We start from the raw sequence: 56512 nt of genomic DNA on the forward strand, positions 1-56512 counted from the left end.
TTCATGGGGCTCTCCTACGTCATCGACGTCTACCGGCGCCGGCTGGAGCCGTCGGCCTTCCTCGACGTCGCCGTCTACGTCGCGTTCTTCCCCCACCTCGTCGCCGGGCCGATCGTGCGCGGCAGCGAGCTCCTGCCCCAGATCCACGCCGCGCACCGGCGCGACCCGCGGCGCATCGACCTGCCGCAGGCCGCCTACCTCATCTTCGGCGGGCTGTTCAAGAAGGTCGTCATCTCGAGCTACGTGGCCTCGGCGATCGTCGACCCGGTGTTCAACACGAGCCCGACGCTGCACTCGGCCGCCGAGGTCCTCCTCGCCGCCTACGGGTACGCGGTCCAGATCTACTGCGACTTCAGCGGCTACACCGACATCGCGATCGGCTGCGCCCTCCTGCTCGGCTTCCGCTTCCCCCAGAACTTCGACGCGCCCTACACCGCACGCTCGCTCCAGGACTTCTGGCGCCGCTGGCACATCACGCTGTCGCTGTGGCTGCGCGACTACCTGTACATCCCGCTCGGCGGCAACCGTGGCTCGCGCCTCGCCCTCTACCGCAACCTGCTCATCACGATGGTGCTCGGCGGGCTGTGGCACGGTGCGGCGTGGACCTTCGTGCTGTGGGGTGCGCTGCACGGCGTGGGTCAGGCCGTGGGCCACTTCCGCCGGGCGCGCCGGACGGCGCGCGGCCTCAGCCCCCAGCGCGAGGGCACCCTGGCCCTCGCCTGGCAGCGCCTCGCTACCTTCCAGGTCGTGTGCCTCGGGTGGATCTTCTTCCGGGCCGACTCGATCGGGGCGGCCTTCGGCTTCGTGGCGCGGCTGTTCACCGGGTGGGGCGCGCCCTCCCCCCTCGTGCGCCTCCCGGTCGTCGCCGCCATCGTCGGCGCCCTGGCCCTGCAGTACCTGCCGAGGGACCTCGCCGAGCGCGCCCAGGAGGCCTTCGCCCGCCTCGGCGCCCTGGCGAAGGGCGCGGTCCTCGGCCTCGTCCTGCTCGTCATCACGACGCTCGGCCCCCCCGGCGTCGCCCCGTTCATCTACTACCGGTTCTGAGCGATGCGCCAGGCCCTCGCCCGTCCGAACCGCCCCCGGCGCCGGCCGGCGCTCGCGGGCGCGGCCGACCGCCTGGCCGAGCGCGACGGCGTCCGTCGGCGCGCGCCGGCCCGCGGGCGCTACGTGCCGGCGGGGAAGGTGCTCGGCGTCGGGCTGGCGTGCTTCGGGCTGTGGCTCGCGCTCGACGCGCGCCAGCTGTACACCTCGGCGGTGGCAGCGCCGCCCGGGGCGCGCCGGACGGTCGCGATGGCGATCCTCCGGCCGATCGCCCGCCTGAGCGAGGCGCTCAGCCTGGACCGCCTCGTGAACCTCGGCAACCGGGCGCTCGGGCGCGCCGGTGCGCCGACGCCCGGCGGGCTCTCGGCGGCCGGACCACCGCCGGCTGCGCCGTCGCCGCCGCCGACGACGCTGCCGGGCAGGGCGCGCACCGGCTCGCGGCCGCCGGCGCCGACGAGGCCGAAGCGGTCGCGCGCCGGCCTCCCCCCGCTCGCCCAGCCGACGCCCGCGTCGCCGCTTCGCATCCTCGAGGTCGGCGACTCGCTCGGCGAGGACCTCGGCGACGGGCTCGCCGACGTCCTCGGCGGCGACCCGCGCGTCCGCCTCTTCCCCGAGGCCGTCGGTTCGACCGGTCTCGCGAACGCCGCCTACTACGACTGGCCGGCGGTGCTCGCGCGCGACCTCGCGCGCTACCACCCGCAGGTCGTCGTCGTCATGATCGGGGGGAACGACGCCCAGGCCTTCGCGGTCGGCGACCGCATCGCGACGTTCGGCACCGCCTTCTGGCGCGCCCAGTACGCGCAGCGCGTCGCGACGATGATGCGGGAGGCGACCGCCGCCGGCGCGCGCGTGCTGTGGGTGGGCATGCCGATCATGCGCAGCCCTGCCTTCTCGGCGGACATGGCCGAGCTGAACGGCATCTACGCCGCCGAGGCGAGGCGCTTCGCGGGGGTGCGGTTCCTGTCGACCTGGAAGCTCTTCGCCACGCCCTCCGGCGCCTACTCCGCCTACCGGACCGAGGCGAACGGGGACGTCGTCGTCGTGCGCGACCCCGACGGCGTGCACATCGCGCCCCCGGCCGGGGAGGAGCTGCTCGCGCACGCCGCCGTGGCGGCGATGGAGCGCGCCTTCAGGATCCGCCTGTGAGGCCCTGGCGCTCGGGGGGCGTTCAGCGCGCGAGGCGGGCGACGAGCGAGGAGGCCGCCGTCACGCCGGCGGCGACGGCGAGGAGGAGGACGCCGAAGTCCACGCCGAGGTGTGCCGGTGCCCGGATGAGCAGGCCGCGCAGGGCGTCGACCTCGTAGCTGAGGGGGTTCACCGCGCTCAGCGCGCGCAGCCAGCCGGGCATGACGTGCACCGGGTAGAGGGCGTTCGAGGCGAAGAAGAGCGGCATCGTGATCATCTGGCCGATGCCCATCAGGCGCTCGCGGCGCAGCACGACCCCGGCGACGGTCATCGACAGGCAGGCGAAGAAGGCCGAGCCGAGCAGCACCACCGCGAACGCGCCGAGGATGTCGAGCGGGTTCGCGCTGAGCGCGACGCCGAGGAGGGCGGAGAGGACGAGGACGACGACCACCTGGGCGAGGGCCCGGATGCCCGCGGCGAAGGACTTGCCGAGGATGAGCGCCGAGCGCGGCGTGGGCGTCACGAGGAGCTTCGTGAGCACGCCGGCGTCCCGCTCCCAGATGATCTGGATCCCGTAGAAGATGGCGATGAACAGGCCTGCCTGCGCGATCACCCCCGGCGCGAGGAAGTCGAGGTAGGGGAGCCGGCCGGTGGGGATGGCGTGCAGGCGGGTGAAGGTCTCGCCGAAGATCACGAGCCAGAGCACCGGCTGGACCGCACGCGTCACGAGCTCGGCGCGGTCGTGGCGCAGCTTCTGCAGCTCGACGAGGCAGAAGGCGGCGACGCGCGCCGGGTAGCGGCGCCACGGCGCGGCGCCGGCGGGCTCACGAGACGCGCGAGGCAGTGTGGCGCGTGCTGCGGACAGCGCGGAGCCCTCCCTTCTCGGTCCCGGCGCTGTCGAGCTCGGCGCCGCCGCTGTGGTGGCGGAAGACGTCGTCCAAGGTGGCCGAGGGGCCGAGCGAGGCCTTGAGCTCGGCGGGGGTTCCCTCGGCGCGGATCTCGCCGAGGTGCATGAGCGCGACCCGGTCGCACAGCGCGTCGGCCTCGTCCATGTAGTGGGTCGTGAGCAGGACCGTCATGCCGGTCTCGGCGCGCAGCTGCTCGACGCGGGTCCACACGCCGACGCGCGCGACGGGGTCGAGGCCGATCGTCGGCTCGTCGAGGATGAGCACGGTCGGCCGCCCGACGAGCGCCTGGGCGAGCTCGAGGCGGCGGACCATCCCCCCCGAGTAGGTGCCGGCCAGGCGGTCGGCCGCCTCGGCGAGGCCCATCATCTCGAGGACCTCGCCGACGCGCGCCCGGCGTTCGCGCCGTGGCACGTCGAAGAGGCGGGCGAACCACTCGACGTTCTCCCGCCCCGTGAGCGCCGGCTCGATCGACAGCTGCTGGGGCACGTAGCCGAGGAGGCGGCGCACCGCCATCGGCTCGGAGCGCACGTCCCGGCCGAGGACCTCGACGGTCCCCTCCTGGCAGGGCAGCAGCGTGTTGAGGACGCGCATCGTCGTCGTCTTCCCGGCGCCGTTCGGCCCGAGCAGCCCGAAGACCTCCCCGCGCTCGACGACGAGGTCGATCCCTCGCACGGCGACGTGGTCGCCGAAGGCGTGGCGCAGGCCGCGGCAGGCGACCGCGGGAACGCCGCCCGGGGTGCGTCCTGCGTTCACCGAGCGCGTCCTTCGCGCTCGAGCTCGGCGCCGAGGCGCTCGAGCGGCTCGAGCGCGGCGGCGAGCAGGCGCGCGTCGCGCGCCGGGAGGTGGCCGAGCGCCTCGGCGACCGCGAGCACCCGCCGGTCGTGCCAGGCGTCGACCGTCTCGCGCAGCGCCGGGGCGAGGTCGAGGCGGGCAACGCGCCGGTCGGCGGCGTCGACGGAGCGCGCGAGGAGCCCGGCGTCTGCCAGCTGGCCGACGAGCGTGCTCACGGTGTTGGCGGCGAGCCGGAGCTCGGCCGCCGCCTCGGCGACGGAGACGCCGGGACGGCGGCGCACGAGGCGCACGAGCTCGAGCTGGGACCCGGTGAGGCGGGCGAGCTCGGCGGGCCGGGCGGCGACGCGGCGCGCGCTGCGCTGGAGCAGTGCGACCGCCGCGAGGAGCCGCTCCGCGAGGGCGTCGTCGGCCGGTGCGTCTCGCACCGGCGGGTCGACTCGAGCGGCGGTCCTCGGTGGCACGCCCCGAGAATAGCTCTGTCGCAGAGCTACTCTGCGACAGAGGTGGCCTGGGGCGCTCGGCCCTCAGTGCGCGCGGTGACGGGCGGTGCCCGCCTCGAGCTCGGCCTCGGCCTCGGCACGCCCCAGCCAGGTGGCGCCCTCGACGTGCTTGCCGGGCTCGAGCGCCTTGTAGGTCTCGAAGAAGTGCTGGATGCGGTCCCGCTCGAAGGCCGGGATGTCCGCGAGGTCGCGCACGCCGTCGTAGCGGGGGTCGCCCGCCGGTACGCACACGAGCTTGTCGTCCGGGCCCTTCTCGTCGGTCATCTTGAAGAGCGCGACCGCCCGTGCGCGCACGACGCAGCCGGGGAAGGTCGGCTCCTCGACGAGGACGAGCGCGTCCAGCGGGTCGTCGTCGCGCCCGAGCGTGCCCTCCACGAAGCCGTAGTCGCTCGGGTAGACCATGGAGGTGAACAGGGTGCGGTCGAGGCGGATCCGCCCGGTCGAGTGGTCGACCTCGTACTTGTTGCGCTGACCCTTCGGGATCTCGATGACGACGTCGAACTCCACGGTCCCCTCCTCGGCGCGCCCTGGCGGCCCCGGCATGCTAGCGAGGAGCCTCAGCTCGCCGCCGCCTCGCGCAAGAGCGCGAGGAGCGGCTCGAGGAGCCCGTCGGCCGCGACGACGAGGGTCTCCTCGGGGACGCCGAGGCCGCGCACCTCGGCGGAGCGCGCGCCGGCCTCGCGGGCGACGAGGAGGCCTGCCGCGCTGTCCCAGGGCTTGAGGTGCGCTTCGTAGTAGGCGTCGAGGCGCCCGGCCGCGACGTAGCACAGGTCGAGCGAGGCGGCGCCCGAGCGCCGGAGGTCACGCACCGCCCCCGCGACGCGCGCGACGAGGCGCCCCTGGGCCGCGCGCGCCTCAGCGTCGTAGCTGAAGCCCGTGCCGACGAGCGCCTCGGCGAGGGCAGGCGCCCGCCGGGCGGCGAGCGGCCGGCCGTTCAGCGTCGCCCCGCCGCCGCGCGTGGCGCAGAAGGTCTCGTCGTGGGTGGGGTCGTGGACGACGCCGAGGAGCGGGCCGGACTCGTCGACGAGCGCGATCGACACGGCCCAGGCGGGGTAGGCGTAGACGAAGTTCGTCGTGCCGTCGAGCGGGTCGACGACCCAGGTGCGCCCCGAGCGCCCGACGAGCTCGCCGCCTTCCTCCCCGAGGATGGCGTCGTCGGGGTGCCCGACGCGCAGCGCGTCGACGATGAGGCGCTCGCTCGCGCGGTCGGCAGCCGTCGCGAGGTCGGTTCGCGAGCTCTTGCGCGTCGCCGCCCGGCCGAGGCCTCCCTGGGCGCCCGCGGGCTCGGCCGCCTCGGCGAGGAGCCGCCCGGCACGCCGGGCGAGGTCCTCGGCGAAGGCCGCCTCGCCGGCGAGGGTCGCGGCGTCGGCGGTCATCGGCGCACCCGGCGCGCTGCCCGGTGCTCGCGCCCGCGGGCCGCCCGCCGGTTCCGGTCCGCCAGGCGCGCGACGAGGATCTCGAGCACCGCCTCGGGCGGCAGGCCGGAGCGGCCGCGCAGGTCGAGGTCGGCCGCCGCGAGGAGGCGAATGGCGTCCGCCACGCCCTCGTGGCCGAGGCGGCGCGCCTGCTCGAGCGCCTTGCGCGCGGGGAACGGCGAGAGACGCGTGAGCGCGGCCGCCGCCCGCTCGTCGGGCACCTCGGCGCCGTCGAGGCGGAGCATCGCGCCGTAGTGGCGGTGGAGCGTCGCGACCAGCGCGAGGGGCGCGCGCCCGCCCGCGCCGAGGAGGCGGTCGAGCGCCTCGAGGGCCCCGGGCAGGTCGCCCCGGTCGATCGCGTCGGTGAGCTCCCACGGGGCGACGCCACCCGCCTCGCCGAGGAACGGCTCGAGCTCGTCCGCCGCGATCGTCGCCCCGGGACCGAAGGCCGCCTCGAGGCTCGCGAGCAGGCCCTCGAGGCGGTCGAGGTCCTCGCCGAGGTGCGCCTGGAGCAGGGCCGCGGCCGGCGGCTCGAGCCGCACGGCGGCGGCGCTGAGGTGCTCGTCGAACCAGGCGCGACGCCGGGCGCCGCTCGGCGCGCCGGCGTCGACCACGACCCCGACCTCGCGGACGCGGCGCGCGAGCGGCGCCGGCGCAGGCCGGCCGGGGAAGGCGAGGACGAGGACGGTGCTCTCGAGCGGACTGGCGAGGTAGTCGAGGAGCTCGCCGACCTGCGCGCTCGACAGGCGGCTGGCGTCCGAGACGACCACGACGCGCGCGGCGGCGAAGAGCGGGGGGGTGCGGCAGGCGTCGAGGACCGGCGCGATCGACAGGTCCTCCTCCAGACCCGCGCCGGCGTACTCCTCGAGCGCACAGGCGCCGCCTTCGGCCGAGGCGAGCGAGTCGACGAGGGCGCGCAGCTCCTGGCCGACGAGGCCGGCGTCCTCGGGCGTCGACCCCTGCACGAGGTAGCAGGGGAAGGGTCGCCCGCTCGCGTCGAGCGCCGGGGCGTTCACGCCTCGAGCACGGCGGCGAGCAGGTCGACGACGCGCCGCGCTCCCGCGACGTCGTGGACGCGCACGACTCGGCAGCCGCGCGCGACGCCGAGCGCGACGGCCGCGAGGGTCGCCTCCCGACGCTCGTCGACGGCGAGCGAGAGGAGCTCGCCGAGGAAGTCCTTGTTCGACGCGGACAGGAGGAGGGGCTGCCCGAGTCCCGCGAGGCGGTCCGAGGCGCGCAGGAGCTCGAGGGACTGGCCGGCGCGCTTGCCGAGGTCGAGGCCGGCGTCGAGGATGACCGACTCCCGGCCGATGCCGGCCCGCAGCGCCCGCTCGAGGCGGTCGAGGAGGAACGACTCGACCGCCGAGACGACGTCGCCCCCCTCGTAGACGGGGTCGGGATCGGGGACGCGCGGGGCGAGGCGGATGTGGGTGGCGACCACCGCGGCGCCGGCCGCGGCCGCGGCCGGGAGGTAGCCGGGATCGGCGAAGCCGCTGATGTCGTTGCCGAGCGAGGCGCCCGCGGCGAAGGCGGCCGCGGCCACCTCGGCCCGCCAGGTGTCCACCGACACCGCCACGTCGAAGCGGGCCGTGATCGCCTCGACGGTCGGGACGACCCGGTCGAGCTCCTCGGTGACGCCGACGGGGTCGCCCTCGCCGGCCTTCACGCCGCCGACGTCGATGATGTCGGCCCCCGAGGCGACGAGCTGCTCGCAGCGCTCGAGGGCGGCGTCGAGGGCGAAGGTGGCGCCGCGGTCGAAGAAGGAGTCGGGCGTCCGGTTGACGATCCCCATGACGAGGGCGCGCGTCGTCACGTCGAAGCGGCGCTCGCGAAGCGTCACGAAGATCGGCGCGCCCGGGCGCACGACGCCGAGGTCGGCGTGCCGCACGACCTAGAACAGCCGGGAGGCGAGCGCCCGGCGGAAGCGCTCGCGGCGGGGGTCCGCCGGATCGAGGGTCTCGAGGACGTCGAGGTACTCCTGGCGTGCGGCGTCGTCCTCCTTGACGCGCTCGAGCAGGTGCTCGAGGCGCTCGGTGACGTCGGCGCCGGCGCCGTCGCCGGCCCCGGCCGCTCGCAGGCGCGCGAGCGCGGCGATGCGCCGGGTCTCGGCGGTCTCGGGGATGCGCTCGAGGAGCCGCAGCGCCTCGGCGCCCTCGCCGCGCTCGACGAGGAGCTCGGCGAGGGCGCGCACCGCTCCGGCGTGGTCGGGCTCGAGCTCGAGCGCCCGGCGCAGCGAGGCCTCGTCCCCCGCGGCGACGAGCGCGTCGGCCTCGCTCGGCGGCGGTGCGAGGCGGGCGACGAACTCGCGCACGGCGGACTCGGGGAGCGCGCCGATGAAGCCGTCGACGACGCGGCGGTCGCGCAGCGCGTACACCGCCGGGATCGACTGCACCTGGAAGCTCGCGGCGACCTGGGGGTTGTCGTCCACGTTCACCTTCGCGAGCGCGACCGCGCCGCCCGTCTCCTCGACGACGCGCTCGAGGATCGGGCCGAGGGTCCGGCACGGCCCGCACCAGGGCGCCCACAGGTCGACGACGACGGGCCGGCTCTCGGAGGCCGCCATGACGTCGCGCTCGAAGGTTGCGTCGGTGACGTCGATGCTCATCACGACGACCCTACCGTCTCGAGCCGTCCGGCGAGCGGCCCCGGGGCGACGACCTACACGACGAAGTACTTGGCCTGCGGGTGGTGGCAGACGATCGCCAGCGTCGTCTGCTCGGGCTCGAGCTGGAAGCCCTCGCTCACCGACACGCCGATGCGGCCGGCGTCGAGGAGGGACACGACCTTCGCGTTGTCCTCGAGGTCGGGGCACGCCGGGTAGCCGAAGGAGTAGCGGCCGCCGCGGTAGCGCTGGCGGAACAGACCGGCGAGCGTCGGGCCGTCCTCGTCGGCGAAGCCCCACTCCTCGCGGATGCGGCGGTGCCAGTACTCGGCGAGCGCCTCGGTCATCTCGACCGACAGCCCGTGGACCGAGACGTAGTCGACGTAGCGGTTCGCCCGGAACAGCTCCTGGGCGTAGCGGGTCGCCCGCTCGCCCATCGTCACGACGAAGAAGGCGGCGTAGTCGACCTCGCCCGAGTCGGCGGGGCGGAAGAAGTCGGCGATGCAGTAGTGGGGCGCCTGGCGCTGGCGCGGCAGGTGGAAGCGGACGAGCTCGCTCGAGCGCGTCGAGTCGGCGAACACGACGAGGTCGTTGCCCTCGGCGTGGACGGCGAAGTAGCCCCAGGCGACCTGGGGGACGAGGTAGCCGGTCGACCTCGCCTCGTCGAGGCGGCGGCGCAGCTCGGCGCGCACGCGCGTCTTGAACTCGGCGTCGCTCTCCCCTCGCTCGGGCCGGTAGCCCCACTGGTTGCGGAAGAGCGCCGTCTCGTTCAGGTAGGCGGCGACGTCGTCGAGCGCGATCCCCTTGGCGACCCGCGTCCCGAGGAAGGGAGGGGTGAACACCGGGTTGTCGGTGGCCACCTCGCTCGAGCGCTCGGGGAGCGACGCCGGGTCGACGTCGGCGAGCAGCTCGCTGCGCCGCGGCGGGAGCCTGCGTCCGGTGCGCTCGGTCCCGAAGGTCGGGTCGTCGAAGCCGCGCGCCTTGTGCTCCATGATCTGCTCGAGCGTGCGGAGACCCTCGAAGGCGTCCCTGCCGTAGAAGACGCGGCCCTTGTACACGGCGCGCAGGTCTCGCTCCACGTAGCTGCGCGTCAGCGCCGCCCCGCCGAGCAGGACGGGGAGGTCGTGGCGACCCCGGCGATTCATCTCCTCGAGGTTCTCGCGCATGACGAGGGTCGACTTCACGAGCAGGCCGCTCATGCCGATCGCGTCGGCGCCCACCTCGTCCGCCTTGTCGAGCATGTCGGCGATCGGCACCTTGATGCCGAGGTTGTGCACCTCGTAGCCGTTGTTCGTGAGGATGATGTCGACCAGGTTCTTGCCGATGTCGTGGACGTCGCCCTTCACGGTGGCGAGCACGATCCGGCCCCGGCCGCGCTCCGCGGCGCGCGCCATGTGGGGCTCGAGGTGGGCCACCGCGGCCTTCATCGTCTCGGCCGACTGGAGCACGAAGGGCAGCTGCATCTCGCCGGAGGCGAACAGGTCGCCGACGGTCTTCATGCCGGCGAGGAGGATGTCGTTCACGATCGCGAGCGCGTCGAGCCCGCTCGCGAGGGCCTCGTCGAGGTCGGCTTCGAGGCCGTTGCGGTCGCCGTCCACGATGCGCTGGGCGAGCCGGCGCTCCACGGGCCAGCCGCTGCGGTCCTCGGCCGCGGCCGTCGGGCCCGCCACGCCGGCGAAGAGCTCGATGAGCGCGCCGAGGGGGTCGTAGCCGTCTCGGCGCCGGTCGTAGACGAGGTCGAGGCAGACCTCGCGGGCACGCTCGTCGATCCGGTGCAGCGGCAGGATCCTCGCCGCGTGGACGATCGCCGCGTCGAGGCCCGCCTCGACGCACTCGTGGAGGAAGACGGAGTTGAGCACCTGGCGCGCCGCGGGGGAGAGCCCGAAGGAGACGTTGGACAGCCCGATGATCGTGTGGGTGCCGGGGAGCTCGGCCTTGATGCGCCGGATCGCCTCGATCGTCTCGAGCCCGTCGCGCCGGCTCTCCGCCATGCCCGTCGAGAGCGGCAGCGCGAGGGGGTCGAAGAAGAGGTCCTCGGGCTCGAGCCCGTAGCGCCCGAGCGCGAGGTCGTAGATGGCCCGCGCGGCGCGCAGCTTCCACTCGGCGGTGCGGGCCTGGCCCTCCTCGTCGATGCACGTGCACACGACGGCCGCACCGTGCTCGCGCGCGAGCGAGAGGAAGGCGTCGAGACGCGTCCCGGGGCCGCCTCCCTCCTCGAGGTTGACCGAGTTGATGATGCAGCGCCCGCCGAGCCACTCGAGCGCGCTGCGCACGACCGGTGCCTCGGTGGAGTCGATCATGACCGGCACGGAGGACTGGGTGGCGAGGCGGCGGGCGACCTCGCCCATGTCGGCGACGCCGTCGGCGCCCGTGTAGTCGACGCACACGTCGATGACGTGCGCCCCCTCGCGCACCTGGTCGCGTGCCATCGCCGTGGTCGTGTCCCAGTCCCCGGCGAGCATCGCCTCGCGGAAGCGCTTCGAGCCGTTCGCGTTCGTCCGCTCGCCGACGACGAGGACCGACTGGTCCTGCGCGAAGGGGACGAAGCTGTAGAGGGACGAGGCACCCGGCTCGTGGTCGACGTCCCGTCTGGGCGGGACGAGGCCGAAGCAGGCGTCGACGACCGCGGCGAGGTGCTCGGGGCGCGACCCGCAGCAGCCGCCGACGACGCTCACGCCGAGCTCGGCGATGAAGGCGCGCAGGTGCTCGGCGAGCGCCTCGGGCGTGAGGTCGTAGTGCATGCGGCCGTCGACGACCTGGGGCAGGCCGGCGTTCGGCATCGCCGAGAGGGCGGGGCGCGCGTGCCGGGCGAGGTAGCGCAGTGGCTCGTACATCTCGGCGGGACCGGTCGCGCAGTTGATGCCCACGACGTCGGGCCGCATCGCCTCGAGGGCGCAGAGCGCGGCGGCGATCTCGGTGCCGAGGAGCATCCTGCCGGTGAGCTCGACGGTGACCTGGACCTGGAGGGGCACGCGCCTGCCGACGCCGGCCATGGCCCGCCGGCACGCGACGATGGCGGCCTTCGCCGCGAGCACGTCGAAGGAGGTCTCGACGAGCAGGAGGTCCACGCCGCCCTCGAGCAGGCCGCGGGCGAGGACCTCGTAGCCGTCCCGCAGCTCGGCGAAGGGGATCTGCGCGAGGGTCGGGGACTTCGTCCCGGGTCCCATGCTGCCGGCGACGAACCGCCGCCGGTCGGGCGTCGAGTAGCCGTGCGCGACCTCGCGCGCCACCTCGGCTGCTCGACGGGCGAGCTCCTCGGCTCGATGCGCGATGCCGTACTCCGCGAGGACGTGCGGCAGCGCGCCGAAGGAGTTCGTCTCGACGGCGTCGACGCCGACCTCGAGGAAGGAGCGGTGGAGGTCGGCGACGACGTCGGGCCGGGTCGCCACGAGCAGCTCGTTGCAGCCCTCGTAGGCCGCGCCCCCGAAGTCGTCCGGTCCGAGCCCGCGAAGCTGCAGGTTCGTCCCCGTCGCCCCGTCGAAGATGACGGCGCGCTCGCGCAGCAGCTCGAGGTAGCCGGACACGCCCGCCCAGGCTACCGGTGCGGCGCGCGGCGCTCGTACGCCTCAGCGGCCCGCCGCGCTCGGCGAGGGCGCCCGGCAGGCCGGCGCGCCGGCTCGCTGCGCGAGAACCGAGGCGGCGAGGCCGACGCACTGGCGGGCGAGGCTCGCCGGGAAGCGCCAGCGCAGCAGCTGCCGCTCCGTCTCCTCGGGCGCTTCGCCGAGCTCGAGCAGGCTGAGGGCGAGGCGCTCGCCCCGCCGGCGCAGCGCGTCGGCGGGGGAGGCCGCTGCTGCGGCGGCCGCGAGGCGCTCGTGCTCCTCGCGCAGCGCGGCCGGCAGCCGGGCGACGTGGCGGCGCGCGAGGGGCGGCAGACGCCGGCGCACCGCCAGGCGCCCGGCGCCTCGCGGGGCCGCCATGGAGAAGTCGACGGCTCGCGCGACCGTGCGCAGGAACGGGCCGTGGCGGCCGGATCGCTCGCCGAGGCCGAGCGCGCGGGCGGTCTCCGCGACGTCGAGCACGACGCCCTCGGGCCGCCCGTCGAGGTGCGAGGCCATGAGGCGCAGGAACCAGGTCGTCGAGGGTCCGAGCACCGGGAGCCAGAAGCGCGCCACGTAGTCCGAGCGGGGGTCGTGACCGAGCCCGTCGACGACCGCGTCGACGAGCGGCTCCACCCGGATCGTCGCGCCGAAGCTGATCCCCTCGAGGTACGTCGCCATCGCGAACCTCTCTTGTCCTCGCCTGACCTCGCCTGCTCGCCACGATCGCCTCGGCGTCTACCCGCCTGCCTACCGCGCCGGGGCCGCGCTGGGCTCGGCCTCGTGCTCGCCGGCGGTGCCGCCGCTCGAGGCGGGCGGCACGCCGGCGAGGGACCGGCCGGATGCGAGAAGATCGCTCGCACCGATCCGTCGAAAGGGGGACAGGGAGCAGGTCCGCCCCCCGGTCCTGCCCCGCGCAGCCGATGCTCGAGCTCGACGACGTCAAGGCGGCGGCCGCGCGCCTCGCCACGGTGCTGAACCCGACGCCGGCCTCCGCCTCGCCCGCACTGTCGCGCGTCGCCGGCCGGCCGGTCCTCGTGAAGCCGGAGCACCTCCAGCGCACCGGATCGTTCAAGATCCGCGGCGCGTACAACTTCCTGGCCTCCCTCCTCGAGGAGCGGCCCGCGGCCGAGGTCGTCGCCGCCTCGGCGGGCAACCACGCCCAGGGCGTCGCCCTGGCGGCGAGCCTCCTCGGGGTGCAGGCAACCATCTTCATGCCCGAGAACGCCCCGCTGCCGAAGGCCGAGGCGACCCGCGCCTACGGCGCGCGCGTCGTCCACCACGGGGAGTCGGTCGACGACTGCATCGAGCGAGCCCGCGACCACGCGACGGCGACCGGGGCGACCTTCGTCCCGCCCTTCGACGACCTCGCCGTGATCGCCGGCCAGGCGACGATCGGCCTCGAGCTCGTGGCCGAGGCGCCCGAGGCACGCGTCGTGGTCGTCCCCGTGGGCGGTGGCGGCCTCGTGAGCGGGGTCGCGGCGGCGCTCAAGCAGTCGGATCCCTCCGTGCGCGTCGTCGGGGTCGAGGCGGCCGGGGCGGCCTCGATGGCCGCCGCGCTCGCCGCGGGTCGACCGGTCGCTCTCGGCTCCGCCCGCACGATGGCCGACGGCATCGCGGTGCGCTGCGTGTCCGACCTCACCCTCGAGCACGTGCGCCGCTACGTCGACGAGCTCGTGACCGTCGAGGAGGAGGAGATCAGTCGCGCCGTCCTCGTGCTCCTCGAGCGGGCGAAGTGGGTGGTCGAGCCGGCAGGCGCCGCGGCGCTCGCCGCGCTGCTCGCTGGCAAGGTGGACGGCTCGGGGTGCGTGCTCGCCGTCCTCTCGGGCGGCAACATCGACCCGCTCCTGCTCACGCGGATCGTCGAGCACGGGCTCGCGTCGGCCGGGCGCTTCGTCACCCTGCGCGTCGTCCTGCGTGACCGCCCCGGAGCGCTCGCCGCGCTCGCCGGCGCGCTCGGCGCGCTCGGCCTCAACGTCCTGAGCGTCGAGCACCACCGCTCGGGCGCGGCGGTGGGCGTCGACGAGGTGGAGGTCCTCCTCACGGCCGAGACGCGCGATCCCTCCCACCGGGACCAGGTCGTTCCGGTGCTGCGAGCGCAGGGGTTCGCCGCCGAGTCGCTGCGCTGAAGGCCGCGCCGCGCTGCGCCGGGCGGTCGCGGCCGGCCGAGGGGCGGTGCGGTGGGCGCCGGGTCGGGCTCGCCCCGACGGCCTCAGCGGCTGCCGAGCGACGGGCTGGCCGGCGCGGCGGACCACCGGTCGAGGTGGACGCGCCGGCGCGCCGGGGCGCGGCGCGACGGGCGCGCCTCGCCGAGCGCCTCGCCGAGGGCGATCGCCCCGATCGAGCGCCGCCCCGGCGGGACGCCGAGCGCGGCGAGCAGCGCCGCCTCGTCGCCGTGGACCTGGAAGAAGAGCGCGCCGAGGCCGACGTCCGTCGCCGCGAGCAGGACGAGCATCGCCGCGAAGGCGGCGTCGACGAGCCAGTAGGGAACCGGCCAGTCCTCGAGCGCACGCCCCGCGAGCCGTGCGCGCGCCTTGTCCGGCGCCGCGTAGCGGGCGAGGTAGGCGGCGGGGTCGGCGAGCGGGAGGACGATCGCGGGCGCGTCGAGCAGGCCGGCGGCCTGGGGGTCGCCCTCCCGCCAGCTCGCGTCGCTCGCGGCCTGCCAGAAGCGACGGCGGGCCACCGGGTCGACGAGGCAGAGCAGGTCGACGCCGCGGGTGTTGCCCGCCGACGGAGCGGCGAGCCCGGCGCGAAGGACGCGCTCGAGGCGACCCGGGTCGATCGGATCGGGCGAGAACCGGCGCGCCATGCGCCGTCGCCGGAGCACCTCCTCGAGCTCCACCGTCGCACGGTAGCTCGCGCCGCGGCCGGGAATGCTGAGCGCGTTGGTAGTGTTTTAGGTGCCGGCGGAGCGCCGAGGAGCCCCTCGCCGCCGCGCTGGACGGGAAGGAGCGGTCGTGCCGAGCTTCAGAGACTTGCTGGCCGAGGTCAAGCGGGAGATCCGGGAGGTCGACCCGGCCGAGGCCGAGGCGCTGCGGCCCGGGGCGGTCTTCCTCGACGTGCGCGAGGCCGACGAGTACGAGCAGGGCGCCATCCCCGGCGCCGTCCACCTGCCCCGTGGCTTCCTCGAGGTGCAGGTCGAGGGGCGCCTGCCCCACAAGGACAGCCCGATCGTCGTCTACTGCGCCGGCGGCGTGCGCTCGGCGCTCGCGGCGAAGGCCCTCCAGGAGCTCGGCTACCGCGACGTCGTCTCGATGGCCGGCGGGTTCAACCGCTGGAAGGACGAGGGGCGCGAGTGGCTCGTCCCGCGCGTGCTGAACGCCGACCAGCGCAACCGCTACCACCGGCACCTCCTGCTCCCCGAGGTCGGCGAGGCGGGCCAGCAGAAGCTCCTCGAATCGAAGGTCCTCCTCCTCGGGGCGGGCGGGCTCGGCTCCCCGGCCGCGCTCTACCTCGCCGCGGCCGGCGTGGGCACGCTCGGCATCATCGACATGGACGTCGTCGACGCGTCGAACCTCCAGCGGCAGATCCTCCACAACCTGGAGCGCATCGGCGAGCGCAAGGTGGACTCGGCGAAGAAGACGCTCACGGCGCTCAACCCGGACGTCAACGTCGTCACCCACGACGTGCGCCTCGGGGCCGACAACGTCGTGGAGCTCTTCTCCGACTACGACCTCGTCGTCGACGGAACCGACAACTTCCCGACGCGCTACCTCGTCAACGACGCCTCGCTCGTGACCCGCACGCCGGTCGTCCACGGGTCGATCTTCCGCTTCGAGGGCCAGGTCACCGTGTTCGACCCCTACAACGGCCCCTGCTACCGCTGCCTCGTCCCCGAGCCGCCGCCCCCCGAGCTCGCGCCCTCCTGCGCCGAGGCAGGCGTGCTCGGCGTGCTCTGTGGGATCGTCGGCTCGCTCCAGGCCGTCGAGGCGGTGAAGCTGCTGCTCGGCCTCGGCGACCCGCTCGTCGGGCGGCTCCTCGCCTACGACGCCCTCCGCCAGGACTTCCGCACCCTCCGCTACCGCCGGGACCCGGACTGCCCCGCCTGCGGCGAGGCGGCGGGCGAGATCGTGATCGCGGAGTACGACCAGCTCTGCATGCCGCACCCGACGGTGCAGCTCACCTCCTGATCCCCCTCAGGACCGGCGGTAGGCGGCGGCGAGCAGGCGCTCGCGCTCGCGGTCGTCGCTGGCGAGGTCGACCACGGTCCAGGCCATCGCCGTCGCGCCCTCGACGAGGGCTTCGTCGGCGACCGGGGTGACGCAGTGGGCGGCGAAGGCCGCCTGGTGGTTGACGGCCGGGTACGAGTGCAGCCCGAGGGTCGGGTGGATGGCGGGGATGGCGAGCGAGACGTTCGCCATGTCCGTCGAGGCGGCGATCAGCCGCTCGGCCGGCGGGTCGAAGACGCGCCCGAGCGCCTCCGCGTTGCGCCGGTAGAGGGCGCCGATCGCCTCGTCGGGCACGAACTCCGAGTACGGCGGGCTGAGCTGGACGAACTCGACCGACGCACCGGTCGCGAGGGCGCCCGCCTCGAAGCAGCGCCGGACGCGCGCCTCCCAGCCCGCGAGCGCCGCGAGCGTCGACGAGCGCGCGTAGAAGCGGGCCTCGGCGCGCGCCGGGACGACGTTCGGGGCGCCGCCGCCGTAGGTGACGATGCCGTGCACCTGGTCCCCCGGGTTGGCGTGCTGGCGCAGCAGGCCGATCGCCACCTGGGCGATCGTGAGCGCGTCGGCGGCGTTCACCCCGAGCTCGGGGTACGCCGAGGCGTGCGCCTCGCGTCCGTGCATGCGCACCTCGAAGTGGCTGACGGCCCGGCACGGCATCTGCACGAGCTCGGTGGGCCAGGGGTGCACCATCATCGCCGCCTGGATCCCGTCGAAGCCGCCGCGCTCGAGCATGAGGATCTTGCCGCCGCCGCTCTCCTCGGCGGGTGTGCCGAGCACCCGGACGGTGAGGCCGAGCTCGTCGGCGAGCGGCGCGAGCGCGAGGCCGGCGCCGACGGCCGCGGCGGCGATGACGTTGTGGCCGCAGGCGTGGCCGACCTCGGGCAGCGCGTCGTACTCGCAGCAGATCCCGACGGTGAGCGGCCCGCTGCCTGTCGAGGCGACGAAGGCCGTCTCGAGGTCGCACGCGCCGCGCTCGACCTCGAAGCCGCCGCGCTCGAGCTCCTCCGCGCACCAGCGCGAGGCGAGCACCTCCTCGAACGCGAGCTCGGGGTGGGCGTGGATGCGGTGGGAGAGCTCGACGAGGCGCTCGGCGCGTCCGGCGACGCCGGCCGCGCAGGCGGCACGCGGGTCGCTCACGCCAGCACCGCCACGACGTCGCCCGGCCCGAGGGCGTCGCCGACTCGCACGCGCACCTCGGCGATCGTGCCCGCCCGCGGGGAGCGGACGGGGTTCTCCATCTTCATCGCCTCGAGGACGCACACGACGTCGCCGGCCTCGACCTCGTCGCCGGCCGTGACGCCGACGGCGACGATCGTGCCCTGCATCGGCACGGTGATCGCCCGCTCGTCGCCCCCCCCGGCGAGGGCGTGCGGGCGGCGCGGCGTCCTGCCGGCGCTCCGTCCGGCCGCAGCGCCGGGCGGGTGCTCGGGGACCCACAGCCGGACGCGGTAGCGGCGGCCATCGACCTCGGCGTCGACGGTGCGCAGCACGCGGCCGTCCTCCCGGTGCGCCCCCTCGGCGAGCCGGGGCTCCTCGATCCCCGAGAGGTCGACCCGCTCCTCGACGAAGCGCGTGGAGTGCGTGGCGGCGACGAAGTCGGCGTGGCGCAGGATCGCCCGCACGGCGGGGATCGTCGTCGCGACGCCCTCGACGACCATCTCCTCGAGGGCTCGCAGCAGGCGGCGGCGCGCCGCCTCGCGCTCGGGGCCCCACGCGGCGACCTTGGCGATCAGGTTGTCGAAGGCCGGCGACACGGCGTCGCCCGACTCGTAGCCGGCGTCCACCCGCACGAAGGGGCCCGCCGGCGCCGACAGCCGGGTGATCGTGCCGGGCGTCGGGACGAAGGCGCCGTGGCGGGCGTCCTCGGCGTTGATCCGGCACTCGATGGCGTGGCCGCGCCGCTCGATCTCGTCCTGGCTGAACGGCAGCGGCTCGCCCGCCGCGACCGACAGCTGGAGCGCGACGAGGTCGAGCCCCGTGACGAGCTCGGTGACGGGGTGCTCGACCTGGAGGCGGGTGTTCATCTCGAGGAAGTAGAAGGCGGCGCCGTCGAGGAGGAACTCGACGGTCCCCGCGTTCGTGTAGTGGCACGCACGTGCCACCTCGACCGCGGCCGTGCCCATCGCCCGCCGGAGCTCCTCGCTCAGGCCCGGCGCCGGCGCCTCCTCGACGAGCTTCTGGTGGCGCCGCTGCGAGGAGCAGTCCCGCTCGCCGAGCCACACGAGGTTGCCGTGGTGGTCGCCGAGTACCTGCACCTCGACGTGGCGCGGCCACGCGAGGTAGCGCTCGAGGTAGACCTCCGGGCGTCCGAAGGACGCGGCGGCCTCGCGCCGTGCCGACTCGAGGGCGCCGGCAGCCTCTGCCGGGGAGGCGACCACCTTCATGCCGCGCCCGCCGCCGCCGTAGGAGGCCTTGATGGCGACGGGCCAGCCGTGGTGCTCCCCGAACTCGACGACCTCCTCGGGCCGCTCGACGGGCTCGGTGCTGCCGGGCACGCTCGCGACGCCGGCTGCCTGGGCGGCGAGGCGCGCCCGCAGCTTGGAGCCCATCGTCTCGATGGCCTCCGGAGGCGGCCCGACGAAGACCGCGCCCGCCGCCGCGACCGCCTCCGCGAAGGCGGCGTTCTCCGAGAGGAAGCCGTAGCCGGGGTGGACCGCCTCGGCGCCGGAGCGCTTGCAGACCTCGAGGAGGGCGTCGATGTTGAGGTACGTCTGCGCGACCGTCTGACCCTCGAGCGGGTACGCCTCGTCGGCGACGCGCACGTGGTAGGCGTCGCGGTCGTCCTCGGCGTAGACGGCCACCGAGCGGATGCCGAGCTCGCGGCAGGTGCGCGCGACGCGCACGGCGATCTCGCCTCGGTTGGCGATGAGGACTGTCCCGAACACGCGCCCCTCTCACGGCCTATCGTTCGCCCACCAGGGCTCCACCGGGTGCTGGCGAGAGGCTAGTTCCGAGCGATGCGCTTCACGAGTGTCGTCCGTCTCGCCGAGGTCGACTCGACGAACCGGGTCGCCCTCGCCGAGGCGCGCCGCGGCGCCCCGGAGGGCCTCGTCGTCGTCGCCGACCACCAGCACGCCGGGCGCGGCCGGCGCGGGCGCCGGTGGGTGAGCCCACCGGGGGCCTCCCTCCTGTGCTCGGTGCTGTTCCGCCCGCCGCTTCGTCGCGAGGAGCTCCACCTCGTCCCGAGCGCCCTCTCGCTGGCCGCGCTCGACGCCGTCGAGGCGACGAGCGGCCTGCGAGCCTCGCTCAAGTGGCCGAACGACCTCGTCGCCGGTCCTCGCAAGCTCGGCGGCGCCCTCGCCGAGCTCGCCGAGGGCGTGCCCGTCGCCGTCGTCGTCGGGATCGGCGTCAACCTCGCCTGGCCAGCCGGCTGGCCGCCGTCGGGCGGGGAGCTCGCGCGCGAGCTGGCCGGCGCCACGACGCTCGAGGCCGAGACGGGCCGGGCCGTGGCGCCCGGCACGCTCCTCGACGCGCTCCTCGCGGCCCTCGAGCGCCGCTACGAGACCCTGCTCGCGCCGCAGGGCGTGGCGGCGACGGCGGCGGCCTACGAAGCAGCGTGCGCGACGCTCGGCCAGCGCGTGCGCGTCGAGCTCGAGGGGGAGGTGCTCCTCGGTCGGGCGGTCCGCCTCGCGCCGGACGGGCGCCTCGTCGTGGCGCTCGAGGGCGGCGGCGAGCGCCGCCTCGAGGTGGGCGACGTCGTCCACCTCGGCCGGGCCGAGCCCGACTGAGCGGGTCCGCCGCAGCGGCGGGAGCAGTTACCCTTTCCGGCCGTGCGCGTCCTCGTCACCGGCGGTGCCGGGTTCATCGGCTCGAACTTCGTCCGCTACCTCGTCGCGGCGCACCCCGAGGACGACGTCGTCGTCCTCGACGCCTTGACCTACGCCGGCAACCGGGCGAACCTCGCGCCCCTCGAGGCGGAGGGGAGGGTTCGCTTCGTGCGGGGCGACATCGCCAACGAGGAGCTCGTCGAGCACCTGCTGCGGGAGTGGGCGATCAGCCACGTCGTCAACTTCGCCGCCGAGTCCCACAACAGCCTGGCGGTGCTCGACCCGGCGCGCTTCTTCCGGACGAACGTGCTCGGCACCCAGGCGCTGTGCGAGGCGGCCCGGCGCGTCGGCGTGGAGCGCCTCCACCACGTCTCGACGTGCGAGGTCTACGGCGACCTGCCCCTCGACAGCGACGAGTCCTTCACCGAGGCCTCGCCCTACCGGCCGCGCACCCCCTACAACGCCTCGAAGGCCGCCTCCGACCACGTCGTGCGCTCGTACGCCGAGACCTTCGGCCTCGAGGTGACGATCACGAACTGCTGCAACAACTACGGCCCCTACCAGTTCCCGGAGAAGCTGATCCCCCTCTTCACGACGCGCGCGCTCGCGGGGGAGCCGCTGCCGCTGTACGCCTCGACCGAGAACCGCCGCGAGTGGCTGCACGTCGAGGACCACTGCCGGGCCGTCGACCTCGTGCTGCGCCACGGGAGGGCCGGGGAGACGTACCACGTCGGCTCGGGGCGCGAGGCGACCATCACGGAGATCGCCGACGCCATCCTCGAGGCGACCGGCCGACCCGCGTCGCTGAAGACGATCGTGCCCGACCGCCCCGGCCACGACCGGCGCTACCTCCTCGACTCGACGAAGATCCGCTCGCAGCTCGGCTGGAAGCCCGAGGTCGACTTCGAGCAGGGGCTCGAGGCGACGGTCGCCTGGTACCGGGACAACGAGGCGTGGTGGCGCCCGCTCCTCGGGCGCTCGCCGGTCGCCGAGGAGGCCTGGGGTGCCGTCGCGCCCTCCCGGCGGGCCCCCTGAGCGCCGATGCGGGTCCTCGTCACCGGCGCGGGGGGCCAGCTCGGGCGCGAGGTCGTCGCCGAGCTCGCGCGGCGGGCAGCGGCTCGCCGCCGTGGCCCGGCCCTCGAGGTCGTGGCGCCGACCCGCGCCGAGCTCGACGTCGCGCAGCGCTCGGCCGTGCTCGCGGCGATCGTCACCCTCGAGCCCGACGTCATCGTGCACGCCGCCGCCTTCACCGCCGTCGACCGCTGCGAGCAGGAGGTCGAGCGCGCCCTCGCCGTGAACGCCCTCGGGACGCGCCACGTCGCCGAGGCGGCCCGCCTCGTCGGCGCCCACGTCTGCTACGTCTCCACGGACTACGTCTTCGACGGGACGAAGCCGACGCCCTACGACGAGTGGGACGAGCCGAACCCCCTCTCGGTCTACGGTCGGTCCAAGCTCGGCGGCGAGCGCGGGCTCGACCCCTCGGCGACGGTGGTCCGCACCGCCTGGGTCTGCAGCGCCCACGGGACGAACATGGTGCGAACCCTGCTCCGCCTCGCCGCCGACGAGGGCGAGCTCCGCTTCGTCGACGACCAGCGCGGCTCGCCGACCGTCGCGGCGGACCTCGCGCCCAAGCTCGTCGACCTCGCGCTCGAGCGACGCCCCGGCGTCTTCCACGTGACGAACCAGGGGGAGACCACCTGGTACGGCTTCGCTCGCGCCGTGCTCGGCTTCCTCGGCGCCGACCCCGGGCGCGTCGTGCCCATCTCGACGGCCGAGCTCGTGCCGCCGCGCCCGGCGCCCCGGCCCGCGAACTCGGTGCTCGACAACGCCGCGCTGCGCCTGGCCGGCGACGGCCTCCTGCCGCACTGGGAGGAGTCGACCCGCCGCCTCGTCGCCGCGCTCGCATGAGCGCGGGGATCGGCGCCGTCGTCGTCAACCGGGACGCCGGCTCGGCGCTCGTCGCCTGCGTGGACAGCCTGCGGCGGGCCGGGGTCGAGGAGGTCGTCGTCGTGGACAACGCCTCGAGCGACGGCTCCCTCGAGGCGCTCGCGCGCCGGGACCGGGCGGCGACGATCGTGGCGGCCGGCCGCAACCTCGGCTACGGGCGCGCCGCCAACCTCGGGGTGGCGCGCCTGGGCGCCGGGCTCGTCCTCGTGTGCAACCCCGATCTCGTCGTCGACCCCGGCGCGCCCGGCGCGCTCGCCGGCGCCATCGAGGCCGACCCAGCCGTCGGCGTCGCCGGTCCGCTCGTCCTGCGCCCGGACGGCGTGCCCTACCCCTCGGCGCGGGCGTTCCCCTCGCTCGTCGAGGCGGCCGGCCACGCCCTCCTCGGCCCGCTGTGGCCGTCGAACCCCTGGAGCCGCCGCTACCGCCTCGACCTGGCGCGCGAGCGCGGTGCGCTCGACGCAGGGCCCGTGCCCGTCGACTGGGTCTCGGGCGCGTGCGCCCTCTTCCGGCGCGAGGCCTTCGACGCCGTCGGCGGCTTCGACGAGGGCTACTTCATGTACGTCGAGGATCTCGACCTGTGCTGGCGGCTGCGGCGCGCCGGCTGGGAGGCGCGCTACGTCCCCGCGGCGAGGGTCGTGCACCACGGAGGTCTCTCCAGCGCGCGCCACCCCTACCGGATGCTCGTCGCCCACCACCGGTCGACGTGGCGCTTCGCCCGCAGGTCCTCGTCGGGGCTGCAGCGCCTCGTGCTGCCCGCCGTCGCGGCCGGCCTCGCGGCGCGCCTCGGCGTGAGCCTGGCGGGCGAGCTGGGCGCGCGGGCGCGCCGGGCGCTCGCGGCGGGCCGGCCCGCTTGAGTAAGCTCGGCGAGCCATGGCACGGGGGTCGTTCAGCCGCACCGTGGCGCGCGCGGCGGCGAGCGGCGGGAGCCGCACCTACCGTGCCCGGCCGCCGACCGCCTGGTACCTGCTCCTCTTCGTGATCTGCGCGGCCGGCGTCGCCCTCATCGTCTACAGCCGCAACGAGCGGCTGCACCCGGCCTCGGCCGTCCGCCACCAGCTCGGGCCGAGCGCCAGCGACACCTGGCACGTCGCCTTCGCCGTGGACGTGTGCGGCCGACTCCAGCCGAACCTCCCGGTCAACCCGAACCTCGCGAGCACGGGCCTCCGCACCTACGGCGACGGCCTCATCGACGTCGCCCCCGGCGCGGCGCCGAACCCCGCCGCCTTCGAGGGCGCGCTCGCCACGCTCGGCAACTTCGCCGACCACTACCCGGGCTTCACCCTCACGGCCACGAGCCTGAAGCTCCCGGGCGCGAAGACCACCTACCGCAACGGCACGAGCTGCCCGGCGAGCGCGACGACCCCGAGGGGGCCCGGCGTCCTGCAGGCGAAGGTGTGGCCCTCGACCGACCTGTCGGGCGCGCGCGTCGAGACGGACCCGGCCTCGATCCACCTCGGCAACGGCATGATGATCACCCTCGCCTTCGTGCCGAGGGGCGCGCCCATCCCCCCGCCGCCCTCGCGCGCCACGCTCGCCCAGGCGCTCGGCGCCACCCTGGCGCCGAGCACGAGCACGCCGCGGCGATGACCCCGGAGCCGTCCTAGGGTGATCGCGCTCGTCCTCGTCGGCGGGGAGGGGACGCGGCTGCGACCGCTCACCTACGACGTCCCCAAGCCGATGCTGCCGATCCTCGAGCGACCGATGATCGCCCGCGTCGTCGAGTGGCTGGCGCTCAACGGCGTCGAGCGCGTCGTCTTCTCCCTCGGCTACCGGCCCGACGCCTTCTTCGACGCCTTCCCCGGGGACACCTGGGCGGGCGTCGCCCTCTCCTACGCGGTCGAGCCGGAGCCCCTCGACACCGGTGGCGCGATCCGCTTCGCAGCCACGGAGGCGGGCGTGGAGGGGGAGCGGCTCATCGTCGTGAACGGCGACATCCTCACCGACCTCGACGTCGGTGAGCTCGTCGCCTTCCACCGTGCCCACGGGGCGGAGGCCACGATCGCGCTGACCCCGGTCGAGGACCCGTCGTCCTACGGGGTCGTCCCGACGACGAGCGAGGGCAGGGTCCTCGCCTTCATCGAGAAGCCGCCGCGCGCGAAGGCGCCGACGAACCTCGTCAACGCCGGCACCTACGTCCTCGAGCCGGAGGTCCTCAAGCGGATCGACGCCGGGCGGCGGGTCTCGGTGGAGCGCGAGGTCTTCCCGCTCCTCGTCGCCGAGGGCGTGCTCTACGCCGCCGCCTCCGACGCCTACTGGCTCGACACCGGCACGCCCGAGCGCTACCTGCAGGCGCACCTCGACATCCTGCGCGGGGCCCGGCCGGCGGTGGTCCTCCCCGAGTCGCGGCTGGCGGCGCCCGGCGTGCGCCTCGCCGCGGGCGCGCGCCACGACGGCGAGAGCGCGGGCGACGTCTTCCTCGCCGCGGGCGCGCGCGTCCTGCGGGGGGCGCTCGTCGCCGACTCGGTCATCGGCTCGGGCGCGCTCGTGGGTGCCGGGGCGCGCGTCGAGCGCTCGCTGCTCCTGCCCGGCGCGTGCGTCGGCGGCGGGGCGGTCGTCGAGGACTCGATCGTCGGCGCCCGGGCCCGCCTCGGCGAGGGCGCGGTCGTGCGCGCCCAGAGCGTGCTCGGCGCCGGGGTGGTCGTCGAGGCCGGTGCCGTCCTCGACAGCGCGCGGCTGCCTGTGTGAGACTCGCCGCGTGCGGGCGCTCGTGACGGGGGGGGCCGGCTTCATCGGCTCCGCCCTCGTGGACCGCCTGCTCGCCGAGGGGCACGCGGTCGACGTCGTCGACGACCTCTCGACGGGCTCGCTCGCCAACCTCGCCGAGGCGCGTGCCGCGCGCTCCGGCCTTCGCTTCCACCAGCTCGACGTGCGCGCGCCCGAGCTCGTCGAGCTGATGGCTCGCCGGCGCCCCGAGGTCGTGTTCCACCTCGCCGCGCAGGCGAGCGTCCAGCGCTCGGTGAAGGTGCCGCTCCTCGACGCCGAGGTGAACGTCCTCGGCAGCCTGCGGGTTCTCGAGGGCGCCCGCAGCGCGGGGGCCCGCAAGGTCGTGTTCGCCGCGAGCGGCGGGACGCTCTACGCCGAGGCCGAGCCCGGCGAGCTGCCGGTGGGCGAGCGCCACCCGCAGGCGCCGCGCTCGCCCTACGGGATCGCGAAGCGGGCGGTCATCGACTACCTCCACGCCTACCGGGAGCTGTACGGGCTCGAGTTCACCGCGCTCGCGCTCGCCAACGTCTACGGCCCGCGCCAGGATCCCGACGGCGAGGCCGGGGTGGTCGCCATCTTCGCCGCGAGCTTGCTGCGCCAGGTGCCGTGCGTCATCCACGGGGACGGCGAGCAGACCCGGGACTTCGTCTTCGTCGACGACGTGGTGGACGCGTTCGTACGCGCCGCGACGCGCGGCGGCGGCCTCGTCCTCAACGTCTCGACGGGCGTGGAGACCTCGATCAACGCCCTCTACCGCCTCGTCGCCGCTGCGGTCGGCTCGCAGCGCGCGCCGCGCCACGGCCCGGCGCGCGAGGGGGAGGTGCGGCGCAGCGCGCTCGACCCGGCGCGCGCCGCGCTCCACCTCGGCTGGCGTCCGTTCACGCCGCTCGCCGAGGGGGTCGCGAGCGTCGTGCAGGCCCTGGCGCGCGCCGAGGGCGCAGCCCAGCGCGCGGCGCGTTGATCGCCGTGCTCGCGGGCGGCGTGGGCGCCGCCCGCTTCCTCGCCGGCCTCGTCGAGGTCGTGGCGCCCTCGAGCGTCGTGGCGGTCGTGAACACGGGCGACGACACGCGCCTGCACGGACTGCACATCAGCCCTGACCTCGACACCGTCACCTACACGCTGGCGGGCGAGCACAACGCAGAGCTCGGGTGGGGGCTCGCGGGGGAGACCTGGACGGTGATGGCGGCGCTCGAGCGCCTCGGCGCCCCGACGTGGTTCCGTCTCGGGGACCGGGACCTCGCCACCCACCTCTACCGGACCGGTCGCCTCGCCGAGGGGGCGCCGCTGTCGACGGTGACGGCCGAGATCGCGCGCGCCTTCGGCGTCGAGGTGCGCCTCCTGCCGATGAGCGACGACCCGGTGCGCACCCGCCTCGAGCTCGCGGACGGGCCCGAGGTGGAGTTCCAGGAGTACTTCGTGCGGCTGCGCCACGCGGTCGCCGTGCGCTCGGTGCGCTTCGCCGGGGCGGAGGAGGCCCGTCCCGCGCCGGGGGTCCTCGAGGCGCTCGAGGAGGCGGACGCCGTCGTCATCGCCCCCTCCAACCCCGTCGTCTCGATCGGCCCGATCCTCGCGCTCGAGCCCGTCTCGGCCGTGCTCGCGCGCCGGCGCGCCTGCGTCGTCGCCATCTCGCCGATCGTGGCCGGCGCGGCGCTGAAGGGCCCGGCGGCGCGCCTGCTCGCCGAGCTCACCGGCGACTCCTCCGCCGAGGCGGTGGCACGCCGGTACTCGGCGGTGGCCGGCGCCTTCGTCCTCGACGAGCGGGACGCCGCGCTCGCCGGGCGCGTCGGCGCCCTCGGACTGCGCCCGGTCGTGGCCGAGACGGTCATGGGGGCACCGGGCGTCGCCGCCGGCCTGGCGAGGGCCGCGCTCGACGCCGTCGGGGTCGCGACGTCGCGATGAGCCTCGGCGCCGGCGCGCTGACGCTGCTCCCGGTGACCGGCATCGGCGAGGTGCGCCGGGGCGACCGCCTCGGCGCCCTCGTCGCCCGGGCGGTCGCCCTGCACGACGGCGACGTCGTCGTCGTCACCCAGAAGGCGGTCTCGAAGGCCGAGGGCCGCGTCGTGCCGATCGACGAGTCGGACCCCGACGCTCGCCTCGCCCTCGTCGCCGCAGAGTCGGTGCGCCTGCTGCGCCGGCGCGGCGACCTCGTCATCGCCGAGACCCGCCACGGCTTCGTCTGCGCCAACGCGGGCGTCGACCTGTCCAACGTGGAGGCGGGCCACGCGGTCCTGCTCCCGCTCGACCCGGACCGCTCCGCGCGGCGCATCCGGGCCGAGATCCGCCGGGCGAGCGGCGCCGAGGTGGCCGTGATCGTCTCGGACACCTTCGGCCGGCCCTGGCGTCGGGGCCTCACCGACGTCGCCATCGGCTGCGCCGGCATCGCCGCGGTCGTCGACCTGCGGGGGACGCCCGACGCCTACGGGCGGGAGCTGCGGGCGACCGAGGTGTGCGTCGCCGACGAGCTCGCCGGGGCGGCGGAGCTCGTGATGGGCAAGGCCGCCGGGGTGCCCGCCGCCGTCGTGCGCGGCGTCGACCCGAGCCTGCTGCGGCCGGGCTCGGTGCGCGCCGAGGTCGTGCGGAGCGCGAGCGAGGACCTGTTCCGTTGAGCACCCGCCGCGTCCCGGCGCGCTCGGGCCGGCCGGGTCGCACGCCGGAGGTCCTCCTCGTCGTGGAGCAGCTGCGTCGCCGGGTCCCGGGTGGGATCGGCACCTACGTCGCGGGCCTGCTGGCCGGCCTGGCGGCACTCGCCCCCGAGGCGCCGAGCGTCGCGCTCCTCGCCAGTCGGCCCGCGAGCGAGCCCGACCCGCTCGAGCGCTTCGGCTTCCCCGTCGTCGCCTCGTCGCTGCCCGGCCGCCTGCTCACGAGGGCCTGGGCGCGCGGCCTCGGGCGCGAGCGGGTGGGCGCCGGCGTCGTGCACGCGACGTCGCTCGCCGTTCCCCCGACCGACCGCCCGCTCGTCGTCACGGTGCACGACCTCGCCTGGCGCGCCCTGCCGGCCGCCTTCCCGCGCCGGGGGAGGCGCTGGCACGAGGCGGCGCTGCGGCGCGCCGCGCGCCGCGCGGCGCGCCTCGTCGTGCCCTCCGAGGCGGTGCGCGACGCCCTCCTTGACGCGGGGCTCGGGCTCGAGCCCGCCGACGTCGCCGTCGTCGAGGAGGGTGCCGACCACCTCCCCCCGCCCGACCGCCCGGCGGCGGCGGCGCTGCTCGGTCGCCTCGGCGTGCGCGGGCCCTACCTCCTCAGCGCGGGGACCCTCGAGCCGCGCAAGAACCTCGCCCGTCTCGTGCGCGCGTACGGCGCCGTGCGGGATCTGCTCCCCGAGCCGTGGCCGCTCGTCGTGGCCGGACCCGCGGGCTGGGGCAGGGGCGTCCCGCCGGCGCCCGGCGTGGTCCTCGCCGGCCGGGTCGACGACGCGGTCCTCGCCGCCCTGTACGAGGGGGCTCGGCTGTTCTGCTACGTCCCGCTGCTCGAGGGCTTCGGGCTGCCCGTCGTCGAGGCGATGCGGGCGGGGACGCCGGTCGTGGCGAGCCCCGTGCCCGCGGCGGGCGGCGCGGCGCACCTCGTGGATCCGCTCGACGTGGAGGCGATCGCGGAGGGCCTGCGCGCGGTCGCGCTCGACGAGGCGCTGCGGCGCCGCCTCGTCGAGGCGGGCCGGTCGCGCGTGGCCGGGCTCACCTGGCGCTCGGCGGCGGCGGCCCACGTCGCGCAGTGGGAGGCGGTCCGGGCGAGGGGCACGCGTGGCCGCTGAGCCGCTGCGCGTCGGCGTCGACGTCACCGCCGTGCCCGCCCGGCCCGCCGGCGCCGGCGTGTACACCCTCGAGCTCGTGCGCGCCCTCGCCCGGCGCGAGGACACGGCGCTGCGGCTGCTCGCGCGCCGGGGCGACGGGCCGCGCTGGGCGGCGTGCGCGCCCGCCGCCGAGGTGGCGGCGACGGCGCCTGCGGCTCGCCCGGCGCGCCTCGTGTGGGGCGAGCTCTGCCTCGCGGCAGCGGCGACGCGTGGGCGCTCGCCGGCCTCGGTCCTCCACTGCCCCCACTACACCATGCCCGCCCGGCCCACCGTGCCGGTCGCCGTCACGGTCCACGACCTCACGCTCGTCGAGCGCCCGGCCTGGCACGAGCGCTCGAAGGTCCTCGTCTTCCGGCGCGCCCTCAAGGTCGCGGCGGCGCGCGCCGAGGCGATCATCGTGCCGAGCCGCCACACCGCCGAGCGGCTCGTGGCCGCCTACGACGTGGCGGGCGCGGTCCGGGTCATCCCCCACGGCGTGGACCACGCCCGCTTCACGCCGACCGAGCCCGCACCGGGGGCGGACCGGGCAGCGCTCGCCGCGCTCGGCCTCAGCCGGCCCTACGTCGTCCACCTCGGGACGATCGAGCCGCGCAAGGACCTCGCCACCCTGGTCGCCGCGTTCGACTGCCTCGCCGGGCGTCGCGGCGACCTCGAGCTCGTCCTCGCCGGCGCGCCGGGGTGGGGCAGGCGCGTGCTCGCCGCCGCGCTGCGCTCGGCGCGCCATCGCGACCGCGTGCGCCAGCTCGGCTACGTGCCGCCGGCAGCGGTCCCGGCCCTCCTGCGCCAGGCGGCCGCCGTCGCCTACCCGTCGCTCGAGGAGGGCTTCGGGCTGCCGGCGCTCGAGGCGCTGGCCTGCGGCGCGCCCCTCGTGACGACCGAGGGCACGGCGATGGCGGAGCTGGCGGGCGAGGCGGCCGTCCTCGTGCCGAAGGCGGACCCCGGGGCGCTCGCCGACGCCCTCGAGCTCGCCACGGCGCGCGACGCGGCGGCCGAACGCCGCCGGCGAGCGGGGCTGCGCAAGGCTGCCGAGCACACCTGGGAGGCCTGCGCGGCAGCGCACGTCGAGGTCTTCGCCGAGCTCGCCCGCGGCACGCGCCGCAGGCCCGCGGGGAGCGCCGGCGGCTAGCCTTGACGGGTGCGCGCCTTCCTCACCGGCGGGACCGGCTTCGTCGGCACCTGGCTGGCGCGTCACCTCGAGGCGATGGGCGACACCGTCGCGATCCTCCCGCCGGGCCTCGACGTCGCCGAGGCGGGGGCGCTCGACGGCCCGCTGCGCGAGGCCGCCCCCGACGTCGTCTTCCACCTCGCGGCGCTCACCCACGTCGGGCGCTCCTGGGAGGCGCCGGCGAGGACCTTCCGGGTCAACGCCCTCGGGACCCTCGAGGTGCTCGAGGCTGCCCGCCGCCTGGCGTCCCGGCCGCGGGTCGTCCTCGTGAGCTCCGCCGAGGTCTACGGCCGCGGCAGCGGCGCCCCGCTTCGCGAGACCGCGCCGCTGCAGCCGGTGACGCCGTACGCGGCGAGCAAGGTCGCGGCGGAGTTCCTGGGGCTGCAGGCGTTCCTCGGCGGCGGCCTCGACGTCGTCGTCGCGCGGCCCTTCAACCACGTCGGCCCGGGCCAGTCGCCCGACTTCGTCGTCTCGGCGCTCGCCCGGCGGGTCGCGCTGGCCGAGCTGAGCGGCGAGCCGGAGATCCGCGTCGGCAACCTGGCGGCGGCGCGCGACTTCACCGACGTGCGAGACGTCGTCCGTGCCTACCGCCTCCTCGCCGAGCTCGCCGATCCCGGCGAGGTCTACAACGTGTGCTCGGGGGAGGCGGTCGCGATCTCGACGGTCCTCGACGAGCTCATCGCCCTCTCGGCGGCGAAGGTGATCCCCGTCGTCGACCCGGCGCTCGTCCGCCCCGTGGACGTGCCCGTGCTGCGCGGCGACCCGGGGCGGATCGCCGCCCGCTGCGGTTGGCGCCCGGAGATCGACCGCTCGACGACGCTCGCCGAGGTGCTCGAGGACTGGCGCCAGCGGCTCGCGCCGGCGCGGGCCTGAGCGCTCAGGGGGACGCGGGGGGCCGACGGGGCGGCCGGCCCACCTGGCGCAGGGAGCGCTCCAGGCAGCGCAGGGCTGCGCGTCCCCGCTCGCGGCCCCCGAGCGCCTGCCGGCGGGCCCACCCGAGGCCGAGGACGGCGGCGCCGAGCGCGAGGTAGGCCGCCTCCTTCGCGCTGCGGCCGAGCTCCCGTCGCACGTCCACCACGGCGCGAGCCTACCCGGGGGGCGCGTGCACACGTCCGGCGCGCCAGGGCCGGCGGCCGGGACCCGGGCGCGCGCGCCGCCTCGCGAGCTAGGGTGTCGCTCCTGATGGCGGAGGATCAGGCGCCACCCGTCGTCGCCGTCGTCGTCTCGAACGACCCGGGCCCCTGGTTCGAGGAGTGCCTCGAGTCGCTCGCCGCCCAGGACTACGCCGCGCTCACCGTCCTCGTCGTCGACGCCGGGAGCCGCGAGCCGCTGGCACCGAGGGTCGCCGCCGTGGCGCCGGACTTCTACCTCACGCGCACCGACTCGAACGCCGGCTTCGGCCCGAGCGCGAACGTCGTCCTCGACCTCGTCGAGGGGGGCAGCCACTTCCTCTTCTGCCACGACGACGTCGTCCTCGCACCGGACGCGCTGCGCCGCATGGTCGAGGAGTCGTTCCGCTCCAACGCCGGCATCGTGACGCCGAAGCTCGTCGACTACGACGACGCCGACCGCATCCTCCAGCTGGGCCTCGGCGTCGACCGCTTCGGGGCCCCGGTGCGGCGGGTCGGCCGGCGCGAGTTCGACCAGGCCCAGCACGACGAGGTGCGGGAGGTCTTCGCGGCCCCCGGTGGCTGCACGCTCGCCAGGACGGACCTGTTCGCGGCGATCGGCGGGTACGACCGCGAGATCTCGATGTTCGGCGAGGACGTCGATCTGTGCTGGCGGGCGCGCCTCGCGGGCGCCCGGGTCGTCGTCGCTCCCTCGGCGCAGGTGCGCCATCGGGAGGCGACCGCGGCGCGCCAGCGGCCGCTCCCCGAGGCGCGCGCGCTGCAGTGGCGCCACGAGCTGCGGGCCGTGCTGAAGAACTACGGCCGCTGGCGGCTGTGGCTCGTCGGTGCCCAGCTCGTCGTGCTGAGCCTGGCCGAGATGGCGTACTTCCTCGCCATCGGCAAGCGTTGGCGTGCCCGGCAGGTGCTCGACGCCTGGCGCTGGAACCTCGCCGCGCCGCGCCGGCTGCGCCAGGCCCGAGCCGACGTCGGCCGCACGCGCCGACTGCCCGACCGCCTCGTCTGCGGGCTCTTCACGCGCCGGACCTCGCGTCTGTGGCGCTTCGTCGAGCCCCTCCTCGAAGAACGCGCCCTGCGCTGGGGCCACGCCAGCCGGTCGCGCCAGCCGGCACAAGGCGAAGACGCCCGTCCGGGCGCATCCCGCGTGCGCCGGGTGCACCGGCCGCGCCAGGTGCGCATCGGCGCGGCCCTCGTCGTCCTCGTCGTCCTCTTCGGCGCCCGCTCGCTCATCTTCGGGCACCTGCCCCTCGTCGGCGGGCTCCTCCCGCTCCCGTCGCCGGCGCACCTGCTCGCGCGCTTCTTCGGCGGCTGGCGGGACGCGGGCATGCAGCGCCCGGGCCCGGCGCCGCCCGCGTTCGCCCTCCTCGGCCTCGCCGGCTTCGCGCTCCTCGGTGCAATGGGCCAGGTGCTCAAGGTCGGCATCGCGCTGTGCCTCGTCGCCGGCGCGCTCGGCGCGGCGCGCCTCGTGCGCCCCGTCGCGGGCCCGGCCGGCCGCCTCGCGGCGGCGGCCGCCTACCTCTTCCTCCCCCTCGCCTGGAACGACCTCGCGCGCGGCGACGTCCTCGGGCTCGTCGCCTACGCCGGCGCGCCCTACGTGCTCGCTCGGATCTGGCGGGCCCACGACAGCGCCGGGGGCGGCGCCCTCGAGCTCGCGCGCGAGGTGCTCGCCCTCGGTGCCCTGCTCGCGCTCTGTGGCGCCTTCGTCCCCCTGCTCGCGCTGCTCGCGCCCGTCTGCGCCGTCGCCGTCGCGCTCGGCTCGCTCCTCGCGGGTCGGCCCGCGGGCGGCGCTCGCTGCCTCGCCGTCAGCGTCGGCGGCCTCGCCGTCGCGTTCGCCCTCCTGTTCCCCTGGTCGCTCACCTTCGTCCAGCCCGGGGCGCGGCTCAGCGCGCTCGCGGGGCCCCTCGCCGCGGCGGACCACCTCCCGAGCCTCGCAGCCCTCGCGCGCTTCGACGTCGGCCCCTTCGGCGCCGGGCCGCTGGGGGACGCCCTCGTCCTCTCGGCCCTGCTCCCGGTGCTGGTCGCGCGCGGCGAGCGCTTCGTCTGGGCGGCTCGCGGGTGGGCGGTGGCGCTCGGCGTCCTCGCGCTCTCGTGGGCACTGGCCGAGGGGTGGCTCGGCGCGGGCGGCGGGGAGACGCGCGTCGTGCTGGCGCCGGCGGCCGCGGCGATCGCCGCGCTCGTCGGTGACGGCGTCGCCGCGGTCCGCGCCGACGTCGTCGGGCGCAGCTTCGGCTGGCGCCACGTGGCCGCCGCCGGGTGGTGCTGCCTCGTCGCCGCCGGCGCCCTGCCGGTCCTCGGTGCCACGCTCGGGGGGCGCTTCGGGCTCCCGACCACCGGCTACGACGCCGTGCTCTCCTGGATCGACTCGGGTCCGCCGGCGCGGGTGCTGTGGCTGGGCGACGGGCGTGCCCTCCCGCTCGGCGCCTGGCAGGTCGCCCCGGGACTCGCCCTCGGCGTCTCGGAGGGCGGCCTGCCCGATGCCACGAGGCTGTGGCCGAGCGCGAACCCTGGCGAGGCCGCCGCCCTCGGTCGCGCCGTGGTGGCGGCGAGCTCGGGCATGACGGTCGACCTCGGGGCGGACCTCGCGTCGGCGGGCGTGCGCTACGTCGTCGTCCCGAGCGCGCTCGCGCCGGTGCTCGCCGGGGTGCAGCAGGCGAGCGCGGCGAACCCGCCCGAGGCGCTCGTCGGCGGGCTCGCCGCCCAGGCGGACCTGCACCAGCTCCCGAGCGAGGGCGGCGCCCAGGTGTTCGAGAACGCCGCCTGGCGGCCGGGGAGCGGGGTGCCGGGCAGCCTCGCCGGTCCGGGGGGCACGCCCGCGCCGCTGCGCGGGCTCGCGGTCGCGCTCGAGCTGGCGCTGTGGGTCGCCGCCGCCGTCGGCCTCGCCCGGCTGCCGAGCGGCGCGCGCGCCAGGCGGCGGGGGAGCCACGCCCGCCGTCCGGCGCCGGAGGCGGCGGCGGCGGGCGACCTCGGCGTCCTCGCCGAGGTGGGCGGGTGAGCGCAGCGCGCGGCCCCGGTCCGCTCCGCCGGGCCGTGGTCGGCGGCCTCGTCGTCGCCTGCCTCGCCCTCGTCGCCGTGGCGAGCGCGGCGCGCGTCGGCCGTCGGACGACGGGGACCTTGGCCCCTGGCCCCTCGGACGCCTCGGCCGCGTCCGTGGCGAGCCCGGCGACCTCCGCCGCCTGGTACTGCGCGGGGCCGCTGCCGGTCGGGGCTCGGCCGGAAGCCTCCTCGATCGCGATCGCCAACGTCGGGGACCGCGCGCTGCGCGGCGAGGTGCGCCTGTCCGAGAGCACCGGCCGGTCGCTCACCGTGCCCGTCGCCGTCGGCCCGTCGGACGAGGCGGTGGTCGGGCTGCCCCGCAGCGGGCGCCGGGCCTTCGCCGCCGCCACCGTGCTCGTGGACGGCGCGAGCGTCGGCGTCGAGGAGCTGATCCACGGCCCGGCCGGGCCCGTCGCCTCGCCCTGCGTCAGCGAGGCCGGCACCGAGCAGCTCCTCGCCGCGGGCAGCACGGCGGGGGCAGACGACGTGGCGCTCGCCCTCTACGTCCCGGGCGCGACGCCCGGGGTGGCGAGCGTCACCGTCCACGTCGGCAGCCAGGCGCTGGCGCCGCCTGCCTTCCAGGGCATCCCGGTGGCGGCCGGCGGCCTCGTCGTGCTCAACGTCGGCCACTACGTGTCGGGGCGCCAGCTGCTCGCCCTCGCGGTCACCTCGACGGGCGGGCGCGTCGTCGCCGGGGCGCTCGAGGTGCACCTCGTGGGGCGCGCGCTCGTGTCGGCCCTCGTACCCGGCGCGCTCGCGCCGAGGACGACGTGGTACTTCCCCGGGGCACCGGCTGCCGGCGCGGCGCGCCAGGCGCTCGACGTCTACAACCCCGGGCCCCGCCCGGCCCGCGTCCTCGTCGCCTCGAAGTGCGCGGCCGGCAGCCCGGCGACGACCGTCACGGTCGGGCCGGGCGCCGTCGTCGAGGTTCCCGCCGCCCCGGGCCCGCTGCGCTGGACGCTCGTCACCTCGACGAACGGCGTCGGGATCGTGGCGCAGCGCGCGGCGACCGTGTCCCGGGCGCTCGTCCCGCCGCCGCGACACGCCGGCCCGTCGCTGACGGCGCTGCCGCCGCTGCGACCGGGCTTCGGGCTCACGACCGGCACGGCGGCGGCCCACGAGCGGTGGCTCGTCCCCGGCGGCGAGTCGGACCGGCACGCGAGCGTCCTGCTCAGCGTGTCGAACCCCAGTCGGCGCGCCCTCACCTTCACCGTGGAGCGCCTCGCGGGGCCGTCCGTGGGAGGCATGCCGGCCCCGGCGGCGCTCGTGGTGCCGGCGCAGGGCACCACCGTCGTCGACCTCGCGCAGCTCGTCGGCGCGCGCGCCCCGGTGCTCCCGCTCGTCGTCACCGCCAGCGGGCCGGTCGTCGTGGGCTCGCTGCTCTACTCCCGCGGCAGCGGCCAGGCCCTCGGCTTCTCGGCGCCCCTCGCCATCCCCGTGGAGTGAGCGCCCCTCCTCACCCGAGCGGGCCGCGCGGCCCCCGCGGCTCCACCGACTCGGCGGGCAGGTGCGCCGTGGTGGGCGCCTCGCTCGCGCCGTCGCCCGCGGCGGCGGGCACCGGCGGGCGCGGCGCCCCGCCGAGCATCCCGCCCGCGACGTGCAGCTCCTCGCCGTCCTCGTGGACCGGCCGGCCGAAGGCCTCGTCGATCAGGCGGGCCACCTCGGCGCCGTCGATGGTCTCCTTGTCGAGCAGCGCCCGGGCCACGGCCTCGAGGCCGGCGCGGTGCTCCTGGAGGATCCGCCGGGCGCGCTCCTCCTGCTCGCGCAGGATCCTCGCCACCTCCTCGTCGACGACCCGGCTCGTGTCCTCCGAGTAGTCCCTCGAGTGCATGAGGTCCTCCCCGAGGAAGACCATCCCCTGGGGGCCCCACGCCATCGGGCCGACGCGATCGGACATGCCCCACTCGCGGACCATCTTGCGGGCGAGCTCGGTGTTGCGCTGGAGGTCGTCGCTCGCCCCGGTCGAGAGGTCCCCGTAGACGATCAGCTCGGCGACCCGGCCGCCCATGCGGACCGCGAGGGAGTCCTCGATGTACTCGCGCGGGTAGATGTGCTTCTCCTCGAGGGGCAGCTGCTGGGTGACGCCGAGCGCGAGACCGGTCGGGATGATGCTCACCTTGAGGAGCGGGTCGGCGAACGGCAGGACGTAGGCGAGCACGGCGTGCCCCGACTCGTGGTAGGCGACGCGCTCCTTCTCGGCGTCGGAGAGCACGAGCGAGTCGCGCTGCTGGCCCATGAGGACGCGGTCGCGCGCCGCGTCGAAGTCGCGCATCTCGATCACCTGGCTGTTGCGCCGCACGGCGTGCAGCGCGGCCTCGTTCACGAGGTTGGCGAGGTCCGCCCCGCTCATCCCGGGGGTGCCGCGCGCGACGACGTCGAGGTCGACGTCGGGCCCGATCCGCTTGTCGCGGCAGTGCACCTCGAGGATCGGCCGGCGCTCGTCGAGGTCGGGGAGGGGCACGACGATCTGGCGGTCGAAGCGGCCCGGCCGCAGCAGCGCGGGATCGAGGATGTCCGGTCGGTTCGTCGCCGCCATCATGACGACGCCCTCGGCGGTGTCGAAGCCGTCCATCTCCGAGAGCATCTGGTTGAGCGTCTGCTCGCGCTCGTCGTGGCCGCCGCCGAGGCCGGCGCCGCGCTTGCGGCCGATCGAGTCGATCTCGTCCACGAAGATGATCGCCGGGGCCTGCTTGCGGGCGGTCTGGAACAGGTCGCGCACCCGGCTCGCGCCGACGCCGACGAACATCTCCATGAAGTCCGAGCCGCTCACGGAGAGGAACGGCACGCCCGCCTCGCCGGCCACGGCTCGCGCGAGGAGCGTCTTGCCGGTCCCGGGCGGGCCGACGAGGAGCACGCCCTTCGGGATGCGCGCGCCGATCTCCCGGAAGCGCCCGGGAGACTTGAGGAAGTCGACGACCTCGCTGATCTCCTGCTTCACCCCGCTGTAGCCGGCGACGTCGGCGAAGGTCGTGCGCGGCCGCTCGGTCGAGTACACCTTGGCCCGCGACCGCCCGATCGACATGATGCCCGACATCTGACCCTGGGCCCGGCGGTTGATCCACGCGATGAAGGCGATGAACAAGACGACCGGGAGCAGGTAGATGAGCAGGTTCGGCAGGAAGCTCGAGCCGGGCGAGGAGAACTTGAGCGACACGCCGTCACGGCGCAGCGTCTGCTGGTCGCTCGCCGGCAGCGGGAGCGGCCCGGTCGTCGTGTAGGCGCGCCCGTCGCTCAGCGTCCCGGTGATGACGCCGCTCGAGTTGTTGTAGTTCGCCGTCGCCACCTGGTGGCTCGCGGCCTTGTCGAGGAAGCTCGTGTACGTGAGCTGCGAGGAGGACGAGTGCGACACGAACGACGAGCCGAACACGACGAGGACGAGCACGACGACGAGGGCGGCGAGCACCCACCGCCAGGTCGACTCGCTACCTTGGGGGAGGCCAGGACCCTGCCGACCGGGGCCGGGCGGTCGCATGTCCTGTGGCTGACGGCTCATCTCCCTATCGTAGGCGCCGCGGCCCGCGCGCAGGTCGGCGTTCCGCTCGCGCGGCTGCGGCGTGACCGAGATTGACCGGGCCGTCCGCGCCGGGGAGGCTCGGGGCGTGCACGAGCGGGACGCCCCTCGTCGGCGCGACGCCTCCGCGCTCGGCGACCGCCTGCTCGGCGCCGCCGTCCTCGGCTTCGTCGCGGGCTTCGTCGCGTCGGCCGTGGCGGTGGGCATCTTCGCCGCGGCGAGCCACCACCCGCGCCACCCGAGCCACTACGGGGTCGACGTCGCGAGCCTGCTCGGGCTGTGGGCGGGCCTGCTCGGCGCCGTCGCGGTGGCGACCCGCCGGCGCGCCGGCGTCGCCCGGCAGGTGAGGCTCGGCTTCGCGCTGCGGCTGCTCCCGGACCTCCCGCTCGGGATCGCGGCCGGGCTCGGGGCGCAGTTCGTGCTCGTGCCCGTCCTCGAGCTCGTCCTCGCGCCCTTCGTCCCCGACCTCTCGCACCGCCTCGGCGAGCCCGCGCACGCCCTCACGGCGGGCGTGCGCGGGCCGGGGCTCGTCGTCCTCGGCCTGCTCGTCTGCCTCGGCAGCCCGATCGTCGAGGAGCTGTTCTTCCGGGGGCTCCTCCTGCGCGGGCTGCTCGCCAGCCTGTCCGGGCGCCTGGGGCGCGCCGCGCCGGCGGTCGCGATCGGCGCGAGCGCGCTCGTCTTCGGCCTCGCGCACTTCGAGGCGCTCCAGCTGCTCGGCCTGGTCGGCTTCGGCGTCGTCCTCGGGGTGCTCGCGTGGCGGACGGGCCGCCTCGGCCCGGGGATCGTCGCGCACGTCGCCTTCAACGCGGCGACCTTCGTCGTCGTGGCCACGGGACACTAGGCCGGCGCCGGGTAGGCTCGCCGTCGTGACGCCGAGCACGCCGCTCGCCCGGATCTTCAAGGCCTACGACGTGCGCGGGGTCGTCCCCGACGAGCTGGACGAGCGCGCCGCCTTCGCGATCGGCGCCGGCTTCGCGCGCTTCGCGGCCCGGTCCGAGGGCGCGCGCCGGCTGCTCGTGGGCCGGGACATGCGGGTCTCGGGCCCCGCGCTCGCCGCCGCGTTCATCGAGGGCGCGCGCGGCGCCGGCAGCGACGTCGTCGACCTCGGCCTCGCCTCGACCGACCTCGTCTACTTCGCGTCCGGGCACCTGGACGCGCCGGCGGCGATGCTCACGGCCTCCCACAACCCGTCGGCCTACAACGGGATGAAGTTCTGCCTCGCCGGCGCCCGGCCGGTGGGCGAGGAGAGCGGCCTCGCCGAGATCCGGCGCCTCGCCGAGGAGGTGCTCGCCGAGCCGGGAACGGCCCGCGTCGGCGCCGCCGGCTCGCTCGTGGCGTGCGACCTGCTCGACGAGTTCGCCGCGCACGTCCGCAGCTTCGTCGACGCCTCGAGGCTCGCGCCGCTGTCCATCGTCGCCGACACCGCGAACGGCATGGGTGGCCTCGTCGCGCCCCGTGTCTTCTCCGGCCTGCCCTTCCGCCTCGAGGTCCTCTACGGCGAGCTCGACGGCACCTTCCCGCACCACCCGGCCGACCCGATCCAGCCCGAGAACCTGCGCGACCTCACGGCCCGCCTCGAGGAGGTGGGGGCGGACGTCGGACTCGCCTTCGACGGGGACGCCGATCGCGTCTTCCTCGTCGACGACCTCGGCCGGGCGCTCTCGGGATCGACGACGACGGCGATCGTGGCCGAGGCCATGCTCGAGAAGCACCCGGGCGCCACGATCCTCTACAACTGCATCTGCTCGAAGGCCGTCCCCGAGGTCATCGCCGAGCACGGCGGGATCGGCGTGCGCACCCGAGTCGGACACTCGTTCATCAAGGCCGTGATGGCCGAGACGGGCGCCGTCTTCGGCGGGGAGCACTCGGGGCACTACTACTTCCGGGACAACTACCGAGCCGACTCGGGCATCATCGCCGCGCTCGTCGTCCTCGAGGTGCTCTCGCGCGCCGGCGTGCCGCTGTCGGAGCTGCGCCGGCCCTTCGAGCGCTACGCCGCTTCCGGCGAGATCAACCGACGCGTCCCGGACCCGGGACGCGTGATCGAGGCCCTCGCCGCGCGCTTCGGCGCGCTCGGCGCCTCGATCGACCGCCTGGACGGCCTCACCGCCGACTTCGGCGGCTGGTGGTTCAACCTCCGGGCGTCGAACACCGAGCCGCTGCTCCGCCTGAACGTCGAGGCAGCCGACGAGGCGGCCGTCGCCGCGCACGTGGAGGAGGTGCTCGGCGCGATCGACGAGCTCGGCGTGCCGGCGCACGGGAGGGAGGGAGGCTGAGTGGGGCTCGACCCGTTGCTGCTCGAGATCCTCGTCGATCCCGAGGACAAGGCGCCGCTGTGGTACTTCGAGGACGAGGCGTCGCTGTACAACCCGCGCCTCAGGCGCCGCTACCCGATCCGCGACGGGATCCCGGTCCTCCTCGTCGGCGAGGCGGAGACCGTCGACGACGCCGAGCACGCGCGGCTCAGCGCGAAGTCCGAGGCCGCGCGGACGACCGGCGGCCCCGAGGCCTCGGAGGACGCCGCTGCACCCTGACGCGCCCGACAGCCAGAACCTGCTCGCCGCCACCCTCGAGCTGCCCGAGCAGCTCGGCCGGGCGGCGACGGCCGCCGCCGGGCTGGCGGACGGGCTGCCGGCGCGGCCCTCCGCGCTCGTCGTCGTCGCCGCCGGTCCCGACGCCATCGGCGGCGCCTGCCTCGCCGGCGCGGCCGGCGACGAGCTCGGCGTGCCGCTCGTCGTCGTGCCGCCGGTGCGCCTGCCCGGCTTCGTCGGCGAGTCGACGCTCGTGTGCGTCGAGTCGAGCGACCCGAGCGACCCGGCCTGCGCCGACGCCCTCGCCGAGGCGAAGGCGCGCGGCGCCTCCGCCATCCTCGTCGCCGGCGAGGGACGCCTCGCCGAGGTGGCGCTCGAGCTCGGCGTCGAGCGCCTCGGCGTGCCGCGCTCGGCACGGGACGCGCGGGCCGCGCTCGGCCACCTCGTCGCCCCCCTCTTCGTGCTCGCCCACGAGCTCGGCGTCCTGCCCGGCGGTCGTGAGGCGATCGAGGCGGCTATGGCCGCGACGCGCCGCCGGCGCGCCGCCCTGCTCGGCGGGGACAGCCCGGCGCTGCGCCTCGCGCGCGCCGTCGACGGCTCGTTCCCGCTCGTGCTCGGCGCCGCCGGCCCGGGCGCCGTGGCGGCGCGTCGCCTCGCGACGGCGGTGCGCCTCGGCCCGAAGGTCCTCGCGCTCGCGGCCTGCTCGCCGGACCTCGAGCGCGACTGGGTGAGCGCCTTCGGCCAGGCCGGCGACGTCACGCGCCAGCTCCTCGTCGCCGTGGAGCTCCTCACCTCCTTCGATCCGCCGCGCGACGTGCGCCTCGCCGAGCTGCTCGACGAGGTGGTCGCGGCGCGCGAGCGCGTCGAGGCGCAGGGCGACGGCCGCCTCGCGCAGCTCCTCGACCTCGTCCTCGTCGGCGACGTCGCGGCGCTCGAGCTCGCGGCGGCGGCCGGGGTCGACCCGGGGCCGGCCCCCGCGGTGGGCGAGGTGGCGCCACCGCGCCCGGCCTAGGCTGGCAGCGGCGGTGCCCGAGCGGGACTGTGGTTGCAAGTCGATGCCAGCCGCAGGCGAAACGACCCACGTAAGGCGACCCGTGGTCGCCGAGCATGGTGCGGCTTAGAGGTAAGCCCCGCCCGGCGTGGCGCCGGACGGCGCCCGGCGGAGAAGGGGTGAAGCGTGCCTAGCGAGGCGGCGCCGAGCCGGCACGCGCCGGCTGCCGCCGCCCGGCGCGCGAGCCCCTCGGCGGGCGAGTGTGGGGTCAAAGACCAGGTCAGCCGCTCGGGCATCGCCCCCGTCGCGGGGGCGATCCTCGGCCCGACCGCGACGGGCAAGACGGCCCTCGCCGTCGCGCTCGCCCGGCTCCTCGATCTCGACCTCGTGTCGGTCGACGCGATGGCCGTCTACCGGGGGCTCGACGTCGGGACGGCGAAGCCCTCGCCCGCCGAGCGCGCCGGCGTCACCTGGCACCTCCTCGACCTCGTCGACGCGAGCGAGCCCTACTCGGTCGCGCAGTTCCAGGCCGAGGCGCGCCGCGTCCTCGACGGCCTCGCCGCGCGCCGCCGGCGCGCGCTGCTCGTCGGCGGGACGGGCCTGTACCTCCGGGCCGTTCTCGACGGCCTCGAGCTGCCCGGGCGCTACCCGGCCGTGGCGGCCGCCCTCGAGGCAGAGGCGGCGGCCGTCGGCGTCGCGCCCCTCTACGAGCGCCTGCGCGTGCTCGACCCGACCGCGGCGAGTCGGATCGAGCCAGGCAATCGTCGCCGCATCGTGCGCGCCCTCGAGGTCAGCATCGGCTCGGGCCGTCCGTTCAGCTCGTACGGCCCCGGCCTCACCGCCTACCCGCCGGCGACCGTTCCGCTCGTCGGACTGCGCCTCGGGCGCGCCGCGCTCGCCCGTCGGATCGCGCAGCGCCTCGAGCGCCAGCTCGCAGCCGGTTTCGTGGCGGAGGTCGAGGCCCTCGCCCGCCGCCCCGAGGGGATCTCGCTGACGGCGCGCCAGGCGCTCGGCTACCGGGAGCTGCTCCGGCACCTCGAGGAGGGGCTGCCGCTCGATCAGGCGCGCGCGGAGATCCTCCGGCGCACGCGCCGGCTCGCCCGCCGCCAGGAGGCCTGGTTCCGCCGCGACCCGCGGGTCGTCTGGCTCGACGCCGATCGCCCCGACCTCCTCGATGCCGCGGCCGCGCTCGTCGACCCGACCGGAAGCGGCCGGTTGCGTGGGACAATGGTGTCGTGACCCGGGGCTGGTGCATCGGCTCGGAGCGCCGAGGGGCGGCGCGATGAGGACGCTCGCGCTCGAGAAGTACGAGGCGCTCGGCAACGACTTCCTCGTCGTCGTGGACCTCGCGCGCGCCTTCGCGTCCGACGGGCGCCTCGCGGCGGCGCTGTGCGACCGCCACGCGGGCGTCGGCGCGGACGGCCTCATCTGGCTGCGCCCGGGCGCGTCGCCCGGGGCGGTGCGCATGGAGCTGCGCAACGCCGACGGGAGCCGGGCCGAGACGAGCGGGAACGGCCTGCGTTGCGCCGCGCTCGCCGCGGCGCGCGCCGGCCTCGTCGACGGCGCGGCGTTCTCCATCGATACGGACGCGGGTGCGCACGCGGTGCGCCTCGAGTCGGCAGCCGGCGCCGCCGGGGTCGTCGCCGTGGACATGGGGCCGCTCGAGGTGGCCGAGGAGGCGTGCCCGCCGCTTCGCGGGCACCGGTCCTTCCGGGTCGACGCCGGCAACCCCCATCTCGTCATCCTCGGCCCCATCCCGGACGAGGGCACCGTCGCCGCGCTCGGCGCCCGTCTCGAGGCGGCGACGCCCGGCGGCGTGAACGTCGAGTTCGTCGTGCCGCACGGGCGCGGCGAGCTGGAGCTCGTCGTCTGGGAGCGGGGCGCGGGCCTCACGAGGGCCTGCGGCAGCGGGAGCTGCGCGGCCGCTGGCGCGGCCCGACTCGCGGGCGTGACCGGCGACCGCGTCGTCGTGCACAACCCCGGGGGGCCGCTCACGGTCGAGCTGTCCGGGACGGACCCGGCGCGCCCGCGGGCGCGCCTGGTCGGCCCCGCCCGGCACGTCGCCGGCGTCACGGTCGACCTCGAGGAGCTCGGCGCGAGGGAGCCGGCTGGCGCGTGAGCCTCATCGAGCGGAGCTTTCGCGAGCGCATCGTCCTCGTCGGCGTGGTGACCTGGCCGCGCACCCTCGCCGAGGTCGAGGCGAGCCTCGACGAGCTGCGCCTCCTCGTCGACACCGCGGGGGCGGACGAGGTCGCCCGGGTCGTCCAGGCACGCGAGACGCCGGACCCGGCGACCTACATCGGTCGAGGCAAGGCGGCGGAGCTCCACCGGCTCTGCGAGGAGGTCGACGCCGACACGGTCGTCTTCGACGAGGAGCTCACGCCCGCCCAGCAGCGCAACCTCGAGCACCTCCTCGGGCGCAGCGCCATCGACCGGACGGCGGTGATCATGGACATCTTCGCCCAGAACGCCCGCACGCAGGAGGGTCGGGCCCAGGTCGAGCTGGCACTCCTGCGCTACCGGCTGCCGCGCCTTCGAGGGCGGGGCGGGGGGCTGTCGCAGCAGGCCGGGGGCATCGGCACGCGCGGCCCCGGCGAGACGCAGCTCGAGGTGGACCGCCGCCGGATCGCGCGCCGGATCCAGCACCTCGAGGCGGAGCTGCGCACGCTCGAGGCGACGCGGCGAACCCAGCGCCGTGCCCGCCGCCGCGCCGCGCTGCGCTCGCTGTCCCTCGTCGGCTACACGAACGCCGGCAAGTCGACCCTCCTCAACGCGCTGACCGACGCCGGCGTGCTCGTCGAGAACCGCCTCTTCGCCACGCTCGACCCCCGGACGCGCCGCCTCGAGCTGCCCGGCGGGGAGGCGGTGCTGTGCTCCGACACCGTCGGCTTCGTGCGCAAGCTGCCCCACCAGCTCGTGCAGGCCTTCCACTCCACCCTCGAGGTCGTCACCGACGCGGACCTCCTCGTCCACGTCGTCGACGCCTCCGCCCCCGACCCCGACGCGCAGGTCGCGGCCGTGCGCGCCGTGCTCGCCGAGATCGGTGCCGCCTCGATCCCCGAGCTCCTCGTCTACAACAAGGCGGACCTCGACCCCGCCGCGGCGCGCCGCCTCGTGCGCGCGCACCCCGGCTCCGTCGCCTGCTCGGCGCGCAGCGGTGCCGGCCTGCCGGCGCTCCTCGAAGCGGTGGCTGCGGCCCTTCGCGCCGCGGACCGCACCGTCGACCTCGCCGTCCCCTACGAGCGGGGGGACGTTCTCGCCGCGCTCCATCGCGCCGGGGAGGTCCTCGAGCAGCGCGACGCGGGCGGGTCGCTGCACGTGCGCGCCCGCCTCGACGAGGCGTCGCGCCGACGCTTCGCCGCCTTCTCTGCGCCCGCGGCGTCGCTCGGCGTCGACGGCGCGCGCTCGGGCGAGTGAGCGCGGCGGCGTGGTCCGGCGCGCGGCCCCAGGGCGGCGGCCGGTGGCCGGGCGGACGGCGCGGGCAGGGCGCCGGGGCCCGGCGGGGAGCCGCGCGCCGATGAGCGCGCCCGCGCCCTTCGAGGTGCCGGTCTACCCCTTCGACCGCCTCGCCCCGCTCGCGGCCCTCGCGCAGGCGCTGCCGGGCGGCCTCGTGGACCTCTCCGTCGGCACGCCGTGCGACCCGCCCCCGGCCGCCGTCGTCGACGCCCTCGCGGATCCCGTCTCGGCCCGCGGCTACCCCGCCGGCGTCGGGTCGCCGCGCGTGCTCGACGCGGCCCGCGGGTGGCTCGAGCGGCGCTTCGGCGTCTCGCTCGAGCGCGGCCAGCTCGCGGCGTGCGTCGGGACGAAGGAGCTCGTCGCCGGGGTGCCGCACTGGCTGCGGCTGCGCGCGCCCGAGCGCGACACCGTGCTCTACCCGGCCGTCTCCTACCCGACGTACGCGATGGGGGCCGAGCTCGCGCGCTGCCGGGCGGTCCCGGTCCCGGCGCGCGAGGACGGCACGATGGACCTCGACTCGATCGCGGCGCGCGACGCCGAGCGGGCGCTGTGCCTGTGGCTGAACAGCCCGTCGAACCCGACCGGCGCCCTCGACGACCTCGCCGCCGCGGCGAGCTGGGGCCGGGCGCGCGGGGTGCCGGTGCTGTCCGACGAGTGCTACGCCGAGTTCACCTGGGACGGCCCGCCGCGCACCATCTTGGCGACCGGGCTCGAGGGCGTCCTCGCCATCCACTCGATCTCGAAGCGCTCGAACGCGGCCGGCCTGCGCTTCGGCTTCTACGCCGGGGACCCCGACCTCGTCGGCTTCCTCTCCGAGCTCCGCCGCCACGCCGGCTTCATGGTGCCCGGCCCCGTGCAGGCCGCCGCGGCCGTGGCGCTCGACGACGACGCGCACGTCGAGCTCCAGCGCGAGCGCTACCGCCGCCGCCTCGAGCGCGTCGTGGCGATCCTCGCCGCGCTCGGGGTGCCGGCTCGCCTGCCGGCGGGCGGCTTCTACCTGTGGGTCGCGGCGCCCGAGGCGGCGGGAGGCAGCGAGGACCCGGCGTGGTCCTTCGCGCGCCGCCTCGCCGAGCGCGCCGGCGCGCTCGTCAGCCCCGGCGAGTTCTACGGCAGGAGCGCCGCGCGCTACGTCCGACTCGCGGTCGTCCAGCCCGACGAGCGCATCGAGCTCGTCGCCCGCCGCCTCGGCGTCGACTGACGGCGAGGCGCTAGCGTGCGCCCCTCGGGGAGGAGGCAGATGCAGGACCTGGCATCGGCGATCGGGGAGCTGTGGGAGCGACGCGAGACGCTGCAGGAGGAGGACCCGGCGGCGCTCGCCACCGTGAGCGAGGCGATCGAGCTCTTGGACACCGGGGCGGCCCGTGTCGCCGAGGTGGACGCGGCGAGCGGCACGGTCGTCGTCCACGAGTGGCTGAAGCAGGCGATCCTGCTCTTCTTCCGCTTGCGTCGCGTCCAGACGGTGCCGCTCGGCCCGTTCGAGTTCGCCGACAAGCTGCCGCTCAAAACCGGCTACGAGGCCGCCGGGGTGCGGGTCGTCCCCGGGGCCTCGGCGCGCTGGGGTGCCTTCATCGACCGCGGCGCCATCCTCATGCCGAGCTACGTGAACATCGGGGCGCGCGTCGGGGCGGGGAGCATGGTCGACACGTGGGCGACGGTCGGCTCGTGCGCGCAGATCGGCGAGCGGGTGCACCTCGCGGGCGGCGTCGGCATCGGCGGTGTCCTCGAGCCGCCGAACGCCGTGCCGGTCGTCGTCGAGGACGACGCGCTCGTGGGGAGCCGCTGCATGGTGACCGACGGGGCGCGCATCGGTCGCGGGGCGGTCCTCGGCGCGGGCGCGATCCTCAACCCCTCGATCCCGGTGATCGACGCCGAGACCGGCGAGGAGCTCTCCCGAGGGGTGGTGCCGCCCTGGTCGGTCGCGGTCGGCGCCTCGCGGCGGCGCACCTACGGTGGGGGCGAGTTCTTCCTCCCGTGCGTGCTCGTCGTCAAGCGGCTCGAGGAGGGCGAGCGCCACGACAAGGCGCAGCTCAACGAGCTGCTGCGCACCCACGGCGCCTCCGCGTAGGCGCACGGCGAGCTCGTGGACCTGCTCGCGCTCACCGCCGAGCTCGTCGCGATCCCCTCGGCGAGCGGGCACGAGCGCGCCCTCGCGGACCACCTCGAGGGGCTCCTGCGCGCCCGCGAGGCGCTCGAGGTCGTCCGCATCGGCGACAACCTCGTCGCCCGCTCGCCCGACGCACTCGGCCTCCGCCTCCTGCTCGCCGGGCACCTCGACACCGTCCCGCCCGCTGGCGGCGGACCCGTGCTCGACGGCGACGTCCTCTACGGGTGCGGCAGCGCGGACATGAAGTCGGGCCTCGCCGTCATGGTCGCGCTCGCCGCGCTCGAGGGCGCGTCCTGCGACCGCACCTTCGTCTTCTACGCCCGCGAGGAGGTCGCTCGAGCGGACTCGGGGCTCCTCGAGATCGAGGCGGCCCGCCCCGACCTCCTGCAGGCCGACGCCGCGGTGCTGCTCGAACCCACCGCCGGTCGGGTCGAGGCGGGGTGCCAGGGCGTGCTGCGTCTCGGGGTGACCCTGGCGGGCCGCCGGGCGCACAGCGCCCGCCCCTGGACCGGCGTGAACGCCATCCACCGCGTCGCGCCGCTCCTCGAGCGCGTCGCGGCGTTCGAGGAGCGGCGGCCCGTCCTCGATGGCTGCGAGTACCACGAGACGCTCCAGGCGGTGTCGATCGAGGGGGGCGTGGCGGGGAACGTCGTGCCGGACGCCTGCCGCGTCGTCCTCAGCCACCGCTTCGCCCCGGACCGCTCGGGCGGCGAGGCCGAGGCGGCGCTCGCCGACCTCCTCGCCCCCGCGCTCGAGCCGGCCTTCGGCGACCGGGTCGAGCGCCTCGAGCTCGCGCCGGCCGCCCCGCCGCACCTCGACCACCCGGCGCTCGCCGCCCTCGTCGCGGCGAGCGGCACGGCCCCGGCGGCGAAGCTCGGCTGGACCGACGTCGCCTTCTTCGCCGAGCGCGGCGTCCCGGCGGCGAACTTCGGCCCCGGCGACCCGCTGCTCGCGCACCGCGAGGACGAGCGCGTCGGGCGCGCCGAGCTCGAGGCGGTCTACGAGGCGCTGGCGGGCCTCCTCGGGCGCGGCACGGCGAGCCCGTGCTAGCTACAGCCGACGCAGGACCGCGACGACCTTCCCGTAGATGGTGACCTCGTCCGGCGCGAGCACGAGCTCGTCGTAGGCGGGGTTGGCCGGCCGGAGGACGACGCTGGCCCCCCGCCGGGCGAGGCGCTTCACGGTCGCCTCCCCGTCGGGGATCCCGGCGACGACCAGCTCGCCTGGCTCGGCGCTCGGCTGGCGCCGGACGACGACGAGGTCGCCGTCGAGGATCCCCTCGCCGACCATGGAGTCGCCCCGGACGCGCAGCATGAACAGCTCGCCCGAGCCGGTCAGGTCGGCCGGGAGCGGGACCACGTCCTCGACGTCCTCCTCGGCGAGGACCCCGGTGCCGGCCGCGACGCGCCCGACGAGCGGGACGTGGGTGACGGGCCGCAGGCGCCGCGGCGTTCCGGCGATCGGCTCGCGCGAGACGGTGATCGCGCGCGGCTTGGTCGGGTCTCGTCGCAGGTAGCCCTCGCGCTGGAGGACCTGGAGGTGGGCGTGCACCGTCGAGGAGGAGGTGAGCCCGACCGCCTCCCCGATCTCGCGCACCGAGGGGGGGTAGCCGCGCTCCTCGAGCTGCGCGGCGATGAACTCGAGGATCGCCCGCCGCTTGCCGCTCAGTACTGCCACGTCGCCCCCCTCCGCTGCCGATACCGCCGGCGCCACCGTAGCGGCTGTCACAGCGCCAGGCAAACATCTGTTCGTGAAACGTGTGTTCGAAGGAGTGTTGACGTCGAACAGGTGTTCGTGACAGGATCGCCGCGAACGCCGAACAGGTGTTCGATGAGCGCCGGACGGGCCGTGGGCAGTCGCGGCGCGGTCGGCGGAGGAGGTCGAGCGATGGCCGCGCTCGTCGTCGGTGGCACGCACCGGCTCGGCGCCGCGGGCAGGGGCGCCCACCTGCGCCTGCTCGAGGGAGGGGCGGGCGCGAGGCGCCCGGCGCGCGACCCCCGGCAGGGCGCGTGGCGGGCACGGGCCCGCAGCGCCGTCGCCGGTCTCGCGACGCTCGGCGCGCTCGTCGGCCTGTGGTTCGGCGCCGGCGCGCTGCGCTCCCTCGGCGCACGACCGGCGGCGAGCCAGGTGGGCGGCGGGAGCTGCCGCTACGTCGTGCGCGAGGGCGACACGCTCTGGTCGATCGCCACGCGCGCCGAGCCGGGGGGCGATCCGCGCCCCCTCGTCGATCGGCTCGCCGCGCAGGTGCACGGCGCGGTCCTCCTCGCCGGGAGCGAGCTGGCCGTCCCCTGCGGCGCGCCGCGACGGCGTCCGGTCGCCACCGGCTAGCGTCACCTCGTGCGCTGCCCGCGCTGCGCAGCTTCCGATGACCGCGTCGTCGACTCGCGCGAGGTGGACCTCGGGGCGGCGGTGCGGCGCCGGCGCGAGTGCCGCTCCTGCGGCTACCGCTTCACGACCTTCGAGCGCATCGCCGGCAGCGCCCTCGTCGTCACGAAGCGCTCGGGCCAGCGCGAGCCCTTCCTCCGGGCGAAGGTGGCGTCGGGGGTGCGCGCCGCGTGCAAGAACCGGCCGGTGGGCGAGGACGTCGTCGACGCGTTGGCCGCCGACGTGGAGGCCGCGCTCGCCCAGGTCGGCCCCGAGGTGACGAGCCAGCAGATCGGGATCGCGGTGCTCGACCGCCTGCGCGCCGTCGACCACGTCGCCTACCTGCGCTTCGCCAGCGTGTACAAGGGCTTCGAGGAGGCCGGGGACTTCGCGCGCGAGGCCGGCCTGCTCACGAAGACGACCGCGCCCAAGCACCACTTGAATCCGCCGGACGACCCGCGCCGTGGCTGAGCTCGTCGCGGGGGCGCCGTCGCGCGCCCTCGCCGTCTACGCGCACCCCGACGACGCCGACGTCTCGTGCGGGGCCACGCTCGCGGCCTGGGCCGAGCAAGGCTGCGAGGTCCACGTCGTCGTGTGCACCCTCGGGGAGAAGGGATCGCCCGACCCCGCGGCGGACGCCGGCGAGCTCGCCCGGCGGCGCCGGGCGGAGGTCGCCGCCGCGAGCGCCCTCCTCGGCGTCGCCGAGGTCCACCCCCTCGGCCACCGGGACGGGGAGATCGACAACGACCTGGCGCTGCGCTTCGAGCTCGTCTCCCTCATCCGGCGCCTCCGACCCGACGCGCTCGTGTGCCCGGACCCCACGGCCGTCTTCTTCGGCGAGCACTACTACAGCCACCGCGACCACCGCGTCGTCGGCTTCGCGGCGCTCGACGCCGCGGCGCCGGCGGCGGCTGCGCCGCTGTACTTCCCCGAGGCGGGGCCGCCGCACCCCGTCGAGGTCGCCTACCTCTCGGGGTCGCTCGAGCCGAACGCCTACGTCGACGTCTCGTCGACCATCCGGCGCAAGGTGGAGGCCGTCCTTCGCCACGAGAGCCAGCTCGAGGGCTCGGGGCGCCTCCTCGCCGAGGCGATCGAGGAGCGGGCGAGCGCGGCGGGGCGGGTCGCCGGCGTCGCCTTCGCCGAGGCGTTCCGCCGCCTCTACCTCGGCCGGTGACGGTGCCCGACGAGGGGGGCGGCGGGGCGACCGACGTCCTCCACGTCGACATGGACTGCTTCTTCGCGCAGATCGAGGTGCTCGCCGACCCCTCGCTTCGCGCCCGGCCGGTCGTCGTCGGGGGCACCGGCGGGCGCGGCGTCGTCGCCTCGGCCTCCTACGAGGCGAGGGCCTTCGGCATCGCCTCGGCGATGCCCATGGCCGAGGCGCGTCGCCGCTGCCCGTCAGCTGCCTTCCTGCCCGTGCGCCACGAGGCGTACGCAGCGGTGCACCGGCGGCTCGTGGCGCTGTGCGCCTCGGTCACCCCGCTCGTCGAGCCGGTGGCGCTCGACGAGGCCTACCTCGACGTGTCGGGCGCGCACCGGCTGCTCGGGCCGAGCCCGGCGATCGCCATCGAGCTGCGGCGCGCGATCGCGGCCGAGCTCGGCCTGGTGTGCTCGGTTGGCGTCGGGCGGACGAAGCTCGTCGCCAAGCTGGCGTCGCGCGCGGCCAAGCCGAGCGTCGACGCGGGCACGTTGCGGTCGGGGCCCGGGGTGCGGGTCGTGTCGCCGGCGCGCGAGCTCGACTTCCTCTGGCCGCACCCCGTCAGCGCCCTGCCCGGGGTCGGGCCCCGCGCGGCCGGGCGGCTGCGGCAGGTGGGCGTCGAGACGGTCGGGGAGCTCGCCGCGCTCGAAGCCGAGCAGGTGCGCCGGCTGCTCGGGCGGGCGAGGGGCGACGTGCTCCACGCGCTCGCGTGGGGGCACGACCCGCGCCCGGTCCGGCCCGAGCGCCCAGTGCGCTCGATCGGCCGGGAGGAGACGTTCCCACGCGACGACGCGTGCCGCGACTCGCTCGCGCGCAAGGTTCGCGAGCTCGCCGCCGCCGTCGCCGAGCGCTGCCGGCAGGAGCACGTGCTCGCCAGGACCGTGACGCTGAAGGTGCGCTTCGGCGACCTCGCGACGACCACCCGGTCGGTGACCTCCCGGCGCGGGTTCACGACGGCGGCCGAGATCGCCGCGGCCGCCGGCCAGCTGCTCGGGAGCGTCGACGTCGAGCGCACCGTGCGGCTCCTCGGCGTGAGCGCCTCGGGGCTGTGCCCGCTCGAGCTCGCGCCCGGGCACCAGCTCGACCTCTTCGGCGCCGCGGGGGCCACGAGCGACGGGCGCCGGGGCGAGCTCGAGGCGGCGACCGCCTCGATCCGCCGCCGCTACGGCGAGGGCGCGATCGGGCCCGCTGCCGAGGTCGCGCGAGGCGCTCGGCGGGCTCGCTCGGGCGCGCCGAGGGCGGCGCGCGCCGTTGTTGGCGCGACGGGCGCGCGCGACAATGTGCCGGGATCTGCGGGCTGAGGGCTGGGCGATGGCCAGCCGAGGAGGGGAGCGGGTGCCGCTTTCCGAGGAAGAGCAGCGCATCCTGCAGGAGATGGAGCAGAAGCTCTACGCGGACGACCGCGCGTTCGTCACGCGGGTGCGCGCCGAGGCGAGCCGCTCGCTCGCCAGCCGACCGCTGCGCTGGTCGGTCCTCGCCTTCGTCGCGGGGCTCGCCGTGCTGCTCGCTTCCTTCCGCTCCTCCCTGCTGCTCGGCACCCTCGGCTTCCTCGTCATGGTGGTCGCCGCGCTGGCCTTCGAGCGCAGCGCCCGCCAGGCGTTCGGCCCTGCCGACGGGTCCGGCCGCGGGCGCCGTACCCGCTCGGGCGACCTGCTCGCCTCGCTCGCCAGCCGCCTGCGCGGGCGCCGAGGACGCTGAGCAGGTTCATGGACGGCGGGGGGCGCGCGCGGCGCCTCCGCCTCCTCCCCGCCGTCCTCGCCGTCGTCGCCCGACCGGACCTGTGGCCGACGGCGCTGCGGCTCGTGGCTTCGCTCGCTCCCGACGGCTGGTGGCGGCGGGCGCCGTTCCTGCCCGTGCCGGACCGGCGCTGGCTCGCCTTCCGCCTCACCACCGCGTACGGCGCGCCGGACGCGACGCCGCGCCCCGCGGACGTCGTCGAGCACCTGGCCTGGCTCCGGGAGGAGCGGCGCCTCCTCGCCGCCTACCGCCGGTGGCGCCGCTGGTCGCGCTAGCCTCCCCGAGCATGCGAGGCGACGCGGCGCCGTTCGACCATGCGTGACGCGTTCGGGCGCTCGCTCGTCCTGAACGCGACCTTCGAGCCGCTCTGCGTCGTCTCCTCGCGCCGGGCGCTCGTCCTCGTCCTCGACCGCAAGGCGGAGATGGTGCACGCGACCGGCGTCGTCTTCCGTTCGGCGCGAGCGGCCTACCCCGAGCCTTCGGTCGTGCGCCTCGGCCGCTACGTGCGGGTGCCGCGCCAGACCAGGCTGGCGATCACCCGCCGGGCCGTGTTCGCGCGCGACGGCCATCGCTGCCAGTACTGCGGCGCGCAGGCGGAGAACATCGACCACGTCGTGCCGCGCAGCCGTGGCGGCGCGCACAGCTGGGACAACGTCGTCGCCGCCTGCCGGCGCTGCAACGCGGCGAAGGAGGACCGCCTCCTCGAGGAGGCCGGCCTGACCCTGCGGCGCCCGCCGCGCCAGCCGCGCTCGCGCGTGTGGCTGCTCGCCGCGAGCGGCGACATCCACGAGGACTGGGGGCCGTACGTGGCGCCGGTCCTCGAGCACGCGGTGGGCCTCTGACGCTGCGCCGCGCGCCAGCGCCCCGCCGGGTCGGCACCTGGCAGCTCCTCGAGCGCGTCGGCGAGCCCGCGGCGCTGCTCGAGCGGCCGGAGCCCTGCGGCGCGCGCCTCGCCGTGCTCGCCCGGCCGAGCGCTCCCGGCCTCGTGCTCGGGTCGAGCCAGCGGGAGGCGGACGCCGACCGGCAGGCGTGCGCGTCGGCTGGGTGCTCGCTGGTGCGCCGCCGGAGCGGCGGCGGCGCCGTCCTCGTGGCACCCGGGCGCCAGGTCTGGCTCGACGTGTACGTGCCGCGCGGCGACCCGCTCGACGAACGCGACGTCGTGCGAGCGGCGTTCTGGCTCGGCGAGCTGTGGCGCGAGGCGCTGCGCCCCCTCGTCGGCGCCGGTTCCCTCGCCGTGCACCGCGGGGGGCTCGCGCCCGGCTCCTTCGGCCGGCTCGCCTGCTTCGCCGGCCTCGGGCCCGGCGAGGTCACCCTCGCAGGCCGCAAGGTGGTCGGGATCTCCCAGCGGCGGGACCGAGCAGGGACGTGGCTGTCGTCGCTCGCGCCGATCGCCTTCCGACCGGAGGAGACGGCGTCGCTGCTCGCCCTCGACGCGACCGAGCGCGCCCGGCTGCGCGCCGAGCTCGCGGCGAGGGTGCACGTCCTCGCCCTCGAGGCGGGCGTCCTCGAGCTCGCCCTCCTCGAAGCCCTCGCAGCGCTGGCGTAGGCCGGCGGAGGACGAGCCGGGCCCGCGCTCGGGCGCCTCGAGGGCGCCGACGCGGGAGCCGCGGCGAGGGACCTTCGGTCCTTTCTCCACGGACCGGGAAGGCGGCGAGGCCGGGCGTCGTTGCTCATCGTCAGATACCGGGTGGGGTATCACCCGGAGGAGGTGGTCCGATGCGACTGATCCAGTTCCTGGAAGGCGCGACCGGCCGGCTCGCGCGCGTCGTCGCGGGCGCCGTGCTCGTCGGTCTCGGCGCGTGGCTCGGCACGACCGACGGCGGTGGCTGGTGGGCACTGCTCGCGGTGGGCCTCGTCCCCCTGGCGGCCGGGCTCGCGAACGTGTGCCTCCTCGCGCCGCTCTTCGGCGCGCCGGTGCGGCACGCTCCGCGCTCGGTCTGAGCGCGCCGGCGCCGGGCGCGCGCACCGGCCGTGGGTCCTGGGGAGGGGCGGCGTCGACCCTGCCGCCGTGGCCGGGGGCGGGCGGCCCGGCCCGCCGCTCGCCGTCCCCGAGCGCTCCGGGCGCCCGTCCGGCTCGCCGAGGCGGTCCGCCAGCGAGCGCGCCGGCGCGAGCCGGGTCGCCGGCGCGCGCGGGCGGCGCACGGTGGAGGGTAGGTAGTCGTGGACCTGCTCGTCTCGCTCGACCTGTGGAGCCCCCGTCACGGGCTCTCGCTCGGCGTCGTGGTCGTCACCGCCATCGTCCTCGGCGTCGTCCATGGCGTCACCCCGGACGAGCACACGTGGCCGATCACCTTCTCCTACGCCCTCGGTTCGTTCTCCGCCCGCCGGGGCATGCGCGCCGCCCTCAGCTTCTCCGTGTCGTTCACCTTCCAGCGTGCGCTGCTCTCCGAGCTCGCCTACCTCGGGCTCATCCACGTCGCCAACGACCCCACCTACAACGCCCTCATCTACGTGGTCGTCGGCGCCGTGATGGCCGCTGCCGCCTTCTACGTGCTGCGGCTGCGCTGCGCGCTGCACCTGCACCTGTGGCCGCCGAGGATCGGCAGCTGCCACCGTCCGAGCCACGCGGCGACCGCCGAGTGGTCCGGGCGGACGCCGACGCCGGCGATGGCAGCGGTGCACGGGTTCATCGCGGGCTGGGGCCTCGGGGCCTTCGCCCTCGTCATGGCGAGCGTCCTGGCGCCGGCCATGCCGTCGGCCGCACTGGGGTGGGTCCCCGGCGCTGCCTTCGGGCTCGGCACCACCGCGGTCCTGGCCGGCGCGGGCGCCGTCATCGGCTCGCTCGTCCGTCACCAGCGTCTGCCCGCCGAGCTCGCCGAGCGCGTCGCGCAGGAGGGGGCGGGCTGGACGCTGCTCGTCGGCGGGGCCCTCTTCGCGGGGGCCGGCGGGGCTGGGCTCGCCGACCCCGCCGTCATGACGTCGGGGATCGCGACGGGGCTCCACGTGCACAACCTCGACGAGCTCGGCGTCGGGACGCTCCTCGTCGTCCTCGTCGTCCTCGTCGCCGCCGTGACGATCGCCCGGACCGTCCACCGGTTCCGCCGTCTCGGGTCGGCCGGAGGCGGCCGGTCGGCTGTCGAGGGGCGCGCCTGAGCGTGGCGTCGCGCGGCGGGGTCCGGACGGGTCCTAGGAGGCTCGCGCCGGTGTGCGAGCCGAGGCGCGCGCGTGCTCGAGCACCGCGGCGAGCCCGGCCGTCAGGCTGGTGGCGGGCCGCCAGCCGAGCAGGCGTGCGGCGCGGCTCGAGTCGAGCGCGCTGGCGCGCACCTCGCCGACCCGGGCCGGTCCGTGGAGCGGGGGCGGCGCACCCCTCGCCAGCCGGGCCATCGCCAGGTAGAGCTCGTTGACCGAGGTCTCGCGGCCCGTCCCGATGTTGAAGGTCCCCTCGGCCTCGCTCGTTGCGGCTCGCACGAAGGCGTCGGCGACGTCGTCGACGTACACGAAGTCGCGCGTCTGGCCCCCGTCGCCGAAGATCGTGGAGGGGCGCCCCGCGGCGAGGTTCGCGGCGAAGATGGCGACGACGCCGGCCTCGCCGCTCGGGTCCTGGCGGGGACCGTAGACGTTGGCGAGGGCGAGGGCGGCCGAGCGCAGGCCGGCGAGGCTGCGGTAGGCGGCGAGGTAGTCGAGCAGCGCGCGCTTCGTGATCCCGTAGAAGGAGGTGGGGCGCTGCGGGTGGTCCTCGGCGACGGGCAGGCACGCCCGGTCGACGTCGCCGTAGAGGGTGCCGCCGCTCGCCGCGGCGACGACCTTGCGCACCCCCGCCCGGCGCGCGGCGTCGAGGACGCGCACGGTGCCCAGTACGTTCACCGTCGCGTCGCGCGCGGGGTCCGCGATCGAGGCGGCGACGCTGGCTTGGGCCGCGAGGTGGAAGACGACCTCCGGTCGGCGCTGCGCGACGAAGGCGGTGAGCGCGTCCGAGCAGATGTCGATCTGCTCGAAGCGCGCCCCTGCCGCGATCGCGCCCGCGAGGTTGGCGAGCCGCCCGGTCGACAGGTCGTCGACGACGTCGACCGTGTGGCCGTCGGCCAGCAGGCGGTCGGCGAGCGTCGACCCGATGAAGCCGGCACCGCCGGTCACGAGCGTGTGCATCTCAGTCTCCTTCCGGTCCGTCCCTGCCCGGCGCAGCCCGCAGGCTCACCTGCGCTGCCAGACGCGCACGTAGTCGAGCCGCAGGCTCGCCGGCCAGCGCGTCCCGACGTCGGTGCTCGGCGTGCCGAGCGTGGCGAGGTCGGCGATGAGGTACATCGGCGTCGAGACGGAGACCTCGGCCTCGAAACGGCGCACCCCGTCGACGTACCAGGTGATCGACGTCGGCTCCCAGTCGACGGCGAAGGTGTGGTAGCCGGTCGACAGGCTCGGGTCCTCGACGATGGCGTGCGGGTGCGAGCCGGGCCGGTCGTGGACCCCGAGCATCGCCTGGTCGGGGTTCGACCCCCAGACCTCGAAGAGGTCGATCTCGGGGGGGAAGGCGTGGTCGGCCGGGAGCATCCAGACCGCGGGCCACAGCCCGGTGCCGGTGGGTAGCTCGGCGCGCACCTCCACGTAGCCGTGCTCGAAGGCGAAGTGGCCGCTCGTCTGGATGAGGCCCGACGTGAAGGGCCGGCCCGCGGCGGGCCCCGGGCGTGCCGTGAGCGAGGCGACGCCGCCGCCGACGGCCACGTTGGCCGCCTCGTACCACTCGGTCTCGGGGTTCCCCTCGTTCGTGCAGCCCCAGTCGTAGCAGGTGGACCAGCGCGCCGTGTCGAGGGCGCTCCCGCTGAACTCGTCGTCGAACACGAGGTGCCAGTCGCCGGCGAGCCCGGGCGGCCGCGCCGGCGGCGGGGCGCTCGACGGCGCGAGCTCGGCGGGCGGGATCGGCGCGTGCCGGGTCGCCTGCGTGGCGCCCGTCGCCGGGGGGGAGCGCCGGGGCGCCGGCGGCGGGCTCGCGAGCCACAGGACGCTCGCGGCCGCGAGGCCGGCGAGGGCGAGCACGGCGGCGACCCGAGCCGCCCGCGCCCGCCCGCCCCGGTCGG

At 76.3% G+C, this 56512-nt stretch carries 56 protein-coding genes (1 of these 56 running past the window's edge); 38 read left to right on the forward strand and 18 right to left on the reverse strand.

Translation table 11 applies throughout. From position 1 onward, the window contains the following. A protein-coding gene (locus VKV23_03110; GenBank protein ID HLI15025.1) for an MBOAT family protein crosses the window boundary here: on the forward strand, nucleotides 1–1044 show its 3' portion. It extends 396 nt beyond the left edge of the window; only the last 1044 of its 1440 coding nucleotides appear in the window; its start codon lies beyond the left edge, outside the window; its stop codon occupies nucleotides 1042–1044. A 3-nt stretch (nucleotides 1045–1047) separates the two neighbouring features. Next, nucleotides 1048–2187: a DUF459 domain-containing protein gene (locus tag VKV23_03115; protein ID HLI15026.1), complete on the forward strand. Its 1140-nt coding sequence runs from the start codon at nucleotides 1048–1050 to the stop codon at nucleotides 2185–2187. 22 nt (nucleotides 2188–2209) lie between these two features. Here the strand turns inward: VKV23_03115 and VKV23_03120 are convergent, their stop codons facing one another. The 10 genes from VKV23_03120 to VKV23_03165 all read right to left on the reverse strand — a co-directional run bounded on the left by VKV23_03120 (nucleotide 2210) and on the right by VKV23_03165 (nucleotide 12600). Continuing rightward, nucleotides 2210–3031: an ABC transporter permease gene (locus VKV23_03120; GenBank protein ID HLI15027.1), complete on the reverse strand. Its 822-nt coding sequence runs from the start codon at nucleotides 3029–3031 to the stop codon at nucleotides 2210–2212. Continuing rightward, on the reverse strand, nucleotides 2991–3827 hold the full coding sequence (locus VKV23_03125) for an ATP-binding cassette domain-containing protein (GenBank protein HLI15028.1): 837 nt from the start codon (nucleotides 3825–3827) through the stop codon (nucleotides 2991–2993). Before VKV23_03125 ends, VKV23_03120 begins: the two co-directional genes overlap by 41 nt. Next, nucleotides 3824–4327 carry a MarR family transcriptional regulator gene (locus tag VKV23_03130; GenBank protein ID HLI15029.1) on the reverse strand — a complete coding sequence of 168 codons (504 nt, stop codon included), beginning with the start codon at nucleotides 4325–4327 and terminating at the stop codon, nucleotides 3824–3826. The genes VKV23_03125 and VKV23_03130 overlap by 4 nt, the downstream gene beginning before the upstream one ends. Nucleotides 4328–4390: 63 nt before the next feature. Then, nucleotides 4391–4909 carry an inorganic diphosphatase gene (locus tag VKV23_03135; GenBank protein ID HLI15030.1) on the reverse strand — a complete coding sequence of 173 codons (519 nt, stop codon included), beginning with the start codon at nucleotides 4907–4909 and terminating at the stop codon, nucleotides 4391–4393. A 14-nt stretch (nucleotides 4910–4923) separates the two neighbouring features. Then, entirely contained in the window at nucleotides 4924–5742 is an 819-nt protein-coding gene (locus VKV23_03140; protein HLI15031.1) for an inositol monophosphatase family protein, read from the reverse strand. Beyond that, on the reverse strand, nucleotides 5739–6797 hold the full coding sequence (holA, locus tag VKV23_03145; GenBank protein ID HLI15032.1) for a DNA polymerase III subunit delta: 1059 nt from the start codon (nucleotides 6795–6797) through the stop codon (nucleotides 5739–5741). The genes VKV23_03140 and holA overlap by 4 nt, the downstream gene beginning before the upstream one ends. Continuing rightward, nucleotides 6794–7669 carry a dihydropteroate synthase gene (gene folP / locus VKV23_03150; protein ID HLI15033.1) on the reverse strand — a complete coding sequence of 292 codons (876 nt, stop codon included), beginning with the start codon at nucleotides 7667–7669 and terminating at the stop codon, nucleotides 6794–6796. The genes holA and folP overlap by 4 nt, the downstream gene beginning before the upstream one ends. 3 nt (nucleotides 7670–7672) lie before the next feature. Next, on the reverse strand, nucleotides 7673–8386 hold the full coding sequence (locus tag VKV23_03155; protein HLI15034.1) for a tetratricopeptide repeat protein: 714 nt from the start codon (nucleotides 8384–8386) through the stop codon (nucleotides 7673–7675). Nucleotides 8387–8439: 53 nt separating this feature from the next. Beyond that, nucleotides 8440–11907 carry a methionine synthase gene (gene metH, locus VKV23_03160; GenBank protein HLI15035.1) on the reverse strand — a complete coding sequence of 1156 codons (3468 nt, stop codon included), beginning with the start codon at nucleotides 11905–11907 and terminating at the stop codon, nucleotides 8440–8442. Nucleotides 11908–11949: 42 nt separating this feature from the next. Continuing rightward, nucleotides 11950–12600, reverse strand: coding sequence for a hypothetical protein (locus tag VKV23_03165; protein ID HLI15036.1), 651 nt, complete (start codon nucleotides 12598–12600; stop codon nucleotides 11950–11952). 242 nt (nucleotides 12601–12842) lie between these two features. Here VKV23_03165 and ilvA point away from each other — a divergent pair, with 242 nt between their 5' ends. Next, nucleotides 12843–14048: a threonine ammonia-lyase gene (gene ilvA / locus VKV23_03170; protein HLI15037.1), complete on the forward strand. Its 1206-nt coding sequence runs from the start codon at nucleotides 12843–12845 to the stop codon at nucleotides 14046–14048. 83 nt (nucleotides 14049–14131) lie between these two features. On the opposite strand, the gene VKV23_03175 is transcribed toward ilvA, so the two are convergent. Beyond that, nucleotides 14132–14761 carry a nitroreductase family protein gene (locus tag VKV23_03175; GenBank protein HLI15038.1) on the reverse strand — a complete coding sequence of 210 codons (630 nt, stop codon included), beginning with the start codon at nucleotides 14759–14761 and terminating at the stop codon, nucleotides 14132–14134. Nucleotides 14762–14876: 115 nt separating this feature from the next. On the opposite strand from VKV23_03175, the gene moeB reads away from it, so the two are divergent. Then, on the forward strand, nucleotides 14877–16049 hold the full coding sequence (gene moeB / locus VKV23_03180) for a molybdopterin-synthase adenylyltransferase MoeB (GenBank protein ID HLI15039.1): 1173 nt from the start codon (nucleotides 14877–14879) through the stop codon (nucleotides 16047–16049). A gap of 6 nt (nucleotides 16050–16055) precedes the next feature. Here moeB and VKV23_03185 read toward each other — a convergent pair whose 3' ends face one another. Together VKV23_03185 and VKV23_03190 are read right to left on the reverse strand one after the other, a co-directional pair. After that, nucleotides 16056–17222 carry a M20 family metallopeptidase gene (locus tag VKV23_03185; protein ID HLI15040.1) on the reverse strand — a complete coding sequence of 389 codons (1167 nt, stop codon included), beginning with the start codon at nucleotides 17220–17222 and terminating at the stop codon, nucleotides 16056–16058. After that, a complete protein-coding gene (locus VKV23_03190; GenBank protein ID HLI15041.1) occupies nucleotides 17219–18970 on the reverse strand; it encodes a biotin carboxylase N-terminal domain-containing protein in 1752 nt (583 codons plus the stop codon). Before VKV23_03190 ends, VKV23_03185 begins: the two co-directional genes overlap by 4 nt. A gap of 72 nt (nucleotides 18971–19042) precedes the next feature. On the opposite strand from VKV23_03190, the gene VKV23_03195 reads away from it, so the two are divergent. Genes VKV23_03195 through VKV23_03250 form a run of 12 tightly spaced genes read left to right on the forward strand, consistent with a single transcriptional unit; the run spans nucleotide 19043 to nucleotide 30324 of the window. Further along, nucleotides 19043–19813, forward strand: coding sequence for a biotin--[acetyl-CoA-carboxylase] ligase (locus tag VKV23_03195; protein HLI15042.1), 771 nt, complete (start codon nucleotides 19043–19045; stop codon nucleotides 19811–19813). Nucleotides 19814–19855: 42 nt separating this feature from the next. Continuing rightward, nucleotides 19856–20887, forward strand: a complete 1032-nt coding sequence (rfbB, locus tag VKV23_03200; protein HLI15043.1) for a dTDP-glucose 4,6-dehydratase — start codon at nucleotides 19856–19858, stop codon at nucleotides 20885–20887. Between the two features lie 6 nt (nucleotides 20888–20893). Beyond that, a complete protein-coding gene (gene rfbD, locus VKV23_03205; protein HLI15044.1) occupies nucleotides 20894–21760 on the forward strand; it encodes a dTDP-4-dehydrorhamnose reductase in 867 nt (288 codons plus the stop codon). Continuing rightward, nucleotides 21757–22653, forward strand: coding sequence for a glycosyltransferase family 2 protein (locus VKV23_03210; protein ID HLI15045.1), 897 nt, complete (start codon nucleotides 21757–21759; stop codon nucleotides 22651–22653). Before rfbD ends, VKV23_03210 begins: the two co-directional genes overlap by 4 nt. A 16-nt stretch (nucleotides 22654–22669) precedes the next feature. After that, the gene (locus VKV23_03215; protein ID HLI15046.1) at nucleotides 22670–23386 is read left to right on the forward strand and encodes a hypothetical protein; all 717 of its coding nucleotides are present in this window, start codon (nucleotides 22670–22672) and stop codon (nucleotides 23384–23386) included. 18 nt (nucleotides 23387–23404) lie between these two features. Beyond that, nucleotides 23405–24484, forward strand: a complete 1080-nt coding sequence (locus VKV23_03220) for an NDP-sugar synthase (protein HLI15047.1) — start codon at nucleotides 23405–23407, stop codon at nucleotides 24482–24484. Between the two features lie 10 nt (nucleotides 24485–24494). Continuing rightward, complete coding sequence (locus VKV23_03225) at nucleotides 24495–25463, forward strand: NAD-dependent epimerase/dehydratase family protein (protein HLI15048.1); 969 nt, start codon at nucleotides 24495–24497, stop codon at nucleotides 25461–25463. 5 nt (nucleotides 25464–25468) lie between these two features. After that, on the forward strand, nucleotides 25469–26401 hold the full coding sequence (gene cofD / locus VKV23_03230) for a 2-phospho-L-lactate transferase (GenBank protein HLI15049.1): 933 nt from the start codon (nucleotides 25469–25471) through the stop codon (nucleotides 26399–26401). Continuing rightward, the gene (gene cofE / locus VKV23_03235; GenBank protein HLI15050.1) at nucleotides 26398–27108 is read left to right on the forward strand and encodes a coenzyme F420-0:L-glutamate ligase; all 711 of its coding nucleotides are present in this window, start codon (nucleotides 26398–26400) and stop codon (nucleotides 27106–27108) included. The genes cofD and cofE overlap by 4 nt, the downstream gene beginning before the upstream one ends. Next, entirely contained in the window at nucleotides 27105–28247 is a 1143-nt protein-coding gene (locus VKV23_03240) for a glycosyltransferase family 1 protein (GenBank protein HLI15051.1), read from the forward strand. The genes cofE and VKV23_03240 overlap by 4 nt, the downstream gene beginning before the upstream one ends. Then, entirely contained in the window at nucleotides 28237–29412 is a 1176-nt protein-coding gene (locus VKV23_03245) for a glycosyltransferase family 1 protein (GenBank protein ID HLI15052.1), read from the forward strand. Before VKV23_03240 ends, VKV23_03245 begins: the two co-directional genes overlap by 11 nt. A gap of 9 nt (nucleotides 29413–29421) precedes the next feature. Then, a complete protein-coding gene (locus tag VKV23_03250) occupies nucleotides 29422–30324 on the forward strand; it encodes a GDP-mannose 4,6-dehydratase (protein ID HLI15053.1) in 903 nt (300 codons plus the stop codon). 4 nt (nucleotides 30325–30328) lie between these two features. Here VKV23_03250 and VKV23_03255 read toward each other — a convergent pair whose 3' ends face one another. After that, the gene (locus tag VKV23_03255) at nucleotides 30329–30526 is read right to left on the reverse strand and encodes a hypothetical protein (protein ID HLI15054.1); all 198 of its coding nucleotides are present in this window, start codon (nucleotides 30524–30526) and stop codon (nucleotides 30329–30331) included. Nucleotides 30527–30633: 107 nt separating this feature from the next. Between VKV23_03255 and VKV23_03260 the strand changes: the two genes are divergently transcribed. Beyond that, nucleotides 30634–33570 carry a glycosyltransferase family 2 protein gene (locus tag VKV23_03260; protein ID HLI15055.1) on the forward strand — a complete coding sequence of 979 codons (2937 nt, stop codon included), beginning with the start codon at nucleotides 30634–30636 and terminating at the stop codon, nucleotides 33568–33570. Beyond that, complete coding sequence (locus VKV23_03265; GenBank protein ID HLI15056.1) at nucleotides 33567–35057, forward strand: DUF5719 family protein; 1491 nt, start codon at nucleotides 33567–33569, stop codon at nucleotides 35055–35057. Before VKV23_03260 ends, VKV23_03265 begins: the two co-directional genes overlap by 4 nt. Before the next feature lie 10 nt (nucleotides 35058–35067). Here the strand turns inward: VKV23_03265 and ftsH are convergent, their stop codons facing one another. Then, nucleotides 35068–37104: an ATP-dependent zinc metalloprotease FtsH gene (gene ftsH, locus VKV23_03270; protein ID HLI15057.1), complete on the reverse strand. Its 2037-nt coding sequence runs from the start codon at nucleotides 37102–37104 to the stop codon at nucleotides 35068–35070. Between the two features lie 61 nt (nucleotides 37105–37165). On the opposite strand from ftsH, the gene VKV23_03275 reads away from it, so the two are divergent. From VKV23_03275 to dapE, 10 genes are all read left to right on the forward strand, one after another. Continuing rightward, complete coding sequence (locus tag VKV23_03275) at nucleotides 37166–37963, forward strand: CPBP family intramembrane glutamic endopeptidase (GenBank protein HLI15058.1); 798 nt, start codon at nucleotides 37166–37168, stop codon at nucleotides 37961–37963. 25 nt (nucleotides 37964–37988) lie between these two features. Next, on the forward strand, nucleotides 37989–39398 hold the full coding sequence (gene manB / locus VKV23_03280; protein ID HLI15059.1) for a phosphomannomutase/phosphoglucomutase: 1410 nt from the start codon (nucleotides 37989–37991) through the stop codon (nucleotides 39396–39398). Next, on the forward strand, nucleotides 39399–39656 hold the full coding sequence (locus VKV23_03285; protein HLI15060.1) for a Trm112 family protein: 258 nt from the start codon (nucleotides 39399–39401) through the stop codon (nucleotides 39654–39656). It abuts the gene before it with no gap. A 190-nt stretch (nucleotides 39657–39846) separates the two neighbouring features. Beyond that, a complete protein-coding gene (locus VKV23_03290; protein ID HLI15061.1) occupies nucleotides 39847–40665 on the forward strand; it encodes an SIS domain-containing protein in 819 nt (272 codons plus the stop codon). Between the two features lie 165 nt (nucleotides 40666–40830). Then, complete coding sequence (miaA, locus tag VKV23_03295) at nucleotides 40831–41883, forward strand: tRNA (adenosine(37)-N6)-dimethylallyltransferase MiaA (GenBank protein HLI15062.1); 1053 nt, start codon at nucleotides 40831–40833, stop codon at nucleotides 41881–41883. A 43-nt stretch (nucleotides 41884–41926) separates the two neighbouring features. Beyond that, a complete protein-coding gene (gene dapF, locus VKV23_03300; GenBank protein HLI15063.1) occupies nucleotides 41927–42763 on the forward strand; it encodes a diaminopimelate epimerase in 837 nt (278 codons plus the stop codon). Next, complete coding sequence (gene hflX, locus VKV23_03305) at nucleotides 42760–44061, forward strand: GTPase HflX (protein ID HLI15064.1); 1302 nt, start codon at nucleotides 42760–42762, stop codon at nucleotides 44059–44061. Before dapF ends, hflX begins: the two co-directional genes overlap by 4 nt. A 100-nt stretch (nucleotides 44062–44161) precedes the next feature. Beyond that, nucleotides 44162–45298 (forward strand): aminotransferase class I/II-fold pyridoxal phosphate-dependent enzyme, encoded by a 1137-nt coding sequence (locus VKV23_03310; GenBank protein ID HLI15065.1) that lies wholly within the window; start codon nucleotides 44162–44164, stop codon nucleotides 45296–45298. Nucleotides 45299–45337: 39 nt separating this feature from the next. After that, nucleotides 45338–46165: a 2,3,4,5-tetrahydropyridine-2,6-dicarboxylate N-succinyltransferase gene (locus VKV23_03315; protein HLI15066.1), complete on the forward strand. Its 828-nt coding sequence runs from the start codon at nucleotides 45338–45340 to the stop codon at nucleotides 46163–46165. A 15-nt stretch (nucleotides 46166–46180) separates the two neighbouring features. Further along, the gene (gene dapE / locus VKV23_03320) at nucleotides 46181–47254 is read left to right on the forward strand and encodes a succinyl-diaminopimelate desuccinylase (protein HLI15067.1); all 1074 of its coding nucleotides are present in this window, start codon (nucleotides 46181–46183) and stop codon (nucleotides 47252–47254) included. Here the strand turns inward: dapE and lexA are convergent, their stop codons facing one another. Then, a complete protein-coding gene (lexA, locus tag VKV23_03325) occupies nucleotides 47255–47881 on the reverse strand; it encodes a transcriptional repressor LexA (GenBank protein HLI15068.1) in 627 nt (208 codons plus the stop codon). Nucleotides 47882–48091: 210 nt separating this feature from the next. Here lexA and VKV23_03330 point away from each other — a divergent pair, with 210 nt between their 5' ends. The 10 genes from VKV23_03330 (at nucleotide 48092) to VKV23_03375 (ending at nucleotide 54596) form a co-directional block, all read left to right on the forward strand. Beyond that, nucleotides 48092–48532, forward strand: coding sequence for a LysM domain-containing protein (locus VKV23_03330; protein HLI15069.1), 441 nt, complete (start codon nucleotides 48092–48094; stop codon nucleotides 48530–48532). 9 nt (nucleotides 48533–48541) lie between these two features. Next, nucleotides 48542–49039, forward strand: a complete 498-nt coding sequence (gene nrdR / locus VKV23_03335) for a transcriptional regulator NrdR (protein ID HLI15070.1) — start codon at nucleotides 48542–48544, stop codon at nucleotides 49037–49039. Then, nucleotides 49032–49742 carry a PIG-L deacetylase family protein gene (locus tag VKV23_03340; protein HLI15071.1) on the forward strand — a complete coding sequence of 237 codons (711 nt, stop codon included), beginning with the start codon at nucleotides 49032–49034 and terminating at the stop codon, nucleotides 49740–49742. The genes nrdR and VKV23_03340 overlap by 8 nt, the downstream gene beginning before the upstream one ends. Then, complete coding sequence (gene dinB / locus VKV23_03345; GenBank protein ID HLI15072.1) at nucleotides 49739–51067, forward strand: DNA polymerase IV; 1329 nt, start codon at nucleotides 49739–49741, stop codon at nucleotides 51065–51067. Before VKV23_03340 ends, dinB begins: the two co-directional genes overlap by 4 nt. 34 nt (nucleotides 51068–51101) lie before the next feature. Beyond that, nucleotides 51102–51464, forward strand: a complete 363-nt coding sequence (locus VKV23_03350; protein HLI15073.1) for a DUF3040 domain-containing protein — start codon at nucleotides 51102–51104, stop codon at nucleotides 51462–51464. Between the two features lie 8 nt (nucleotides 51465–51472). Continuing rightward, nucleotides 51473–51778 (forward strand): hypothetical protein, encoded by a 306-nt coding sequence (locus VKV23_03355; protein ID HLI15074.1) that lies wholly within the window; start codon nucleotides 51473–51475, stop codon nucleotides 51776–51778. A gap of 39 nt (nucleotides 51779–51817) precedes the next feature. Further along, nucleotides 51818–52345, forward strand: a complete 528-nt coding sequence (locus VKV23_03360) for an HNH endonuclease (protein ID HLI15075.1) — start codon at nucleotides 51818–51820, stop codon at nucleotides 52343–52345. 113 nt (nucleotides 52346–52458) lie between these two features. Further along, nucleotides 52459–53049: a hypothetical protein gene (locus VKV23_03365; protein ID HLI15076.1), complete on the forward strand. Its 591-nt coding sequence runs from the start codon at nucleotides 52459–52461 to the stop codon at nucleotides 53047–53049. 170 nt (nucleotides 53050–53219) lie between these two features. Then, nucleotides 53220–53444 carry a DUF2892 domain-containing protein gene (locus tag VKV23_03370; GenBank protein ID HLI15077.1) on the forward strand — a complete coding sequence of 75 codons (225 nt, stop codon included), beginning with the start codon at nucleotides 53220–53222 and terminating at the stop codon, nucleotides 53442–53444. Between the two features lie 219 nt (nucleotides 53445–53663). Next, the gene (locus VKV23_03375) at nucleotides 53664–54596 is read left to right on the forward strand and encodes a sulfite exporter TauE/SafE family protein (GenBank protein ID HLI15078.1); all 933 of its coding nucleotides are present in this window, start codon (nucleotides 53664–53666) and stop codon (nucleotides 54594–54596) included. 33 nt (nucleotides 54597–54629) lie between these two features. Here the strand turns inward: VKV23_03375 and VKV23_03380 are convergent, their stop codons facing one another. Beyond that, on the reverse strand, nucleotides 54630–55589 hold the full coding sequence (locus tag VKV23_03380) for an NAD-dependent epimerase/dehydratase family protein (GenBank protein HLI15079.1): 960 nt from the start codon (nucleotides 55587–55589) through the stop codon (nucleotides 54630–54632). Between the two features lie 45 nt (nucleotides 55590–55634). After that, complete coding sequence (locus VKV23_03385) at nucleotides 55635–56471, reverse strand: glycoside hydrolase family 16 protein (protein ID HLI15080.1); 837 nt, start codon at nucleotides 56469–56471, stop codon at nucleotides 55635–55637. Nucleotides 56472–56512: the final 41 nt, after the last annotated feature.

Source organism: Acidimicrobiales bacterium, from assembly GCA_035294085.1.
Taxonomy (GTDB): Bacteria; Actinomycetota; Acidimicrobiia; order Acidimicrobiales; family Bog-793; genus DATGLP01.

Excerpts from the sequence above, each read along its gene's own strand:
- VKV23_03115 (HLI15026.1), top strand. The coding sequence starts at position 1,048 with ATGCGCCAGGCCCTCGCCCGTCCGAACCGCCCCCGGCGCCGGCCGGCG.
- VKV23_03135 (HLI15030.1), bottom strand. The coding sequence starts at position 4,909 with ATGCCGGGGCCGCCAGGGCGCGCCGAGGAGGGGACCGTGGAGTTCGAC.
- VKV23_03140 (HLI15031.1), bottom strand. The coding sequence starts at position 5,742 with ATGACCGCCGACGCCGCGACCCTCGCCGGCGAGGCGGCCTTCGCCGAG.
- VKV23_03155 (HLI15034.1), bottom strand. The coding sequence starts at position 8,386 with ATGAGCATCGACGTCACCGACGCAACCTTCGAGCGCGACGTCATGGCG.
- VKV23_03165 (HLI15036.1), bottom strand. The coding sequence starts at position 12,600 with ATGGCGACGTACCTCGAGGGGATCAGCTTCGGCGCGACGATCCGGGTG.
- ilvA (HLI15037.1), top strand. The coding sequence starts at position 12,843 with ATGCTCGAGCTCGACGACGTCAAGGCGGCGGCCGCGCGCCTCGCCACG.
- VKV23_03195 (HLI15042.1), top strand. The coding sequence starts at position 19,043 with ATGCGCTTCACGAGTGTCGTCCGTCTCGCCGAGGTCGACTCGACGAAC.
- rfbD (HLI15044.1), top strand. The coding sequence starts at position 20,894 with ATGCGGGTCCTCGTCACCGGCGCGGGGGGCCAGCTCGGGCGCGAGGTC.
- VKV23_03210 (HLI15045.1), top strand. The coding sequence starts at position 21,757 with ATGAGCGCGGGGATCGGCGCCGTCGTCGTCAACCGGGACGCCGGCTCG.
- VKV23_03215 (HLI15046.1), top strand. The coding sequence starts at position 22,670 with ATGGCACGGGGGTCGTTCAGCCGCACCGTGGCGCGCGCGGCGGCGAGC.
- cofE (HLI15050.1), top strand. The coding sequence starts at position 26,398 with ATGAGCCTCGGCGCCGGCGCGCTGACGCTGCTCCCGGTGACCGGCATC.
- VKV23_03260 (HLI15055.1), top strand. The coding sequence starts at position 30,634 with ATGGCGGAGGATCAGGCGCCACCCGTCGTCGCCGTCGTCGTCTCGAAC.
- ftsH (HLI15057.1), bottom strand. The coding sequence starts at position 37,104 with ATGAGCCGTCAGCCACAGGACATGCGACCGCCCGGCCCCGGTCGGCAG.
- dapF (HLI15063.1), top strand. The coding sequence starts at position 41,927 with ATGAGGACGCTCGCGCTCGAGAAGTACGAGGCGCTCGGCAACGACTTC.
- VKV23_03310 (HLI15065.1), top strand. The coding sequence starts at position 44,162 with ATGAGCGCGCCCGCGCCCTTCGAGGTGCCGGTCTACCCCTTCGACCGC.
- VKV23_03315 (HLI15066.1), top strand. The coding sequence starts at position 45,338 with ATGCAGGACCTGGCATCGGCGATCGGGGAGCTGTGGGAGCGACGCGAG.
- VKV23_03330 (HLI15069.1), top strand. The coding sequence starts at position 48,092 with ATGGCCGCGCTCGTCGTCGGTGGCACGCACCGGCTCGGCGCCGCGGGC.
- VKV23_03355 (HLI15074.1), top strand. The coding sequence starts at position 51,473 with ATGGACGGCGGGGGGCGCGCGCGGCGCCTCCGCCTCCTCCCCGCCGTC.
- VKV23_03360 (HLI15075.1), top strand. The coding sequence starts at position 51,818 with ATGCGTGACGCGTTCGGGCGCTCGCTCGTCCTGAACGCGACCTTCGAG.
- VKV23_03370 (HLI15077.1), top strand. The coding sequence starts at position 53,220 with ATGCGACTGATCCAGTTCCTGGAAGGCGCGACCGGCCGGCTCGCGCGC.
- VKV23_03380 (HLI15079.1), bottom strand. The coding sequence starts at position 55,589 with ATGCACACGCTCGTGACCGGCGGTGCCGGCTTCATCGGGTCGACGCTC.